Origin of the sequence: Micromonospora sp. NPDC005413 (assembly GCF_040606435.1) — a bacterium.
Classification (GTDB): Bacteria; Actinomycetota; Actinomycetes; order Mycobacteriales; family Micromonosporaceae; genus Micromonospora.
This window is the reverse complement of record NZ_JBEXEV010000026.1, coordinates 1-56,671: the sequence shown is the minus strand read 5'-3', so window position 1 is coordinate 56,671 and position 56,671 is coordinate 1. Positions and strand designations below refer to the sequence as shown.

51 protein-coding genes and 1 pseudogene (1 of these 52 cut by a window edge) are annotated in these 56,671 nt (G+C 72.7%); 26 read left to right on the top strand and 26 right to left on the bottom strand.

The genetic code is table 11. The features are described from left to right. The 8 genes from ABZS37_RS23660 to ABZS37_RS23625 all read right to left on the bottom strand — a co-directional run. Positions 1-155: the 5' portion of a biotin carboxylase N-terminal domain-containing protein gene (locus tag ABZS37_RS23660; RefSeq protein ID WP_355172227.1), read on the bottom strand. Its footprint begins 1,852 nt before the window's first position; only the first 155 of its 2,007 coding nucleotides appear in the window; the start codon lies at positions 153-155; its stop codon lies beyond the left edge, outside the window. A 9-nt stretch (positions 156-164) separates the two neighbouring features. Continuing rightward, positions 165-1,766, bottom strand: coding sequence for a carboxyl transferase domain-containing protein (locus tag ABZS37_RS23655; protein WP_355172225.1), 1,602 nt, complete (start codon positions 1,764-1,766; stop codon positions 165-167). A 114-nt stretch (positions 1,767-1,880) separates the two neighbouring features. Beyond that, a complete protein-coding gene (locus tag ABZS37_RS23650) occupies positions 1,881-3,077 on the bottom strand; it encodes an acyl-CoA dehydrogenase family protein (RefSeq protein WP_355172223.1) in 1,197 nt (398 codons plus the stop codon). Further along, on the bottom strand, positions 3,074-4,777 hold the full coding sequence (locus tag ABZS37_RS23645; protein WP_355172221.1) for an acyclic terpene utilization AtuA family protein: 1,704 nt from the start codon (positions 4,775-4,777) through the stop codon (positions 3,074-3,076). Before ABZS37_RS23645 ends, ABZS37_RS23650 begins: the two co-directional genes overlap by 4 nt. Beyond that, entirely contained in the window at positions 4,774-5,571 is a 798-nt protein-coding gene (locus tag ABZS37_RS23640; RefSeq protein WP_355172219.1) for a TIGR03084 family metal-binding protein, read from the bottom strand. Before ABZS37_RS23640 ends, ABZS37_RS23645 begins: the two co-directional genes overlap by 4 nt. 37 nt (positions 5,572-5,608) lie before the next feature. Further along, complete coding sequence (locus tag ABZS37_RS23635; protein ID WP_355172217.1) at positions 5,609-6,214, bottom strand: TetR/AcrR family transcriptional regulator; 606 nt, start codon at positions 6,212-6,214, stop codon at positions 5,609-5,611. A 214-nt stretch (positions 6,215-6,428) separates the two neighbouring features. Further along, positions 6,429-7,172 (bottom strand): metallophosphoesterase family protein, encoded by a 744-nt coding sequence (locus ABZS37_RS23630; protein WP_355172215.1) that lies wholly within the window; start codon positions 7,170-7,172, stop codon positions 6,429-6,431. Positions 7,173-7,282: 110 nt separating this feature from the next. Further along, positions 7,283-7,960 carry a Crp/Fnr family transcriptional regulator gene (locus tag ABZS37_RS23625; RefSeq protein ID WP_007466162.1) on the bottom strand — a complete coding sequence of 226 codons (678 nt, stop codon included), beginning with the start codon at positions 7,958-7,960 and terminating at the stop codon, positions 7,283-7,285. Between the two features lie 142 nt (positions 7,961-8,102). Here ABZS37_RS23625 and ABZS37_RS23620 point away from each other — a divergent pair, with 142 nt between their 5' ends. The 6 genes from ABZS37_RS23620 (at position 8,103) to ABZS37_RS23595 (ending at position 13,406) form a co-directional block, all read left to right on the top strand. Continuing rightward, on the top strand, positions 8,103-8,765 hold the full coding sequence (locus ABZS37_RS23620; protein WP_355172213.1) for an adenosylcobinamide amidohydrolase: 663 nt from the start codon (positions 8,103-8,105) through the stop codon (positions 8,763-8,765). Positions 8,766-8,822: 57 nt separating this feature from the next. Further along, the gene (locus ABZS37_RS23615; protein WP_355172211.1) at positions 8,823-10,001 is read left to right on the top strand and encodes a CapA family protein; all 1,179 of its coding nucleotides are present in this window, start codon (positions 8,823-8,825) and stop codon (positions 9,999-10,001) included. 41 nt (positions 10,002-10,042) lie between these two features. After that, positions 10,043-10,831 (top strand): endonuclease III, encoded by a 789-nt coding sequence (gene nth, locus ABZS37_RS23610; protein ID WP_355172209.1) that lies wholly within the window; start codon positions 10,043-10,045, stop codon positions 10,829-10,831. After that, a complete protein-coding gene (locus tag ABZS37_RS23605; RefSeq protein ID WP_355172207.1) occupies positions 10,828-11,475 on the top strand; it encodes a TlpA disulfide reductase family protein in 648 nt (215 codons plus the stop codon). Before nth ends, ABZS37_RS23605 begins: the two co-directional genes overlap by 4 nt. Continuing rightward, positions 11,472-12,164, top strand: a complete 693-nt coding sequence (locus ABZS37_RS23600) for a CoA pyrophosphatase (RefSeq protein WP_354994605.1) — start codon at positions 11,472-11,474, stop codon at positions 12,162-12,164. The genes ABZS37_RS23605 and ABZS37_RS23600 overlap by 4 nt, the downstream gene beginning before the upstream one ends. Before the next feature lie 63 nt (positions 12,165-12,227). Continuing rightward, complete coding sequence (locus tag ABZS37_RS23595) at positions 12,228-13,406, top strand: MarP family serine protease (RefSeq protein ID WP_355172205.1); 1,179 nt, start codon at positions 12,228-12,230, stop codon at positions 13,404-13,406. Positions 13,407-13,419: 13 nt separating this feature from the next. Here ABZS37_RS23595 and ABZS37_RS23590 read toward each other — a convergent pair whose 3' ends face one another. The 4 genes from ABZS37_RS23590 to eccCa all read right to left on the bottom strand — a co-directional run bounded on the left by ABZS37_RS23590 (position 13,420) and on the right by eccCa (position 20,407). Further along, positions 13,420-14,127 (bottom strand): phosphatase PAP2 family protein, encoded by a 708-nt coding sequence (locus tag ABZS37_RS23590; RefSeq protein ID WP_355172203.1) that lies wholly within the window; start codon positions 14,125-14,127, stop codon positions 13,420-13,422. 37 nt (positions 14,128-14,164) lie between these two features. Then, positions 14,165-14,956 (bottom strand): phosphatase PAP2 family protein, encoded by a 792-nt coding sequence (locus tag ABZS37_RS23585; RefSeq protein ID WP_355172201.1) that lies wholly within the window; start codon positions 14,954-14,956, stop codon positions 14,165-14,167. Positions 14,957-15,008: 52 nt separating this feature from the next. Further along, positions 15,009-16,349, bottom strand: coding sequence for a type VII secretion-associated serine protease mycosin (mycP, locus tag ABZS37_RS23580; protein WP_355172199.1), 1,341 nt, complete (start codon positions 16,347-16,349; stop codon positions 15,009-15,011). Between the two features lie 74 nt (positions 16,350-16,423). Continuing rightward, entirely contained in the window at positions 16,424-20,407 is a 3,984-nt protein-coding gene (gene eccCa, locus ABZS37_RS23575; protein ID WP_355172197.1) for a type VII secretion protein EccCa, read from the bottom strand. Between the two features lie 101 nt (positions 20,408-20,508). Between eccCa and eccD the strand changes: the two genes are divergently transcribed. Then, positions 20,509-21,912, top strand: a complete 1,404-nt coding sequence (eccD, locus tag ABZS37_RS23570; protein ID WP_355172195.1) for a type VII secretion integral membrane protein EccD — start codon at positions 20,509-20,511, stop codon at positions 21,910-21,912. 31 nt (positions 21,913-21,943) lie between these two features. On the opposite strand, the gene ABZS37_RS23565 is transcribed toward eccD, so the two are convergent. Continuing rightward, the gene (locus ABZS37_RS23565) at positions 21,944-22,450 is read right to left on the bottom strand and encodes an inorganic diphosphatase (RefSeq protein WP_355172193.1); all 507 of its coding nucleotides are present in this window, start codon (positions 22,448-22,450) and stop codon (positions 21,944-21,946) included. A 629-nt stretch (positions 22,451-23,079) separates the two neighbouring features. Here ABZS37_RS23565 and dacB point away from each other — a divergent pair. The 3 genes from dacB to tilS all read left to right on the top strand — a co-directional run bounded on the left by dacB (position 23,080) and on the right by tilS (position 26,732). Then, positions 23,080-24,555, top strand: coding sequence for a D-alanyl-D-alanine carboxypeptidase/D-alanyl-D-alanine-endopeptidase (dacB, locus tag ABZS37_RS23560; protein WP_355172306.1), 1,476 nt, complete (start codon positions 23,080-23,082; stop codon positions 24,553-24,555). 103 nt (positions 24,556-24,658) lie between these two features. Continuing rightward, on the top strand, positions 24,659-25,729 hold the full coding sequence (locus ABZS37_RS23555) for a zinc-dependent metalloprotease (protein ID WP_355172191.1): 1,071 nt from the start codon (positions 24,659-24,661) through the stop codon (positions 25,727-25,729). Between the two features lie 10 nt (positions 25,730-25,739). Beyond that, positions 25,740-26,732: a tRNA lysidine(34) synthetase TilS gene (gene tilS / locus ABZS37_RS23550; protein ID WP_355172189.1), complete on the top strand. Its 993-nt coding sequence runs from the start codon at positions 25,740-25,742 to the stop codon at positions 26,730-26,732. Between the two features lie 39 nt (positions 26,733-26,771). Here tilS and ABZS37_RS23545 read toward each other — a convergent pair whose 3' ends face one another. After that, on the bottom strand, positions 26,772-27,734 hold the full coding sequence (locus ABZS37_RS23545) for a helix-turn-helix domain-containing protein (RefSeq protein ID WP_355172187.1): 963 nt from the start codon (positions 27,732-27,734) through the stop codon (positions 26,772-26,774). A 99-nt stretch (positions 27,735-27,833) separates the two neighbouring features. Between ABZS37_RS23545 and ABZS37_RS23540 the strand changes: the two genes are divergently transcribed. The 4 genes from ABZS37_RS23540 (at position 27,834) to folE (ending at position 31,869) form a co-directional block, all read left to right on the top strand. Further along, positions 27,834-28,022 carry a hypothetical protein gene (locus ABZS37_RS23540; RefSeq protein WP_355172312.1) on the top strand — a complete coding sequence of 63 codons (189 nt, stop codon included), beginning with the start codon at positions 27,834-27,836 and terminating at the stop codon, positions 28,020-28,022. Positions 28,023-28,122: 100 nt separating this feature from the next. Next, on the top strand, positions 28,123-28,698 hold the full coding sequence (gene hpt / locus ABZS37_RS23535; protein ID WP_354994594.1) for a hypoxanthine phosphoribosyltransferase: 576 nt from the start codon (positions 28,123-28,125) through the stop codon (positions 28,696-28,698). A 454-nt stretch (positions 28,699-29,152) separates the two neighbouring features. Further along, positions 29,153-31,171: an ATP-dependent zinc metalloprotease FtsH gene (gene ftsH / locus ABZS37_RS23530; RefSeq protein ID WP_355172185.1), complete on the top strand. Its 2,019-nt coding sequence runs from the start codon at positions 29,153-29,155 to the stop codon at positions 31,169-31,171. Between the two features lie 35 nt (positions 31,172-31,206). Then, entirely contained in the window at positions 31,207-31,869 is a 663-nt protein-coding gene (folE, locus tag ABZS37_RS23525; RefSeq protein WP_355172304.1) for a GTP cyclohydrolase I FolE, read from the top strand. A gap of 108 nt (positions 31,870-31,977) precedes the next feature. Here folE and ABZS37_RS23520 read toward each other — a convergent pair whose 3' ends face one another. Further along, positions 31,978-32,697 carry a hypothetical protein gene (locus ABZS37_RS23520; protein ID WP_355172183.1) on the bottom strand — a complete coding sequence of 240 codons (720 nt, stop codon included), beginning with the start codon at positions 32,695-32,697 and terminating at the stop codon, positions 31,978-31,980. Between the two features lie 28 nt (positions 32,698-32,725). Continuing rightward, on the bottom strand, positions 32,726-35,287 hold the full coding sequence (locus tag ABZS37_RS23515; RefSeq protein WP_355172181.1) for an FtsK/SpoIIIE domain-containing protein: 2,562 nt from the start codon (positions 35,285-35,287) through the stop codon (positions 32,726-32,728). 314 nt (positions 35,288-35,601) lie between these two features. Here ABZS37_RS23515 and ABZS37_RS23510 point away from each other — a divergent pair, with 314 nt between their 5' ends. After that, the gene (locus ABZS37_RS23510; RefSeq protein ID WP_355172179.1) at positions 35,602-36,036 is read left to right on the top strand and encodes a hypothetical protein; all 435 of its coding nucleotides are present in this window, start codon (positions 35,602-35,604) and stop codon (positions 36,034-36,036) included. A gap of 3 nt (positions 36,037-36,039) precedes the next feature. Here the strand turns inward: ABZS37_RS23510 and ABZS37_RS23505 are convergent, their stop codons facing one another. From ABZS37_RS23505 to ABZS37_RS23475, 7 genes are read right to left on the bottom strand one after another with little or no spacing between them, the layout of a single operon-like run. Beyond that, complete coding sequence (locus ABZS37_RS23505; protein ID WP_355172177.1) at positions 36,040-36,642, bottom strand: hypothetical protein; 603 nt, start codon at positions 36,640-36,642, stop codon at positions 36,040-36,042. 13 nt (positions 36,643-36,655) lie between these two features. After that, positions 36,656-37,831, bottom strand: coding sequence for a M23 family metallopeptidase (locus ABZS37_RS23500; RefSeq protein ID WP_355172175.1), 1,176 nt, complete (start codon positions 37,829-37,831; stop codon positions 36,656-36,658). Further along, positions 37,828-38,385, bottom strand: coding sequence for a hypothetical protein (locus ABZS37_RS23495; protein ID WP_355172173.1), 558 nt, complete (start codon positions 38,383-38,385; stop codon positions 37,828-37,830). Before ABZS37_RS23495 ends, ABZS37_RS23500 begins: the two co-directional genes overlap by 4 nt. Further along, complete coding sequence (locus ABZS37_RS23490) at positions 38,382-40,331, bottom strand: MFS transporter (protein ID WP_355172171.1); 1,950 nt, start codon at positions 40,329-40,331, stop codon at positions 38,382-38,384. The genes ABZS37_RS23495 and ABZS37_RS23490 overlap by 4 nt, the downstream gene beginning before the upstream one ends. A 1-nt stretch (position 40,332) precedes the next feature. Continuing rightward, complete coding sequence (locus tag ABZS37_RS23485) at positions 40,333-43,728, bottom strand: ATP-binding protein (protein ID WP_355172169.1); 3,396 nt, start codon at positions 43,726-43,728, stop codon at positions 40,333-40,335. 49 nt (positions 43,729-43,777) lie between these two features. Next, on the bottom strand, positions 43,778-44,140 hold the full coding sequence (locus tag ABZS37_RS23480; protein WP_007466101.1) for a hypothetical protein: 363 nt from the start codon (positions 44,138-44,140) through the stop codon (positions 43,778-43,780). A 13-nt stretch (positions 44,141-44,153) separates the two neighbouring features. Further along, entirely contained in the window at positions 44,154-44,468 is a 315-nt protein-coding gene (locus ABZS37_RS23475; RefSeq protein ID WP_030327982.1) for a hypothetical protein, read from the bottom strand. A gap of 354 nt (positions 44,469-44,822) precedes the next feature. Here ABZS37_RS23475 and folP point away from each other — a divergent pair, with 354 nt between their 5' ends. The 7 genes from folP (at position 44,823) to ABZS37_RS23440 (ending at position 49,381) form a co-directional block, all read left to right on the top strand. Then, on the top strand, positions 44,823-45,692 hold the full coding sequence (gene folP / locus ABZS37_RS23470) for a dihydropteroate synthase (RefSeq protein ID WP_355172167.1): 870 nt from the start codon (positions 44,823-44,825) through the stop codon (positions 45,690-45,692). Continuing rightward, positions 45,689-46,057, top strand: a complete 369-nt coding sequence (gene folB, locus ABZS37_RS23465; protein WP_355172165.1) for a dihydroneopterin aldolase — start codon at positions 45,689-45,691, stop codon at positions 46,055-46,057. Before folP ends, folB begins: the two co-directional genes overlap by 4 nt. After that, entirely contained in the window at positions 46,054-46,581 is a 528-nt protein-coding gene (gene folK, locus ABZS37_RS23460) for a 2-amino-4-hydroxy-6-hydroxymethyldihydropteridine diphosphokinase (RefSeq protein ID WP_355172163.1), read from the top strand. Before folB ends, folK begins: the two co-directional genes overlap by 4 nt. Positions 46,582-46,600: 19 nt before the next feature. Beyond that, positions 46,601-47,140, top strand: a complete 540-nt coding sequence (locus ABZS37_RS23455; RefSeq protein ID WP_355172161.1) for a DUF3180 domain-containing protein — start codon at positions 46,601-46,603, stop codon at positions 47,138-47,140. A 119-nt stretch (positions 47,141-47,259) separates the two neighbouring features. Next, a complete protein-coding gene (locus ABZS37_RS23450; protein ID WP_355172159.1) occupies positions 47,260-48,474 on the top strand; it encodes an ABC transporter permease in 1,215 nt (404 codons plus the stop codon). A 53-nt stretch (positions 48,475-48,527) separates the two neighbouring features. Continuing rightward, positions 48,528-48,824 (top strand): hypothetical protein, encoded by a 297-nt coding sequence (locus ABZS37_RS23445; RefSeq protein ID WP_354994580.1) that lies wholly within the window; start codon positions 48,528-48,530, stop codon positions 48,822-48,824. A 53-nt stretch (positions 48,825-48,877) separates the two neighbouring features. Next, positions 48,878-49,381, top strand: a complete 504-nt coding sequence (locus tag ABZS37_RS23440; protein WP_355172302.1) for a hypothetical protein — start codon at positions 48,878-48,880, stop codon at positions 49,379-49,381. A 41-nt stretch (positions 49,382-49,422) separates the two neighbouring features. On the opposite strand, the gene ABZS37_RS23435 is transcribed toward ABZS37_RS23440, so the two are convergent. Next, a complete protein-coding gene (locus ABZS37_RS23435) occupies positions 49,423-50,427 on the bottom strand; it encodes an ATP-binding cassette domain-containing protein (protein WP_355172157.1) in 1,005 nt (334 codons plus the stop codon). A 2-nt stretch (positions 50,428-50,429) separates the two neighbouring features. On the opposite strand from ABZS37_RS23435, the gene ABZS37_RS23430 reads away from it, so the two are divergent. The 4 genes from ABZS37_RS23430 (at position 50,430) to ABZS37_RS23415 (ending at position 54,859) form a co-directional block, all read left to right on the top strand. After that, positions 50,430-51,116, top strand: a complete 687-nt coding sequence (locus ABZS37_RS23430) for an ABC transporter permease (protein WP_355172155.1) — start codon at positions 50,430-50,432, stop codon at positions 51,114-51,116. Next, entirely contained in the window at positions 51,113-51,853 is a 741-nt protein-coding gene (locus tag ABZS37_RS23425; protein ID WP_355172154.1) for an ABC transporter permease, read from the top strand. Before ABZS37_RS23430 ends, ABZS37_RS23425 begins: the two co-directional genes overlap by 4 nt. Before the next feature lie 219 nt (positions 51,854-52,072). Next, the gene (locus tag ABZS37_RS23420; protein WP_355172153.1) at positions 52,073-53,077 is read left to right on the top strand and encodes a glycine betaine ABC transporter substrate-binding protein; all 1,005 of its coding nucleotides are present in this window, start codon (positions 52,073-52,075) and stop codon (positions 53,075-53,077) included. Between the two features lie 108 nt (positions 53,078-53,185). After that, entirely contained in the window at positions 53,186-54,859 is a 1,674-nt protein-coding gene (locus ABZS37_RS23415; protein WP_355172151.1) for a hypothetical protein, read from the top strand. A gap of 18 nt (positions 54,860-54,877) precedes the next feature. Here the strand turns inward: ABZS37_RS23415 and ABZS37_RS23410 are convergent, their stop codons facing one another. Further along, on the bottom strand, positions 54,878-56,065 hold the full coding sequence (locus ABZS37_RS23410; RefSeq protein ID WP_355172149.1) for an NADH-quinone oxidoreductase subunit D: 1,188 nt from the start codon (positions 56,063-56,065) through the stop codon (positions 54,878-54,880). Continuing rightward, positions 56,062-56,523: pseudogene (locus ABZS37_RS23405) on the bottom strand (SAM-dependent methyltransferase); the annotation flags it as partial. The gene ABZS37_RS23410 and the pseudogene ABZS37_RS23405, both read right to left, overlap by 4 nt. Positions 56,524-56,671 lie beyond the last annotated feature (148 nt).

Sequence of the window (56,671 nt, the reverse complement as noted above, 5' to 3'; positions counted from 1 at the left end):
GGCAGGCGGACCGCCTGGTCGGCCTCCAGGACGAACGGCGCGTCGGCGTCGGCGTCCGAGTGCACGGCGACCGTCTCCACGCCGAGCGCCCGGCAGGTCGCGAAGACCCGGCGCGCGATCTCTCCTCGATTGGCAACGAGCAGTTTCCGAATCATGTCAGCCCCTCAGTGCCGGAAGACGCCGAAACCGTCGGCGCCCTTCACCGGTCCGTTGTGGATCGCCGAGAGGCAGAGCCCGAGGACGGTACGCGTGTCCCGAGGGTCGATCACCCCGTCGTCGTAGAGCCGGCCGGACAGGAAGAGCGCGCCCGACTGCGACTCGATCTGCTGCTCGACCATCATCCGCATCGCCGCGTCGGACTCCTCGTCGTAGTCACGCCCTCGGGCTGCGGCGGCCTGCCGAGCCACGATGGAGAGCACTCCGGCGAGCTGTGCCGGGCCCATCACCGCCGACTTCGCGTTCGGCCAGGTGAACAGGAACCTCGGCTCGTACGCCCGACCACACATCCCGTAGTTGCCAGCGCCGTACGAGGCACCCAGGTTCACCGTCAGGTGCGGCACCTGCGAGTTGGACACCGCATTGACCATCAGTGCGCCGTGCTTGATGATGCCGCGCTGCTCGTACTCCGTGCCGACCATGTAGCCGGTGGTGTTCTGCAGGAAGATCAGCGGGGTGTCCGCGGCGTTGGCGAGCTGAATGAACTGGGCCGCCTTCTGCGCCTCCTCGCTGAACAGCACCCCACGGGCATTGGCCAGCACGCCGACCGGGTACCCGTGCAGCTCGCCCCAGCCGGTGACCAGCGCGTCCCCGTACGCCGGCTTGAACTCGTCGAAGTCGCTACCGTCCAGGATGCGGGCCAGCACCTCGCGCGGGTCGAACGGCACCTTCAGGTCCGCGCTGACGACGCCGAGCAGTTCCTCCGGGTCGTACTTCGGTGGCTGTGGCACGGCCGTACGCGGCGACGGGCCCTGCTTGTGCCAGTTCAACCGGCGCACGCACTGCCGGGCCAGCCGGATGGCGTCCCGCTCGTCCTCGGCCAGGTAGTCCGCGAGCCCGGACGTGGCGGCGTGCATCGCCGCGCCGCCCAGCGACTCGTCGTCGGTGACCTCGCCGGTCGCCATCTTCACAAGCGGAGGCCCGGCCAGGTAGACCTGCGACCGGTCCCGAATCATGATCACGTGGTCGGACATCCCCGGCACGTACGCGCCACCGGCCGTGGCGTTGCCGAAGACCACGCTGACCGTGGGGATCTTCGCCGCGGAGAGCCGGGTCAGGTCGCGGAACACCCGGCCACCCGGGATGAAGATCTCTGCCTGGGTGGGCAGGTCCGCCCCGGCCGACTCGACCAGGTTGAGCATCGGCAGCCGGTTGGCCAGGGCGATCTCGCCGGCCCGTCGGGTCTTCGCCAGCGACCACGGGTTGACCGCGCCACCGCGTACCGTCGGGTCGTTGGCGATGATCAGGCACTCCACGCCCTCGACCACCCCGATGCCGGTGACCACGCTGGCCCCGACCGGGAAGTCGGTGCCGTACGCCGCCACCGATGACAGCTCCAGGAACGGGCTGTCGGCGTCCACCAACAGCTCGATCCGCTCCCGCGCCAGCAGCTTGCCCCGCTTGTGGTGCCGGGTCACGTACTTCTCGCCGCCGCCCGCGCGAGCCTGGTCCAGCGTCGCGTCCAGCTCGGTGAGCCGGTCCAGCAACGCCGCCCGGTTCGCCTCGAAGCCGGGCGCGGACGGGTCGACCGAGGTGTCCAGTGTGGTCACCGTGCCTCCTTCGTTCGCGACTGCGGGGCTCGCAGGCCCGGCTCACTCCTCGCGCTCACCGTGCCTCCTTCGTTCGCGACTGCGGGGCTCGCAGGCCCGGCTCACTCCTCGTGCTCACAGGCCCATCCCCTTCACGATGATCTCGTTCATGATCTCGGTGGTGCCGCCGCCGATGCCGAGGATCCGGGCGTCCCGGTAGTGCCGCTCCACCTCGGCGTCGCGCAGGTAACCGAACCCGCCGTGCAACTGCAGCGCCTGGTCGACCACCTGGTCGCAGGCGGCCACCGCCACGTTCTTGGCCATCGCCACCTCGGTCACCACCGGCTCACCGGCCGCGACCCGACCCGCGACCTCGTGCACGTACGCCCGGGCCGCCTCGGCACGGGTGTGCATCTCGGCCAGCCGGTGCCGGACCACCTGCCGGCTGGCCAGCGGACGGCCGAAGGTCTCCCGGTCCCGGCACCAGCGCATGGCCAGCTCGACGCAGCGCTGCGCGGTGGCGTACGCCTGGGTGGCCAGCGAGAGCCGCTCCGCGGCGAAATTCTGCATGATCGCCAGGAAGCCGGTGTCCTCCGCGCCGATCCGGTTGGCCACCGGCACCCGCACGTCGACGAACGACAGCTCGGCGGTGTCCGAGCAGTGCCAGCCCAGCTTCTCCAGCCGACGTCCCACCGTGAACCCGGGGCTGCCCTTGTCGATGACCAGCAGGGTGAGGGAGCCGCTGCCGGGGAAGTCCGTGCAGACCGCCGTGGTCACGAAGTCCGCCCGGTGCCCGCTGGTGATGTAGGTCTTCGACCCGTTCACCACGTAGTGGTCGCCGTCGCGGCGGGCGGTGGTGCGGATGCCGGCCACGTCCGAACCGCCGTCCGGCTCGGTGATCGCCAGCGCCCCGATCATCGTGCCGGCCAGGGTCGGCCGGACGTACCGCTCGATCAGGCCGTCGTCGCCGGGTGCGGAGCTGCTGCCGAGCCGGCCGCCCAGCGAGCCGCCGGTGTGGGCGCCGGCCGCCGCGACCATGTGCGGCAGCGCGATGCCGTGCGTGAACAGGGCCGCGATCAGGCCGGACGAGCCGCCGGAACGGATCAGCTCCTCGGTCACGATGATCGAGTCGAGCAGGTCGCCGCCGCTGCCGCCGACCGACTCGGGGAAGCCGATGCCGAGCAGACCAAGCTTCGCGGCGGTGGCGTGCAGGGATCTCGGCACCTCGCCGGCCCGTTCCCAGTCGTCCAGGTGCGGCAGCACCTCCCGGGTCACGAACGTCCGGGTCAGCTCACGCAGCTGCCGCCGCTCGGGGGTGTCCACGATGCTCATTCCGTTGTCTCTCCGTCCACTGCCGCCGGCCCGGCAGGCACGTCGGCCGGCAGGTCGACGATCCGGGCGCGCAGCAGCTCACCGAGCGCCTTGGCCTGCGGGTCGAACCGGGTGGACGCGGCCACCCCCGCCCCGAGCAGGCCCTCGATCACGAAGTTGACCGCACGCAGGTTTGGCAGCTCGTAGCGCCGCACCGACAGTGGCGCGGTCTCCGGCAGCAGCTCGGCCAGCCGCTCGACGGTCAACCAGGCGCGCAGCCACGCGTACCCGGCCTCGGAACGCGCCCAGACGCCGAGGTTGGCATCGCCGGCCTTGTCTCCGGAGCGCGCGCCGACCAGCTCGCCGAGCGCCCCGCGCCGGGTCGGGCCATCGCCCGCTGTCCCGCCGCCCGGTGCCGTCTCGGTCTCCGGGTCGGGCGTGGGGGCGGTACGGATCGGCGTGGCGATCGGCACGCGCGCACCGCTGGGCAGCACCGCTACGTGCGCCACCGCGTCCTGGGGCACCGCGTCGGCGGTGAAGACACCGTACGGAGTCGCGTCGCCGGGCAGGGTGGTCAGCGTGCAGCCCGGGTACGAGGCCAGCGCCAGCTCCACCGCGGCTGCCGAGAACGCCCGCCCGGCCCGCGCCTTGTCGCTGTCGCGCAGGTGGACGTGGAGCAGGGCGCTGGCGGCCTCGGTGTCGGCGGCATCCGGGTGGTCGGTCCGGGCCAGCACGCACTCCAGCCCGTCCTTGCCCACCACCTCCTCGACCTGCCCCCGAACCAGGCTCGCCTTCGCCTCGATGTCCAGACCACAGAGGACGAAGGTCATCGAGTTGCGGAAGCCGCCGAGGTTGTTGACGCCCACCTTGAGCGTGGCCGGCGGGGGCGTGCCCCGGACGCCGGAGACCCGGACCCGGTCCGGCCCGTCGGAGCGCACCGTTGCGGTGTCCAGCCTGGTGACCACGTCCGGACCCAGGTACGCGGGCCCACCGATCTCATAGAGCAGTTGGGCGGTGACCGTCTCCACGGTGACCGCGCCGCCGGTGCCCGGATGCTTGGTGAGCACCGTCGACCCATCGGCGTGCACCTCGGCGATCGGGAAACCGGGCCGGTGCCCGCCGTCGGGCAGCTCGGTGAAGAAGCTGAAGTTGCCACCGGTGACCTGCGCGCCGCACTCGACGAGGTGCCCCGCGACGGTCGCCCCGGCCAACTCGTCGAGGTCATCACGGCCCCACCCGTAGCGGGCGATGGCCGGACCGACCACCAGCGACGCGTCGGTGACCCGACCGGTGACCACCACGTCCGCTCCACCGTCGAGGCAGGCGGCGATCCCGAACGCGCCGAGGTAGGCGTTCGCGCTCAACGCGTCCGGCCGCTGGATCGTGTCGCCCTCGACGTACCCGACCTTGGCCGGCAGGCCCAGACGGTTGGCGAGTGCGTCGATGGCGGCGGCCAGACCGGCCGGGTTCAACCCGCCGGCGTTGGTCACGATCCGCACCCCCCGGTCGAGGGCGGTGCCGAGGCACGTCTCCAGTTGCCGCAGGAACGTCTTCGCGTAGCCCAGGTCGGGGTCGCGCAGCCGGTCCCGGGCGAGGATCAACATGGTCAACTCGGCCAGGTAGTCACCGGTCAGCACGTCCAGCTCGCCGCCGTCGAGCATCTCCCGCCAGGCGGTGAACCGGTCGCCGTAGAAGCCGGAGGCGTTCCCGATCCGGATCATGCCTGTGCTCCGTCCGCGCCGACCGGCTCTCGGCCAGCACCCGGCGGGCCGGCGAACGCCTGCGCCACGTCGAGCCACTCGTCCGCGACCGGACCGGTGGCGACCAGGGCGAGGTCCGCGCGGTGTCGGCGCTGGGTGACCAGCAGGCAGAAATCCCGAGCCGGGCCGGTGAGCCGGTCGGCGGCGTCCGCCGGACCCCAGCTCCACGTGTCGCCGCCGGGCCCGACCAGCTCGACCCGGACCGGCGTCGTCGGTGCCACCCGGCCGTGCGCGGCGAAGCCGTGCCCGAGGGTACGCACACCGAGGTGCGCGACGTGCCGGAGCCGGTCGCTGGCGGGGCGGACGACGCCGAGCGTGTCGGCCACATCCTCACCGTGTGCCCAGGTCTCCATGATCCGGGCGGTCGCCATCGAGGTGGCTGACATCCGGGTGCCGTACCAGGGCAGCTTCTCGCCGGCCGGGACGGCGGCGAGTGCGTCGATGAGCGCTGCCCGGCCGGCGCGCCAGCGGGCGAGCAGTTCCGCCGGCGGAGCGAGGAAGTCCTCGGCGCCGTGGTCGACGAGCCGGGCCGGATCCGGCGCGGCCGTCACCGTCGCGAAGAACGCGGCGGGATCGGTGGCGGCCAGCAGCGCCACGTGGTCGGTCCAGGCGAGGTGGGCGATCTGGTGCCCGATGCTCCAGCCCGACGCGGGGGTCGGTCGTGCCCAGTCGGCCGCTGACAGAGGTGCCACCAGGGCATCCAGTTGGGCGGACTCGGCGGCCAGATCCGCGAGCAGGTCGGTGAGGTCGACCATGGTGCCTCCGGTCGGTCGTGGCCGGTGCGGCCAGCGGTCAGGGCGTGAGCAGGGCGGCGAGCTGGCGCTTCCAGGTGGTCAACAGGGCGGTACGACGGGCCGAGTCGTCGCTGAGAAGGTTGGCCACCCCGAGCCCGCGGAGCAGGTCGAGGGTGGCCTGCACCGCTTCGCGGACGCCGGGTCGGCGCTCGTCGACGCCGAGCAGGGCGACGGTGAGTCGATGCATCTCCCGGCCGACCATTGCCTCCAGCGGCATCAGTGCGTCGCGAAGCTCTCGGTCCGTGCGGGCGGCGACCCAGAGTTCGAGCGCGGCGACGAAGAGCGGCCCGGTGAACGCGGCGCCGAGCAGGTCGATCACCCGGTCCAGCCGCTGCGGCCCGGCCGGCAACGCCTCGGCCTCGGTGCGCAACTCGTCGGCCCGTCGCTCGGCCAGATGAGCGACGGCGGCCGTGACCAGCGCGGCCTTCGTGGGGTAGTGGTGCAGCTGAGCGCCGCGTGAGACGCCGGCCCGCGCCGCGACGGTGGTGGTGGTGGTGCCGGACCAGCCGTGCTCGATCAGGCAGTCGACGGTCGCCTCCAGCAGCCGGGCCTGGGTGGCGCGGCTGCGTTCCTGCTGAGGGACGCGCGTCGATGCGGGTGGCATGCGGGACAGCCTGCCGCCTGAGAAACAAACAGTCAAGACTGACTTTTTATGGGCTCGCGATTCGCGGGGTGGCGCGCCCAGGTGCGGGGTGCGGGCGCGCTTTGGAGCTGATGTCACAAGCGAGTCATCCGCTGATGTCACAAGCGATTCAGCTCCAAAGGCACGCAGCATGTCCCCAACCGCTGCCTCCGCGGCCGTCGCGAGTGCTGCTGCTTCAGCGGCCGTCGCGGGGGCCAAAGACGGCCAGCGCGTCGGCGTCGCTGTGCTGGGAACGCAGGTACTCGTCGGCCCAGGCGGCGGCGTCGGGGAAGGCCGACTCCGTCGCCACCCGGGCGCAGGCCGCGTCCACGTCGAAGACGGTACGGCGCAACTGCACGCCCGGCCCGAGCAGTGCCCACCACGCACCCACACCCCCGTACGGCATGCCGATGCTGCCCGGGTTGACCACCAGGCGCCGGTCGACCAGCCGGGTGAAGGGCATGTGGGTGTGACCGCAGACCACCGTCGAAACCTCGGCCGGGAGGCCGGCGAACACCTCCGCCCAGCGCTCCATCCGGGAGTCGACGAGCACGACCTCCTCGTCGTCGCGGGGTGTGGCGTGGCAGAACAGCGTTGTGCCGAGCCCGTTGATCTCGAACGTCGCCGTCGCCGGCAGCGCGGCGAGACGGGCCAGCTGGTCGTCACGGAGCTGCCCGGCGGCCCAGTCGGACACCTCGATCGACGCGGGCCGGCCGGCCCGCGCCTCGACCAGCTCGCGGTCGGCGTTGCCGCCCACCCAGCAGGCGCGATCGCCGAGGCCGGCGAGCATGTCCAGCACCTCGACCGGCTGCGGGCCGGCCGCGATGTCGCCGGTGAGCACGATCAGATCGGCGGTGGCGACGTCCGGCTCGGCCAGCACGGCCTCCAGTGCGGGCAGTACGCCATGGATGTCGGACAGCACGGCAACCGTGTTCACCATGGCCCCACCCTCACCGCTGGCGCTGCCTCCGGCCCAGCGATTCTGCGTCGGGCAGACAAAAAACGCCCCGCCTCCCGTCGGTGACGGGAGGCGGGGACGGGACGTGCTGCTCAGACGCGGGCGCGACGTGCGAGGCGCTCCGGGTCCAGAATGATGATGCTCTTGCCGTCCAGCCGCAGCCAGCCCCGCGAAGCGAAGTCGGCCAGCGCCTTGTTGACCGTCTCCCGGGAGGCGCCAACGAGCTGGGCGATCTCCTCCTGGGTGAGGTCGTGGGTCACCCGCAGGACGCCGCCGTCGCGGGTGCCGAACCGGCCAGCCATCTGGAGCAGGTTCTTGGCGACCCGGCCCGGCACGTCCGTGAAGATCAGGTCGGCGAGCGAGTCGTTGGTCCGGCGCAGCCGCCGGGCGAGCACCCGGAGCAACTGCTCGGCGATCTCCGGGCGGTTGTTCAGCCAGGGCCGCAGCGCCTGCTTGCGCAGTCGCACCAGCCGGGTGTCAGTCACCGCGGTGGCGGTCGCCGTACGCGGACCGGGGTCGAAGAGCGACAGCTCACCGACCATGTCCGACGGCCCCATCACCGCGATCAGGTTCTGCCGGCCGTCCGCTGCGCGGCGACCAACCTTGATCTTCCCGGACAGCAGGATATAGAGGCTGTCACCGGGCTCGCCCTCATTGAAGACGATCTCGCCCTTGCGGACCTCGATCGTCTCCATCTCCTTGGCGAGCGCCTCGGCAGCTTCCGGGTCAACACCCTGGAAGATCCCGCTGCGGGCAAGTACCTCGTCCATCGCGCACCTCCGGTTACGCGTGCCGTCCGTCGGCGGGTCCGCCGTCCGCTGATCCCCTCGCGCGCCGCCAAGTCTAGGCGCACGTGAGCATGAATCAGAGGTCGCCCCTGGAATCTTGATCGGTGGGCGTAACCTGCCCGACGTGCTAAGCGAGCCGACTCTGACCAGCCGCGCCGAGGATGGGCGCGATATTCCGCTGCTCGTCTGGCGTGCGGACGTGCCCCTGCGGGCGGTCAGCAGTGGCCCGCTGGGCGGTGGCATCGGGGTCCGGCGCTGGGTGTTGAACGCGACCGTACCCATGTCGTACGACCGGGACGACCCCGCCGCGCACCTGGCGGCGCTCGCCGCGGACCTGGCCCTCGACGGGCCCGGGGTTGGTCTGCTGACCGGCGTCGATGTGGCCGAGGTGGTGGCGCGGACCGACACCGGGGTGCGGGCCTGGGTGACGGTAGGGCTCGGCACGCCGGTGCTCGCGGCGGCGCCGGCCCCGGCCGCGCTCGCCCAGCGCGTCGGCACGGTCAACATCGTGGTGTACGTGCCGGCCCGGCTCGCCGACTCGGCACTGGTCAACGCGGTGGCCACCGCCACCGAGGCGAAGACCCAGGCGATCCGGGAGCTGAGGTTGCCGGGGACCGGCACCCCGACCGACTCGGTCACCGTGTTGTGCCCGGTGGACGGGCCGGAGGCCGTGTACGGCGGGCCGCGCTCGACCTGGGGTGCGCCGCTCGCCCGAGCGGTGCACGCCGCGGTGCTTGCCGGGGGAACCGGGACGGTCGTGCCCTGGTCCGAGCAGCAGCCCGGCTGAACTTCCAACCGATCGGCCGTCGTCGGCGCGTTTGCGGGCCCGGTAGGGTCGCGAGCGATGTATGCTGCCGCCCCCCTCGCGTCCCGCCCGCGTCGCCGCGTCGCCCTCGGCCTCGCCGCGCTGCTGGCCGCCCTGCTCACCGCCGGCTGTGCCGACCCCGGCGGCGAAGCCCCCGTCTGGCAGCCCGGCGCCGGAGGTGGTGGCACCGGCGCGCCCGTGTCCACGGCCGGCCCGAAGGCCACCGGGCCTGCGGCCTCCGGTGCGGGCGGCGCGATCTCGCTCTCCGCCACCGGCGACATCATCATGGGCAACGCGCCGAGCCGGTTGCCGGCCGGAGGCGGTAAGGGCTTCTTCACCTCGGTCACCGAGGCGCTCAAGGCCGACCTGGTGATGGGCAACCTGGAGGAGCCGCTGACGGTGGACACCGGCACCGGCAAGTGCGGGGCCAACTCCACCCGCTGCTTCCAGTTCCGGGCCCCGCCGGAGTACGCCGCACACCTGCGCGACGCCGGCTTCGACGTGCTCAACCAGGCCAACAACCACGGCTACGACTACGGGCCGAAGGGCTACGAGAACACCCAGAAGGCGCTGGAGAAGTACGACCTGCAGCACACCGGCGCGCCGGACCAGATCACCGTCGTCGAGGTCAAGGGCGTCAAGGTCGCCATTGCCGGCTTCTCGTCGTACGTGTGGTCCAACAGCCTGGTCGACATCGCCAAGGCGAAGACGGTGATTGCCAAGGCGGCCACCATGGGCGACCTGGTCGTCGTGCAGGTGCACATGGGTGGCGAGGGTGTCGCGCAGACCCGGGTCAAGCCGGGCACCGAGATGTTCCTTGGTGAAAACCGGGGCGACCCCATCAAGTTCTCCCACGCCATGATCGACGCGGGCGCCGACCTGATCGTCGGGCACGGGCCGCACGTGCTGCGCGGCATGGAGTTCTACAAGGGCCGGTTGATCGCGTACAGCCTGGGCAACTTCGCCGGTGGCGGTAACTCGCTGAACAACGACGGTCGACTCGGCTGGGGCGGAGTGCTGAAGGTGTCGCTCAAACCGGACGGCACCTGGGCCGGCGGCTCGTTCACCTCGACGTACATGAACGACGCCGGCAAGCCGACGATGGACACGGACGACCGGGGCCTGGGCCTGATCGGCGAGTTGAGCAGCATCGACTTCCCGAAGGGCGGCGCCCGGTTCGACGGGCAGGGCAAGATCTCCCCGCCAGCCGGCGGCTGACCCGAACAGGAACGTCCGGGGCGCGACGTAGGCTGACCGTCGTGACCAGTAGTCCTCCCGGTGCCAGCGAGACCGACCTCGGGCGCAAACGCCGTGCCCGCAAGATCGGCCGGGTGCTGGCCGAGGCGCACCCCGACGCGCATTGTGAACTGGACCACTCCAACGCCCTGGAGCTGGCCGTCGCCACGATTCTGTCCGCGCAATGCACGGACAAGAAGGTCAACGAGGTCACGCCGAAGCTCTTCGCCCGCTACCCGAGCGCCGCCGCGTACGCCGGTGCCGACCGGGGCGAGATGGAGGAGCTGATCCGGCCCACCGGCTTCTACCGCAACAAGACCGACTCGCTGCTCAAGCTCGGGCAGGCCCTCCTCGACCGGTACGACGGCCAGGTCCCCGGCCGGCTCGTCGACCTGGTGACGTTGCCCGGCATCGGCCGCAAGACCGCCAACGTGATCCTGGGCAACGCCTTCGACGTCCCCGGCATCACCGTCGACACGCACTTCCAGCGGCTGGTCCACCGGTGGCAGCTCACCACCGAGACCGACCCGGTCAAGATCGAGCACGCGGTCGGCGCGCTGTACGACAAGCGCGACTGGACCACGCTGTCGCACCGGATCATCTTCCACGGGCGACGGGTCTGCCACGCCCGCAAGCCGGCCTGCGGTGCGTGCACGCTCGCGAAGCTCTGCCCCTCGTACGGCACCGGGCCGACCGAGCCGGCAGCCGCCGCCAAGCTGCTCAAGGGCCCCCGGGCGCGCGACCTCGCGGTGGCCGCCGGTGTCGACCCGGAGCTGGTGCCCGCGCAGGCGGTCGCCGCGGAGGTGCCGTGAACCGCCGCCTCGCCCTGCTCGTCCTGCCGCTTCTGCTGGTCGTCGCCGGCTGCACCGGAGGCACGGCCGACGACGACCCGGCCCCCCGCCCGGCCGCCGCCGAACGACCGTCGCCATTCCGGGACTGCGCGGCGTTGAGCACGTCACCCACGGCCGCGCCGCCCGCCACCGGCACGGCGGCCCCCGGCTCCGGCACGACGGCCCCCGCCACGCCCGGCGGGCAGGCGCTGCCGGAGCTGACCCTGGCCTGCTTCACCGGCGGTGCTCCCGTCGCTCTGCGGGACGTGGCCGGGCCGGCCGTGATCAACGTGTGGGCCTCCTGGTGCCCGCCGTGCCGCAAGGAACTGCCCGCCTTCCAGCGCCTCAGCGAGCGGGCCACCGGTCAGCTCCAGGTGGTCGGCGTCAACAGCCGGGACAGCCGCGGCGGCGCCCAGTCCATCGGTGAGGACTACGGCGTCCGGTTCCCGATCCTGGTCGACCAGGGCGAGGCGCTGCAACGCGAGTTGAAGCGCAACGCCATCCCACTGACCCTCTTCGTCGACGCCGACGGTCGGATCCGGCACATCGACGCCACCGGTGCCCTCGACGACGCCCGGCTCGCCGAGCTGGTCCGCGAGCACCTCGGCCTGGTGGTGCCGGCGTGACCGACCGACCCCCCGAGTGGATCGAGCCGTTGTTGACCCGGCTGGGCACCGCCCGCGCCGAGGACTTCACCCGGCTCACCACCCCGGCGGAGGGTGGCCGGGAGAGCGCCGTGCTGGTGCTGCTCGGCGAGCAGCCCGGCGTCGGCCCCGACGTGCTGGTCCTGCAACGCGCCGCCACCCTGCGCAACCACGCCGGCCAGCCGGCCTTCCCCGGTGGCGCGGCCGACCCGGAGGACGCCGACGTCCGCGCCACCGCCCTGCGCGAGGCCAACGAGGAGGTCGGCCTCGATCCGGCCAGCGTGACCGTGCTGGCCGAGCTGCCGAAACTGTGGATCCCGGTCAGCGACTTCGTGGTCACACCTGTGCTGGCCTGGTGGCACGACCCGCATCCGGTGCACTCCCGGGAGCCGGCCGAGGTGGCGCACGTGGCCCGGCTGCCGGTCAGCGAGCTGGTCGACCCCGCCAACCGGATGCGGGTCCGGCACCCCAGCGGCTGGATCGGGCCGGCGTTCTCGGCGCGCGGAATGCTGGTCTGGGGCTTCACCGCCGGGGTGCTGTCCACCCTTCTGGAGATGGGCGGCTGGGCCCGGCCGTGGCCGCGTGACCGGGTGGTGGAGCTGCCGCCCACCGGGGCGACCCCAGCGCCGTCCGCCGGCACCGACGAGGCCGACGAGACCGCCCTGCGCTGACCGCACGGTCACCTTCCGCAAGCGATGGTCATCGGGCGGGCGCACTGCCCGTACGCTTGACCCGTGTCGGTCGTGGATCTCGTCCTGCTGCTGCTCATGCTCGTGTTCGCGATCAGCGGATACCGCCAGGGCTTCGTCATCGGCATCACGTCGCTGTCCGGCTTCTTCCTGGGTCTGCTGCTGGGTCTCCAGCTCGGGCCGCTGCTCGCGCGGCAGTTCGTGGACGCCGGCACCCGGGTGCTGATCTCGCTGGTGGCGATCTTCGGGCTGGCCGTGGTCGGGCAGGCACTCGCCGGCTGGCTCGGCTCGCACCTGCGTAAGACGATCACCAGCGACGTGGGCAAACGGATCGACGACGTCGGTGGGGCGTTCGTCTCGCTGTTCGCGGTGCTCCTGCTCGCCTGGCTGGTCGCCGTACCGCTCGGCTCGTCCTCGGTGCCCTGGCTCGCCGCCTCGGTGCGCAACAGCGCGTTGATCACGGTGGTCAACCAGGTCCTGCCGGAGCAGGCCCACCGGCTCTCCACCGCGCTGGAGGACACCGTCGACACCAACGGGTTCCCGGACGTCTTCGGTGACCTCGCGCCCACCCGGGCCCGACAGGTCGACCCGCCCGACCCGGCGCTGGCCGGCTCCCAGGTGGTGGTCAACGGTCAGCGGTCGGTCGTCAAGGTGCTGGGCTCCGCGCCCAGCTGCTCCCGCCGCATCGAGGGTTCCGGCTTCGTGTACGCCGACGACCGGGTGATGACCAACGCGCACGTCGTCGCCGGCACCCGCTCGGTCGCCGTGGAGTTGGGCGGCGAGCGGTACGACGGCAAGGTGGTGGTCTACGACCCGGACCGGGACCTGGCCGTGCTGCTCGTACCCGGGCTGCCCGGCCCGTCACTGCGGTTCGCCGCCGGCAACGCGGGCAGCGGCTCCGACGCCATCGTGCTCGGCTTCCCGCTCGACGGCCCCTACAACGCGCAGTCGGCGCGGATCCGCGACGTCGACCGGATCAAGGGGCCGGACATCTACTCCTCCGGCGACGTCACCCGGGAGATCTACACGATCCGGGCGCTGGTCCGCAGTGGCAACTCCGGCGGCCCGCTGCTCTCCGCCAACGGCCTGGTGCTGGGTGTGATCTTCGCGGCGGCGGCCGATGACCCGAACACCGGCTTCGCGGTGACCGCGGCCGAGGCCCGTCCGGTGGCGTTGACCGGCGCCGAACGCAACCGGCAGGTCGGCACCGGCGAGTGCACCTGAGCGCCGCGCGGAGTCAGCTTCCCGCCGGCACGGTGGGTCGCCCCACGGTCGGCAGCTTCGCCCGCCCCCACCGCAGCCCTCGGTCCAGCACCGCGCGAGCCATGATCGCGACGCAGGTGCCGCCGTTGAGGAAGGATGCCACCACGTCGCTCGGGTGGTGCATTCCCCGATACATCCGAGTCAGCGCCACTCCCAGCGGCACCATCAGCAGCAGCGTCCACCAGGCGACCTTCGCCCCGGTGCTCCGTACCCGCAGGGCCATCAGCACGGCGATGCCGACGTAGAGCGCCACCGCCGCCGAGGTGTGCCCGGACGGGAAGCTCGACGTGGGCGGCGAGACATCCATGTGCTCCACCGCCGGCCGCCGTCGGTCGATCGCCAGCGTGGTCAGCAGGAACACCAGCGCCTGGGCGGTCACCGCCGCGCACAGGAACAGCGGCTCCCGCCAGCGCTTGAGCCAGAGCCGCAGCGCCAGCGCCACCAGCACGGTGACCACGACGATCATCTGGGTGCTGGCCAGCGTGCTGAACACCAGTGAGACGTCGTTCCAGCCGCCGCTGCGGTCGGCGGCGAACTCCCGGTTCACCGCGTCCTCCACGGTGAACGGCCAGGTCCGGGCCAACACCCGGGTGACGAGCACCCCGAGCAGCACCATGACGCCGAGCAGGAGGGAAACCGGCAGCAGCACCCGCCGGACGATCTGGAGCACCGTTTCGGACATGCGTCGCCCAGTACCCAGCCGACCTCGTCGTCACGCCTCAGGCCGCTCCGGGGTGCCGCTCGACTTCGGGAGCGACGCCGTCGCGGGCCGGCCGGACCGGCCGGAGGCCGGTGTGCGCCCGCCAACTGGTGAACGCCGCGGTGGTCGCCGCGACCACCGCCACACCGAGCAGCCAGCCGCCCAGCACGTCGCTGGTGAAGTGCACGCCGAGCGCGATCCTGCTCAGCCCTGTCACCACGGTGAGGAGCACCGCGGCGACCCAGAGCGCGACCCGCGCCGCTCCTCGCCCCGTGTACGGCAGGAACACCAGCAGCAGCACCCCGGCGGCCAGGGTGGCGTTCAGCGCGTGCCCGGAGGGGAACGAGTAGCCGGCGGCCCGTGCCACCGGGTCCAACAGCTCCGGCCGGTCCCGGCCGACAAGCAGCTTGAGCAGCGGACCGAACAACCCACCGACGACCATGGTGGTGGCCGCCCAGAGGGCCAGCCGACGGGCTCCCCGGCGCAGCAGCCAGATCACTACGAGCAGGGCGACGGCGCGCAGCGGCATCGGCGCGAACACCTCGCTCCAGATTCGCATCACCGTGACCCAGGCCGGGTGGTCGAGCGCGTACCCGTGCAGCGCGTCGGTGACAGCCCCGTCCAACCGGTGCAGCGGGGCCCAGGCGCCGAGCACCAGCAGCGCGAGCAGCGCGAAAGGCACCAGCACCAGGAACGCCGCCGTCGCGGCCAAGGTCAGCCGCAGACCCAGCGAATGGTCCGGGTCGAGGCGGCGGTGCCGCCAGGACGGCTGGCCGGCGGAGGCGAGAGTGGGAGGCCGATGCGTACTCATGGGTCGGTTCTACCCGGCCGGGTGGCCGGTCAGGCCTGCCGACGGGCTGCGGTCAACGGGCCCGCTGGCGAAATCGGCGCACCAGGAAGACGGTGCCGCCGACCAGGGCGGCGAGGAGCGCGACCCCGGTCCACAACTGCTCCGGTGCGGATGTGTCCGGGCCACCCGCCGCCCGCGCCGTCCACCGGCTCTGCTGTCGGGGCGCGGCAAGACCGAGCGGGTCGCTGCCGGCACCGGACACCGCGTCGTCGTCGGCCGAGCCGGGAGCCGGGCCGAAACCGATCACGCCCGGCGACGTCTGATCGTCCAACGGGTTGGCGGTCACCGGCGGCACCTGAGCGGTCAGCGCGGCCACCGGGTCAACCACCCCGTACCCGAAGCGGTCGTCCCGCCCGGTCGGGCCGAGGTCTCGGGCGGTGGCCAGCAACCGGTTGACCACCTCACCCGCAGGCATCTGCGGATAGCGGGACCGGACCAGCGCGGCGGTGGCCGCCACCAGTGGTGCGGCGAAGCTGGTGCCCTGCACCCGCCAGTACCCGTTGGGGGGCTTGGCGCCGACCAGCCCGCTGGCGGGGGCGGTGAGCACCGTCGCCCGGCCGGTGATCGACCCGGACCACAGGTTGTCGCTGCTGCGCTCGAGGCCGGCGACCGCGATCACCCCCGGCTCACGGGCCGGATACCAGACCTTGGTGCTGCTGGAGGTGGCCAGGTTGCCGGTGCAGGCGACCACGACCACGTCCCGGGCGAACGCATAGTCCAGGGCCGCGGCCAGGGCCGGGCTGTCGCCGCTGCCGCCCAACGACAGGTTGATCACGCGGGCGCCGTTGTCGACCGCCCAGCGGACCCCCTGGGCGACGATCAACGCGTCGTCGTAGCGGTTCTCCTCGTCGAGCACCCGGACCGGCAGGATCCGGGCGTCCGGCGCCAGACCGACCACGCCCCGCTTGTCGTCCTTGCGCCCGGCGATCAGGCCGGCGACCGTGGTGCCGTGCCCCACCGGATCCGGGCCCGCACCGCCGTCCGGGCCGACCAGGTCCCGGCCGGGCAGCACCTGGCCGACCAGGTCGGGATGAGTGCCGTCCACTCCGGAGTCGACCACCGCGACGGTCACGCCCCGGCCCGTCGAGCTGCGCCAGGCCGTCTCGGCCTGCAACTCGTCGAGCTGCCACTGCTCGTCGCGAACCTGGTCCGTGCGGGCGACGGTGTCGCCGGGGGCGAACGCCATCGGCGCGCCGGCGAGCTGTCCGCCGTTGGTGGGCGCGGCGACAGGCACGCTGGCCGCGGTCGGCGCCACGACGGCGAGCGCCGCGGCCACACCGAGCAGCGCCCGGCCGGTCGCCCGCCGGGCCGCTGACGGACCGCTGTGCCGCACCCCAGTCACATCCCCAGCCATTCATCCCGACGGAACCATGACGATCGGAGATTACCGGTTTCCCCACCCGTCACGGGAAGAACCGGCGAGTCACGTCATGGTGGCGGCAATTGTGCGAGCTGAACGAGGCGTACGCCCTCTCGTCGGGTGACCAGCCGGCCGCGTCCCGGTGGCAGCGGCCCGGGCCGCACCGGCCCGACGAGTGCGCCCTCCTCCGGGCTGCCCGCCATCACCAGACCGGCGGTGGACAGCTCCCGCAGCCGCTGCACGATCGGCTCGTACTGGGCGCGGCCCGCTCCACCGGATCGGCGGGCCAGCACCAGGTGCAGCCCGACGTCGCGGGCGTGCGGCAGGTGCTCCTCCAGCGCACGCAACGGGTTAGCCGGCCCGGCCGCCACCAGGTCGTAGTCGTCCACGAGCACGAACAGCTCGGGCCCGGACCACCAGGACCGGTCACGCAGTTGCTGCGGGGTGACCTCCGGCCCGGGAGCCCGCCGCTCCAGGTAACCGACGGCCGACTCGACCAGGTCGGCGGTGTGCGCGGCAGCGGTGCCGTACCCGATCAGGTGTGGCGTCTCAATGGCACCGAGCAGGCTGCGCCGGTAGTCGACCAGGATCACCCGGGCCTGCTCGGGAGTGAACCGGGTGATGATCGACGTGGCCAGTGCGCGCAGGAACGACGATTTGCCGCACTCCGAGTCGCCGAAGACCACGAAATGCGGCTCGGTGGCGAAGTCGAGCAGCACCGGACGCAGGTCCGCCTCCGCGATCCCGATCGGCAGCCGCAGGCCGGTCGTCGCCGCGAGGTCCAGATCGGCGTACGGCAGCACCGGCGGGAGCAGCCGGACCCGGGGCGCCGGAGCGCCCGCCCACCCGTCGGCGACCCGCTTGACCAGGTCGGCGGTGTCCCCGCTGGCGACGGCGAGCTGGGGCAGCGCGGTGAGGAAGTGCAGGCCCTCCGCGGTAACCCCTCGGCCGGCGCGCTCGGGCACGTTCGCGGCGGCACGCCGGGCCACCAGCGAGTCGGCCGGGTCGCCGAGGCGCAACTCCAGCCGGGAGCCGAACAGGTCCCGGATCGCCGGGCGGAAATCCAACCAGCGCAGCGCGGTGGCGACCACGTGCAGCCCGTACGACAGGCCCCGGGTGGCCAGATCGGTGACCAGTGGCTCCAGGTCGTCGTACTCCCCGCGGACGGTGCTCCAACCGTCGATCACCAGGAACACGTCGCCGAACGGGTCGGCGCCCGGCTGGCTGGCCGTACCGGCTGCGGACCGGCGCTGTCGGTACGCGGCCATCGACTCCACGCCCAGCTCCGCGAAGCGGCGCTCCCGATCGGCCAGCAGGGTTGTCATCTCGCCGACGGTGCGTCGTACGGCGGTCGGGTCGGCACGACCGGTCACCCCGCCCACATGCGGGAGGTCGCGCAGCGCGGCCAGCCCGCCGCCGCCGAAGTCGAGGCAGTAGACCTGCACCTCGGCAGGGGTGTGGGTGAGCGCCAGCGCGCAGATCAGCGTGCGCAGCGCGGTGGACTTGCCGCTCTGCGGCGCACCAACCACCGCGACGTGCCCGGCTGCCCCGTCCAACGCCAGCCAGAGCAGGTCCCGGCGCTGCTCCAACGGTTTGTCCACAACGGCCAGCGGCACTCCGAGTGCCCCGTGCAGCTCCGGGTTGCCCACGGTGAGCCCGCGCTTCGGGTCCACCTCGACGGGGCCGAGCAGTTCGTCCAGGGCCGGCGGCTGACCGAGCGGCGGGAGCCAGACCTGATGCGCCGGCGGGCCCTGCCCGACGAGCCGGTCCACCAGCAGGTCGAGCAGCGTCTCTCTGCCCTCGTCCTCAACCACGGCAGGCACCACCGGGGTGACCGGCTCGGGCACCGGCACGACGTGGGTGGTGAAGGTGAGCAGCCGTGCGCCCCCCTCGGCGGTGACGCCGGCCGTCGCGGTCCGACGGCGGACGGCACCCGAGACGTACGCGGCCTTGAACCGGGCCAGCGGATCGGTGCCGCTGCGCAGGTAGCCGTGGCCCGGCGAGCGGGGCAGCTCGTGCGCGTCCGGCACCCCGAGGACGGTGCGGGACTCCAGCGCGGAGAAGGTACGCAACCCGATCCGGTACGAGAGGTGGGTGTCCAGCCCGCGGAGCCGTCCCTCCTCCAGCCGCTGGCTGGCGAGCAGCAGGTGCACGCCGAGCGACCGGCCCAGCCGGCCGATCTGCACGAACAGGTCGATGAAGTCGGGCTTGGCGGAGAGCAGTTCGGAGAATTCGTCGCAGATCAGCAGCAGCGACGGCAGCGGGGCCAGTGGGCTGCCGGCCGCCCGGGCCCGCTCGTAGTCGCGCACGCTGGCGAAGTTGCCGGCGCGCCGCAGCAGCTCCTGGCGGCGGACCAGCTCCCCGTTGATCGCGTCGACCATCCGGTCGACCAGGGGCAACGCGTCGGCCAGGTTGGTGATCACGGCAGCGGTGTGCGGCAGCCGGTCGAACGAGGCGAAGGTGGCACCGCCCTTGAAGTCGACCAGCACGAAGTTGAGCTGCTCGGAGCTGTGCGTGGCGGCCAGCCCCAGCACCAGCGTGCGGAGCAGCTCGGACTTGCCGGAACCGGTCGCCCCGATGAGCAGGCCGTGCGGGCCCATCCCGTCCTGGGCGGACTCCTTGAGGTCCAGCTCGATGGCACCGCCGTCCGCACCCACCCCGATGGGCACTCGCAGCCGGTCCCGTGCCGAGCGCGGCAGCCAGCCCTGCTCGGCCGTGAAGCTCTCCGGGTCGCCGAGACCGAGCAGCTCGGGAAGGCCCAGGTCGGCCTGGAGCGGGGCGTCCGGCCCGCGTGCCGTACCAGCGAGCCGTAGCGGCGCCAACCGTCGGGCGATCGCCTCGGCGTCGGCGAGGTCGAGCTGGTCGGCGCTGCCCACCTCGGCGTGGCCATCGGACGACCACGAGTGCAGCCGCCGGCCGTGCAACTCCAGCAGCAGCGCGTACCGGTCGAGCAGCCGAGGCGGAGGGGTGTCCAGGTCCAGCACTGTGACCGCGTCGATGCCGCCGTCACCGGTCAGGTCGCTGGCGCCGGTCAGGTCACCCCCGTCGAGGACCACCACCACGTGCGGGCCGTCGGTGGCCGGGCCGGTCGGGCTGAACCGGGACCGGGTGGCCAGCACGTCGGCCAGCAGCCGTTCCAGCTCGGCGGCGGAGCTGGTGACCAGCCGTACCGGGCCGAGCGCGTCGGTGCGGCCGGGATGGTGGGCGTGCGGAAGCCATTTCACCCACTCCCAGCAGGTCCGGCGTTCCGGCCCTGCGCAGACCGCGACGAGCAGCTCGTCGGGGGCGTGGAAGACGGCCAGTTGGGTCAGCACGGCCCGGACGAGCGCCTGCGCTGCCGGGTCGCCGGTGGGTTGCCCGCTGGTGGTCGGGCCAGTGCCGCCGGGGCGGCCGGCGGGCCGCACGTGCACCCGGGCGAAGCTGCGCAGCGACAGCGCCACCGGCAGGTCCGGCACCACGGAGTACGCGTCCAGAAAGCGACGCAGCGCGCCAGCGGTCATCGGCTCCAGCTCCTCCAGCGGCCGGGTGACCGGGGGAACGAGCGGGGTGGCCAGGGTCTGTGGCCCGACAGCGACTCGCACCACCGCGAAGTCCGGGTCGGCGGGTCGCCGCTCCCAGACCCGGTGGCTGTCCACGGTCGACCAGAGTCCGCCCGGGTCCGGGTGCCGGTAGTAGAGCCCGGCCCGCTGCTGCCCGGCGGTTCGCCGGACCCGCCGCCGCAGCGTGGCCAGGTGGCGCAGGTACTCCCTGCGGGCGGCCATCATCTCGGACTTCTTCGGGGTGCCGGACGCGCTGCCCCAGGAGGTCACCAGCATCGCCAACGACGAGAGCCCGAACATCCCGCCCACCACGTACGAGTAGGCGCCGCCGCCCCGGCCGAACATCATCGCCATCGCCACCGTGCCGCCGAGCATGGGCAGCAGCATGAACATCTGCTGCCACCGCCCGCCGGTCACCACGGGGATCTCCGGCGGCGCCTCGACCGGCAGCTCGCCGGCGGGGATCTCCGGTGCTGGTCGACGCGGCGGACGCTTGATGACGACGGTGGACACTCGGCCTCCTGACAGCGCTGGGTAACCCGAGCCTGGCTCATGGTAGGTAAAGTCCTGTCGTCCGCGCAGCCTCCGATCCCCCTCGATATGGAGATCAGTCGATGACTACCGGGCTGGCCCGCGTCACCATCAGCGCGCCGCACCGACGGGTGGACGTCGCCCTGCCGGAGCAGGTGCCCCTGGCCGAGCTGCTGCCCGACGTGCTCCGGCACGCCGGCGAGGGGCTGGCCGACGACGGCGAGCAGCATGGCGGTTGGGTGCTGCGCCGTACCGACGGCGCCCTGCTGGCGACCGCCCAGGCGCTCCTGCCACAGGGGGTCCGCGACGGTGAGGTGCTGCACCTGGTGCCGGCCCGCGCGCACTGGCCCGAGTTGGAGTACGACGACGTGATCGAGGCGATCGCCGACGGTGCCCGCCGCCGTGGCGGCGCCTGGTCGCCCACCGCCACCCGGACCGCCGGCCTCGCCGGTGCCGCCGTGCCGCTCTCCGTCGGGCTGCTCGCTCTGCTCGCCGGTGGCCCGACGCACCGGGCTGGCTGGCTGGCGGCCGGCGTGGTGGCGCTGCTGCTCACCGTGGCCGGCACGGTGGCCTCCCGCGCCAACGGCGACGGCACCGCCGGGGCGACCCTCGGCGGCTACGCGCTGCCGTACGCGTTCACGGCCGGTGCCCTCGCGGTCGGCTCCGGCGACCCGATCGGGCCGTTCGGGCCGGCCCGCTGGGTGGGCGCTCCCGAGTTGCTGGCCGGCTCGGTGGCGCTGCTGCTGGTGGCGCTGATCGGCCTCCTCGGGGTGGCCAGCCGGCTGCGGGTCTTCGTAGCCGGTGTCACGGTCGGCCTGATCGGCGCCGGGGCCGCGCTCGGCGGGCTGCTGCTCACCCCGGCCGGCACAGCGGCGGTGCTGCTCAGCGCACTGGTCTTCGCCGTCGGCGTGATCCCGCTGCTGGCCATCCGGCTGGGCAAGCTGCCGTTGCCGCCCATCACCCTGCCGACCTCGACCCCTGCGGAAGAGCCGGAGCGAGCCCGGGACCTGCCGGACCGAAGCCGGGTACACGCCGCAGTGACGCGCACCGAGGAGATGCTCACCGGGATGTTGATCGGGCAGGCCCTGCTGGCGGTGGCCGCGGCGGTCGTACTCGGGGTTGCCGGCGGAACGGCCGGTCGGGTGCTCGTGGCGGTCACCTCGGCCGTGCTGCTGCTGCGGTCGCGGCTGTTCGTGGCGCTGCGGCACCGGGTGCCGACGGTGCTCGCCGGGTTGGCCGGCTACGCGGTGCTCGGCGCGGTGCTGGTCGACCGGGCCGACGACGCCGGGCAGTTGGCGCTGGTCCTCGGCGGGGCGGCGCTGGCCCTGGTGGCCGTCGCCGGCGGCACCGGGTACGCCCGCCGACCGGTCTCGCCGTACCTCGGGAGGGTCGCGGACCTCACCGACACGGCCCTGGTGGTCGCCGTGGTGCCGATCGCCTGCGCGGTGCTCGACCTGTACGACCGGGCCCGAGGGCTGCTCGGGTGAGCGACCCTCGGGCCCGGCACGTCAGCAGTCGTCAGTGCGCGGCTTCGCCACGCGCCTCGGCGTCCCTGGCCCGCTGGTAGGAGGCGTGGACCTCGGCCTCGGCCTCGGTGCGGCCGACCCAGGTCGCGCCCTCCACCGACTTGCCGGGCTCCAGGTCCTTGTACACCTCGAAGAAGTGCTGGATCTCCAGCCGGTCGAACTCGCCGAGGTGGTGGATGTCGCGCAGGTGCTCCTGGCGAGGGTCCTCGTAGGGCACGCAGAGGACCTTGTCGTCCCCGCCCTTCTCGTCGGTCATCCGGAACATGCCGATGGTGCGGCAGCGGATCAGGCAGCCCGGGAAGGTCGGCTCGGGCACCAGCACGAGAGCGTCCAGCGGATCGCCATCCAAGCCCAGGGTGCCCTCAATGAACCCGTAGTCGGCCGGGTACTGGGTGGACGTGAAGAGGGTGCGGTCCAGCCGGATTCGGCCGGTCTTGTGGTCCACCTCGTACTTGTTCCGGTGACCTTTCGGGATCTCAACCGTCACGTCGAAATCCATCTGCACGCTCCCTCGTCTGCCCACGCTGGCTAACGGAACCACTGGCGGCCCTCCGGACAGGCGAATGCCCACCCACCGACTCCGGCCGCCGCATAGTCTTCGGACCGAAGTAGTGTCACCCAAGCCGATTTTTGCTGGGGGAGGAGGGGGTCGTGGGGAGGGAAGATTCACACTACCGCCCGGACGGGGGCTCCGCGCACGGTACCGGACGATCGGGCTCCGGCGGTGCCACGGGGCGGGTCCCGGTGCCGGAGGCCCACCTCCCACGCGCTCCCGAGCCAGCGACCCCGGCACCGGAGACGGTGCCCGAGCGCCCTGCGCCGCTGCCATGGCGCCCGCTCGCCGGGTCGGCCCCGTCCAGCCCGAACACCGGTCGCTTCCCGGTGGTCGGCGGTGATCAGCCGGTGAGTGGCCCGCCGCGCGGGAGCGCCGCGGTTCCGGTGAGTCCGGCGTCGGGCGGCCCGCCGCGCGGGAGCGCCGCGGTTCCGGTGAGTCCGGCGTCGGGCGGCCCGCCGCGCGGGAGCGCCGCGGTTCCGGTCAGTCCGGCGTCGGGCGGCCCGCCGTCCGGTCACGCGCCGACCGCCCCGGACCCCGCCGGCGTCCCACCGCTGGGTCCGCCGATCTCCGCGCTGCCCGCGCCCGCCGGTGCCGCACCGGCACCCGCGCCCGCGCCCGTCACACCGCGCCGTCGGCGGCGGCTGCCGGTGGTGCTGGCCGTCGTGCTGCTGCTGGTGCTCGCCGGCGTCGGAGTCGTCGTGACCCGGCCGGGCCCGGTCGCCGGGTGGCTGGGCGACGACGCCGGGTCCGCGCCGACCGCCGCTGGTGTGGCCCCGGAGCCCGACCCGTCGGACGTGCTGGCCGGTCCGGACGCGAACGCCCCGGTGCCCACCCCGGATGGGGTTCGTGCCGCGCTGGATCCGCTGGTCGCTGCCGCTGCCCTGGGTGACCGGGTGAACGTCTCGGTGGCCGACGTGATCTCCGGCCAGACGCTGTTCGCGAAGGGGGCGGACGACGGCACGGTGCCCGCCTCGGTGACAAAGCTGGCGACCGCGGTGACGGTGCTGGCAGCCCGCGGACCCGGCTACCGGATTCCGACCCGGGCGGTGGCCGGTGCGAAGACCGGCGAGGTGGTGATCGTCGGTGGCGGCGACCCCACCCTCGCGATCGACAAGAAGGGCTACTACCCGGGAGCGGCGCGCCTCGACGATCTGGCCGCCCAGGTGCGCACCGCGCTCGGCGGCACCACCCCGACCAGTGTCATCGTCGACGGCTCGGTCTACTCCGGCCCGGTTTTCGGCCCGGGCTGGGACGACGACATCCCCACTGGCGGCTCTGGCGGCGCGGTGACCGCGTTGATGACCGACGGCGCGCGCAGGGACCCGGGCGTCGAGCACGGGGCCGCCGCGCGGTTCGCCGAGCCGGACCTGGCCGCCGGCAAGTCGTTCGCCCGGCTGCTCGGGGTGCCGGCCGACGCCGTGAAGCGTGGCGCGGCCCCGGCCCAGGCCGCGGCCGGTGGCCCCCCGGCACCGGGCACCGAGTTGGGCGTGGTGCAGTCTCCGCCGCTGATCCGGATGGTGGACATCATGATCAGCGAGAGCGACAACCTGGTGGCCGAGGCGCTGGCCCGTCAGGTCGCGTTGGCTCGCAACCAGCCGGCCTCATTCGACGGGGGCGCTGCCGCGATGGACGCGGAGGTGGCCGAGTTGGGCCTGCCCGCCGACGAGATCACCCTCTCCGACGGCAGCGGCCTGTCCCGCCGTAACCGGATCAGCCCGTCGTTGCTGACCGACCTGGTCCGGCTGGCGGCCAGCCCGGATCACCCGGAGTTGGCCGGCGTCTTCGGTGGTCTGCCGGTGGGCGGCTGGTCCGGGACCCTGAACGAGCGCTACCGCAATGCCCCCGGCACCGCCGCCGGGGCGGGCACCGTCCGGGCCAAGACCGGCACGCTGACTGCCGTGCACTCCATCGCGGGCCTGGTCACCACGGCCGACGGTCGGCTGCTCACCTTCGCGGTGCTCACCGACAAGGTGCCCGGCGGGAAGGAGACCGCCCAGCCTGAGCTGGACCGGATCGCCGCCGCGTTGGCCAGCTGCGGCTGCCGCTGACCCGTCGCCGGTCGGAGTTTCCGGCCCGCACCGGAGCCGCCATCGGCGTCGATCGGGGGCGCGAGCCCGGGCCGGGGTGTCGCGGCGCGGGTACGGTGGGTCCATGGCGCAGTTCGTGGACTGGGATCTGGCCGCCGCCACCGCGGGGGCGTTGAGCAAGTCGGGCCCCCGGGTGTCGTACACCGAGGCCACCGACGTGGTCGGCGACCTGCGCCGGCTGACCGACGAGGCGGCCGGGCACGTGGCCGACTACACGGGCCTGCGGGCGCAGGTGGCGCATCCGCCGGTCCGGGTGGTCGATCGCCGCGACTGGGCCGCGACGAACATCGCCGGTCTTCGCGAGGTGATCACCCCGCTCGTGAGCCGGCTCTCCGGCGACAAGCAGCCGGGCGCGTTGACCGAGGCGATCGGGTCTCGGCTGACCGGGGTGCAGGCCGGGACCGTGCTGGCCTACCTCTCCGGCCGGGTCCTCGGCCAGTACGAGGTCTTCTCGGCTGAGCCGGGCCAACTGCTGCTGGTCGCACCGAACATCGTCGAGGTGGAGCGCAAGCTCGGCGCCGACCCACGGGACTTCCGGCTCTGGGTGTGCCTGCACGAGGTCACCCACCGCACCCAGTTCACCGCCGTCCCGTGGATGCGGGCCTACTTCCTCAGCGAGGTGCAGGCGTTCGTCGACGCCTCGTCCAGCGGGAGCGAGCATCTGGTCGAGCGGCTGCGGCGCGGGGTGGCCACCCTGTCCGAGGCGGTCCGTGACCAGGAGAGCCGCACCAGCGTGCTGGACATCGTGCAGACCCCGGCGCAGCGGGCCGTTCTGGACCGGCTCACCGCGTTGATGACCCTGTTGGAGGGGCATGCCGAGTTCGTCATGGACGGCGTCGGCCCGCAGGTGATCCCGAGCGTGGAGCGGATCCGCGCGTCGTTCAACCGACGCCGGGAGGCGGGCAACCCGCTGGAGAAGGCGATCCGCCGGCTGCTCGGGGTGGACGTCAAGATGCGCCAGTACGCCGAGGGGCGCAAGTTCGTGCACGGCGTGGTGGAGCGGGTCGGCATGGACGGGTTCAACTCGATCTTCAACTCGCCGCTCACCCTGCCCCGGCTGTCCGAGTTGGGCGACCCGGATGCCTGGGTGGCCCGGGTGCACGGCCCGGCCGGCACCATCCCGGCCGCCGGCTGACAACCCGCCGGTGGCCGCGCTCGCCCCGCCGGTGGCCGCGATCCGGGTGGCGGTCCGCCGCGTCCTGACCGGGCTGCCGTCCGGCGGGCCGGTGCTGGTCGCCTGCTCCGGGGGTGCCGACTCGCTCGCCCTTGCGGCGGCCACCGTGTTCGTGGCGCCTCGGCTGGGCAGAACCGCGGGGCTCGTCACCGTCGACCACGGCTTGCAGGAGGGCTCCGCGGAGCGCGCCGAGGCGGTGGCCGCCTGGGCCCGTGGGGTCGGGTTCGCGTCGGCGACCGTGGTCCTGGTTGAGGTGGCGGGGCGTCCAGGCGGGCCGGAGGCGGCCGCTCGGGAGGCCCGCTACCAGGCGTTGACCGAGGTGGCCCGGCAGCAGAACGCGGTCGCGGTGCTCACCGGGCACACCCGCGACGACCAGGCGGAGACGGTGCTGCTCGCGCTCGCCCGGGGCGCCGGCCCACGCGGATTGGCCGGAATGCCCCTTCGGCGGGAGTTGGACGGGGTGCCGCTGCTGCGTCCGCTGTTGGAGATCGGTCGGGAGCAGACGCTCGCCGCGTGCGCCGTGCTCGGGCTGAGCCCCTGGCAGGACCCGCACAACACCGACCCGTCGTACGCCCGGTCCCGGGTACGGGCCGACGTGATGCCGGCGCTGGTGCGGGCTCTCGGGCCGGGCGTGGTGGACAACCTCGCGCGTACCGCTCGGCTGGTGGCGGCCGACAACGCCGCCCTCGACGAGTTGGCCGAGACGGCGCTGGCGGCGGCCCGGTGTTCCGACGGAGGGCTCTCCGTGTCGGCGCTGGTCGGCCTGGTTCCCGCAGTGCGCGGCCGGGTGCTGCACCGCTGGGCGCGTGAGTTGGGCGCCGTGGCGGGTGCGCTGTCGTATCGGCACGTCAATGCTCTGGACGCCCTGGTGACCGAGTGGCACGGTCAGGGCCCGGCCGACCTGCCCGGGGGTGTCCGGGTGCTCCGCCGCGCCGACCGCCTGGCCCCGGTGGACCCCACCTGACAGATCCCTTCGGGGGTGGGTGCACCGGTCTGGCTGGTCTCAGCCGCTGTGCGCGCGATCCCGGAAGGTGGTCCGGTAACTGTGCGGGGTGGCGCCGACGCGGCGGCTGAAGTGGTGGCGCAGCGCCGCCGCGTCGCTGAAGCCGGCCTGGTCGGCGACGGCTTCCACGCTCAACGGGGTCTCCTCGAGCAACCGTCGGGCGAGCAGCACCCGCTGGTTGGTGAGCCAGTCGTGCGGGGTGGTGCCGGTCTCGGCGCGGAACCGGCGGGCGAACGTACGTGGTGCCATGTCGGCGCGGGTGGCCAACTCCTCCACGGTGATCGTCCGATCCAGGTGACCCATCAGCCACTCCAGCACCGGCTCCAGGGTGGGCGCCTCGGGTGCCTTCGGGATGGGCGCCTCGACGTACTGTGACTGGCCGCCGTCGCGGTGTGGCGGGACCACCATCCGCCGGGCCAGCCGGGTCGCGGTGGTCGAGCCGTGCTCCTGGCGGATCAGGTGCAGGCAGGCGTCGATGCCGGCCGCCGTGCCCGCGCTGGTGAGCAGCCGACCGTCCTGGACGTAGAGCGAGTTGCAGCGCACCCGGGCGCGCGGATGCCGGCGTTGCAGCTCGTCCACGTACCGCCAGTGGGTGGTGCATTCCCGGTCGTCGAGCAGCCCGGCCTCGCCGAGCAGGAAGGCGCCGGAGCAGACGCTGAACAGGTGGGCTCCGCGCGCGTCGGCCCGGCGCAGCGCGTCGAGCACCGGGACGGGAACGGTGGTGCCCTGGCTGTGCGCGGGGATGGCCACCAGGTCGGCGTACTCCAGCGGGCCGAGGTCGGCGTGCGGGGTGAGGTGGAAGCCGGACGAGGTACGCACGGGAGCGCCGTCGGGGCTGCACACCTGGAAGTCGTAGCCGGGGAAACCGTCCGCTGTCCGGTCGGTGCCGAACACCTCGGCGAGCACGCCGAGCTCGAAGGGGGCGACCTGGTCGAGGGCGAGGACGGCGATGGACCGGAGCATGTGACGAGGGTAACCCGGCAGGTGGCGGTAAATCGATGGTCAATGGCATTCCTGCCACTGTCCGGTCGGCGCGAGTGGTCGCAGACTGGGTTCAGTCCGGTGCGCACCGGCGGCGAAACCGACAGCAACCATGCGAAAGCGAGCGCCGCCATGGAGTTCCTGCTCTTCCTCCTGTTCCTCGTCCTGCTCGTCGCCGCCTCGGCGGCCGGCCTCACCGTCGACAGTCACGATTCGGCCGACTGGAAGCCCAGCGACGGCGGCCGCCGCTGGCGGTCACGCACCAACTGATGTGATTCGCATAATTTGTGCAGAAAATCCCTGGCGGGACCGCGCCAAAAGGTGCGGCCCCGCCGACGGAGGCCAGCAGACGTACGGCAGGCTAGGAGTCATGGCTGACGGCTCCTGGTACGACGCCGACATCGACCACGTGATCATCTCAGAGGCGCAGATCCGCGAGAAGACGGCGGAGCTGGCCAAGCAGGTCTCCGCCGACTACGCCCACGTGGGCGACGGACTGCTGCTCGTGTGCGTACTCAAGGGCGCGGTGATGTTCATGGCGGACTTCGCCCGGGCGTTGGGCCGCAACGGCCCGCCGGCGGAGCTCGACTTCATGGCCATCTCCTCCTACGGCCAGGGCACCACCTCCTCCGGGGTGGTCCGCATCCTCAAGGACCTGGACCGGGACATCGCCGGTCGGCACGTGGTGGTCGTCGAGGACATCGTGGACTCCGGGCTCACTCTCTCCTGGCTGCTGCGCTACCTGGAGTCGCGCTCGGCGGCGAGCGTCGAGGTGGTCGCGCTGTTCCGCAAGCCGGACGCGGTGAAGGTGCCGGTCGGAGTGAAGTACGTCGGCTTCGACATCCCCACTGAGTTCGTCGTCGGGTACGGCCTGGACTTCGGTGAGCGCTACCGGGAGTTGCCGTACGTCGGGGTGCTCAAGCCCGAGGTCTACGCCCGGACCTGACGCCGGCCCGGTGGCGGTGTGAGACCGACTCGCATCGGCATCCATCAAGCCGACGTTCAGCGCGCTCTCAGTTGTTGCGGTTACCGTGGACCCAGGTGGCCCGGAGGTTCCTCCGTGCCCGACCCTCCTCGACCGCGTGACCGGGCGTTCGGGTGGCCGGGCCGGACTCCCCGCCACGCCGGTTTCTGCCCGGACCCGCCGTACGTCGTTGCGGGGCTGGTGGGCCTGCCCACGGTGCGTGCCGTCGATGTCGACGATGCGCCGAGTGCGGGGCTCGCAAGCTCACTCCTCGCGTACACGGTGTACCGTCGAATGACCGCGGCGCGGCAGTTTGCGTGCCTCGGGGTCGAGGCCGGCCCGCACGGCGGCTCCGGCCGCCGCACACGCGGCGACACCATCAGACGGTCAGGATGTCGATCAGGAGGATGCGGGCGCCCCGGCGCTCGACAACAGTATGGAACGTACGCGTTTCTTCCGCCGACCGGTGGTCTGGATCATCCTGGTCATCCTCGGCGCCGTTGTGCTCAGTCAGCTGTTCACCGCTGGTCCCAGCTACCACCGCGTGGACACTTCCGTTGCGCTCGATCAGCTCCACACCGCCAAGATCAATAAGGTCGTCTTCCAGGACAAGGAGCAGACGCTCCAGCTCGACCTGGCCCAGAAGACAAAGTTCGGTAAGACCGAGACCGACAAGATCGAGGCCCAGTTCCCGTACCAGGCCGGCGACCAGGTCTGGAACGAGGTGCTGGACGCCAAGGCGGCCAACCGCGTCACCGGCCCGGCTGATGCCAAGGTCTCGTCGGACAGCATCTGGGTGAGCCTGCTGGTCAACCTGCTGCCGATCGCGCTGCTTGTCCTCCTGCTGCTGTTCTTCATGTCGCAGATGCAGGGTGGCGGCTCCCGGGTGCTCAACTTCGGCAAGTCCAAGGCGAAGATGATCACCAAGGACACTCCGAAGACGACCTTCGCGGACGTCGCGGGTGCCGAGGAGGCCGTCGAAGAGCTGTACGAGATCAAGGACTTCCTGCAGAACCCTGCGAAGTACCAGGCCCTGGGCGCCAAGATCCCGAAGGGCGTGCTGCTGTTCGGCCCGCCCGGCACCGGTAAGACGCTGCTGGCCCGCGCGGTCGCCGGCGAGGCCGGAGTGCCCTTCTACTCCATCTCCGGCTCCGACTTCGTCGAGATGTTCGTCGGTGTCGGCGCCAGCCGGGTCCGTGACCTGTTCGAGCAGGCCAAGACGAACGCCCCGGCGATCGTCTTCGTCGACGAGATCGACGCCGTCGGCCGGCACCGTGGCGCCGGCATGGGCGGCGGCCACGACGAGCGCGAGCAGACGCTCAACCAGTTGCTCGTCGAGATGGACGGCTTCGACACCAAGGGCGGGGTCATCCTGATCGCGGCCACCAACCGGCCGGACATCCTCGACCCGGCGCTGCTGCGCCCGGGCCGGTTCGACCGGCAGATCCCGGTGGACGCCCCCGACATGGAGGGCCGCAAGGCCATCCTGCGGGTGCACGCCAAGGGCAAGCCGTTCACCCCCGACGTCGACCTCGACGCCGTGGCCCGGCGTACCCCGGGCTTCAGCGGCGCGGACCTGGCCAACGTGATCAACGAGTCGGCCCTGCTCACCGCCCGCAAGGACCAGCGGGCGATCACCAACGACTCGCTCGAAGAGTCGATCGACCGGGTGATCGCCGGTCCGCAGCGGCGGACCCGCGTGATGAGCGACCAGGAAAAGAAGATCACCGCGTACCACGAGGGTGGGCACGCGCTGGTCGCCTGGGCGCTGCCGCACGCCGCGCCGGTGCACAAGGTGACGATCCTGTCCCGTGGTCGCTCGCTGGGCCACACCCTGGTGCTCCCGACCGAAGACAAGTACACCCAGACCCGCGCCGAGATGATCGACACCCTGGCGTACGCGCTGGGCGGTCGGGCCGCCGAGGAGCTGGTCTTCCACGAGCCCACCACCGGTGCTGGCAACGACATCGAGAAGGCCACCCAACTGGCCCGCGCGATGATCACCCAGTACGGCATGAGCTCGAAGCTCGGCGCGATCAAGTACGGCACCAGCGGGGACGAGCCGTTCCTCGGCCGCAACATGGGCCACGAGCGGGACTACTCGGACTCGGTTGCCGCCGAGATCGACGGCGAGATGCGGGCACTGGTCGAGCTGGCGCACGACGAGGCCTGGGAGATCCTGGTGGAATACCGGGACGTCCTGGACAACATCGTGCTCGAGCTGATGGAGAAGGAAACCCTCTCCACGGCCGACATGGCGCGGATCTGCTCCCGGGTGGTCAAGCGCCCGCCGCTGGTGCCGTACAACGGCTTCGGTAAGCGCCAGCCCTCCACCGAGCCGCCCGTGCTCACCCCTGCGGAGAAGGACAAGCTCAAGGTGCAGGCCCAGGCCGACGGCGCGCAGGCGTCGGTCGGCGGCGGGGCACCGTCCAACAACTCGGACGGCACGCACTGAGCAACGACCCGACGGCCAGCTCCCCGCACCGGGAGCTGGCCGTCTCCGCGACCGAGCCCGACGACGACGGGCTGGACTTCGTGGCCGCGCGGCTGATCAGCGGCAAACTGACCGGCCGCCCGGTCGAGGACGCGGTCGACCTGGGCCGGATCGAGAAGGCCGTCCGGGAGATCCTGATCGCGGTCGGCGAGGACCCGGACCGCGATGGGCTCCAGCAGACGCCGGCCCGGGTCGCCCGCGCGTACGCCGAGCTCTTCGCCGGCCTGCGGGTCGACCCGGCTCAGGTGCTCAGCACCACCTTCGAGGCCAACCACGAAGAGTTGGTGATCGTCCGGGACATCGACGTGATGAGCCTCTGTGAGCACCACCTGCTGCCGTTCCGCGGCAGCGCACACATCGGCTACATTCCCGGCCCGGACGGGCGAATCACCGGCCTGTCCAAGCTGGCCCGTCTGGTCGAGGTCTTCGCCCGCCGGCCTCAGGTGCAGGAGCGGCTCACCTCGCAGGTCGCCGACCTGCTAATGAGCAAACTCGCCCCACGCGGCGTCGTCGTCGTACTGGAGTGCGAGCACATGTGCATGGCGATGCGCGGCATCCAGAAATCCGGTGCGAAGACCATCACGTCGGCCGTCCGCGGGATCCTGCAAACGGACTCCAAGTCACGGGCCGAGGCGATGGCGCTGATCATCCCCCGCTGACACCCCGACGCACCACGGCCGGCCGACCCCTCCCGGGACGGCCGGCCGTTGGCGTCCTGGACCCGCTCGTCCTCCCGAACAGCCTGCGGCTGATCAACCGGCGGCGGGTCAGCCTGGGAGCAGGGCCAGTAGGAGGCCAGCAGTCACCAGCACCGCCGGCATCAGGCAGACCAGCGCGCCGAAGCGCACCGTACGGTCCAGCCGCTCGCCGGGGCCGACGCGGAACAACCGCCCGATGCCCACCCAGCCGGCGACGAACGCGACCGCCGGCATCGGCAGCCCGCAGATCAGCGCCACCACACTGGCCGGGCCCGCCCCGGTCACCGCGTACACCACGACCTGGATCAGCGGAACCAGAAGCGCCAACGGCCCGTACACCAGGAGATTGCGCGCCCGCGCGGGCCAGGACCCCGGCTGGAACCGCCGGCGCGCGGCCAGGGCCGCGTCCGCCGCCTCCGCCCGGCCCCGCGCGGCCCGCAGCGCCGCCAGCACGGCCGCCGGGCCGCCCCCCATCGACCGGGCCGCCTCGGTCAGCTCCGGCGGCGACGGCACCAGCGAGATCGCCGGTACGCCCAGCTCCCGCAGCCGTTCCTGCTGGCTCGCCAGCCCGGTACGGACCGCCGTCAGCTCCTCCCGGGCGGCCTCCGCCGACCGGGCCTGCTCACCTGCGGCGGCAGCCGCGCTGCGGCGTACCCCGTCCAGCTGACGGGCCGCGGCGAGGTACTCCGCCCAGACCGTGCTGGGTTCCACCGCCGCTGATGCGGCCTCCCCGCCCGCCGCAGCGGTCCGCTGCCGCCCCGGCCCGGTCACCGTCGCGTTCGGACCCATCTCGACACCTCCCGCGCGCACCACCGGATCACCCGGCCTCGTCAGCGAACGGCACCAGGACCGTGCCACGCTCGTCCGGACCGTCCCAGAGCACCGCCCGGTCGGGGCGTGCCCGCCACTCCACCGGCCGGCCGAAGACCGCCGCGAGTTGCGCGGCCGGCACGTCCAGCACGGCCACAGCGGCCAGCTTGCCCACCTCGCCGTCCGGCTCCAGTAGCGCGACGAACGGCGGCACCGCGCGCCACCAGCCCAGCAGGTGTCTCCCTGCTGGCGGCCCGTCCCGCAGTAGTGCACGCAGCCGGTCCACCGGCAGCTCCCGAGGGCCCGGGCGGTCGAGCCCGAAGACCACCAGATACGTGGGCAGCTCATCGGCCGTGTCCGCGAGGAGCGTCGGCAGGTCCACCATCGCGGCCGAGTGCCGGGCCGCCAACTCGACCGTCAACGCCTCCGCCAGCGGTCGGGAGCCCGGGTCCGGTGCGGCCACCAGGAACCGGGCGGTGCCCGGGGAATGGTGGCCCGCGGTGCTCCGGGCCGCCGTCGCCAGCATCCCGCCTGCCGTGGCACCCGACCCCAGCACCGCGAGGTTGCGCCCGGCCGCCGGACCCATCGGTACGGTCACCGTCGAGCGGGCCACGTCCACCGCCCGGCCCAGTAGGGCAGCCGGCCCGTGCGCCTGCCCGGCCAACGCCGCCCGGTATCGCGGATCGTTGCCCAGGAGCGGCCGGGCGTACCCGGCGAAGACCACCGGCGGCGCCGACCCGGCCGGCCGGGCCGCCCACAGCTCGTGCCGAAGCCCCTCCACCGCCTCCGGGTGGTCCTGCGGGTCGGGGTGACGGATCAGCCGTTCGTGACCTCGGGTCGCACCCCGGGGGCCGCCGAGCCCGCCAGCGGTGTTCACCACCGCGCTGCCCACCGGCAGGCCCGCGGCCGAGTCGTTCGTCGGCTCCAGCACCGGGCTGCCGCCCGGCAGCGCCACCCGCACCGGGAACTGCCCGAGCACCGAATCCCGATGCCCGGCATCCGCGCGGGCACTCAGCCCCAGCTCGCCCGCACCAGCCAACACCAGGTGTACGCCGAACGCCCGACCGGCCCGGGCCAGCGCGTCCAACTGGGCGGCCACCTCAGCGGCCAGCCGGTCCCGCTCGGCGAAGAGAGCGGGCACATTGTCCAATACACAGACGATCCGAGGCAGCGGCTGGTGCTGGCGGAGCTCAGCGAAGCGTTGCCCGCCGGCCCGCGCTCCAGCCTCCGTCCGGCGCTGCACCTCTGCCGTCAACTCCTCAAGCAGGTCCCGGACGTACTCCCGGTCGGCGGCCATCGCGGCCGCCCGCACCTGCGGAATCCACGACCGGTCGCGTTCGGTCTGCAGGAACTCCACAAACGACTCGCCGTCCCCGAGATCCACCAGATAGAGCGCCAGCTCGTCCGGGCCATATCGGGCGGCCAGGCCGAGCAGCGCGGTGGTCAGGAACGCGGCACGGCCCGCCGTGGACCGGCCACTGACCAACCAGTGCGGGGTCAGTTCGTTGAAGCCCAGCGGCACCGACCGGCCCCCGGCATCGCCGACCGTGGTGGTCAGCCCGTCCGCGGAATCCGACTCCCACAGCCGCTCACCCGTCTGCGGTAGCAGAGCCGCCAACGCCAACCGGGAACCCGCCTCCACCTGCTCGGCGAGCCGCCGACAGACCGCGTCGACCAGCTCGGCCGGCGGGTCCGGCTCGACGAAGACCGGCGAGTTCAAACCGCCCGGCGGATCGGCGCCCGGGCCAGCGAAGGACGCACCCGGCGGATCGCCGAGCAACGCGTACGCGTTGCGCAGCGCCAGCGGCGTCGTGTGCGGCAGCGGTGCCCGGGCCGCGTACGGGCCGGCGGGAGGCCAGCCGGCCACCACCAGGTGCAGCCCCGCGGCCGGCCCCTGCTCGGCCAGCGCCTCAATCCGCGCCAGATCGGTCGGGCCGGTCGACTCCGGCAGCGCGGCGACCACCAGCAACAGCGTGCGGTCATGGCGGCGCCGCCCGCTCGCCCCCGGCGTCACCCACTGCTCCGCCTCGGTGAGCACCGCGCGCAGACCCGCCACGTCCACGGCTGGCGGCGGCAGCAGGCCAGCATCAGCGAGCGCGCCGAACGGGGTCAGCGCAGCGCCCGTGGCATCCACCGCGCGAATCAGCAGGGCACCCGCCGGCGCCGCACCCAGCAACCGCAGCAGTACGGCCCGGAGCAACCCCGCCACGCGCGGCTCCCGGGCGTCAGCGTCCACGCTCAGATGGCCGGTGCCGACGAGTGGCACCAACGCGGGGAAGCGGGCGTCGTCCAACGGCGCCGCCGTGCCGACCCGGACGAACGGTGGCGGCCCGTCACCCGCCGGAGAGTCCACGGTGAGCGAATCCAGTGTCGCGCCGGACCAACCCGGGGCCAGCCGTGCCGCGACCGCCCGCAAGCGGTCGGCAACCTCGTACTGGCGGCGCTGGTCGGCAGGGGCCGGTCGGGTCTCGTCCAGGATCCCGGCGGCTGCGGTCGCGACGGCCGCAGCTCGGCGGTGCAGGGCTGCGGCGCGGCTCGTGCGTGCCTTTGGACCGGCCACCGCGTCCACCCCCTCTGCCCGAGGTTCGCAACCCCTCCCGAGCAGAGACGGTATCCCAGCCGAGGGCGCTCCTCCGGGAGGTGCCACGGCGATGCGCCGGTGTTGTCGTGGATCTCACCGGTGGGGAAGGGTCCGTCACGATCCGCTGGATCTGAGGCATTGGCTCCGGGGCGTGCAGCCGATAACGTCAGGAGGTGGAATCAGTGCAGCCCCCCGCCGGTTCCCAGGTCTCCCGCGTACCGGCCCAGCGGACACCGTCCGAGCAGCTGCCGCCCGCCCCCGTAACGCCGGCGCCGCAGCCGCCCCGCCGCCGCATGCGGACGGTGCTCACGGTCGTCGCCGGGGTGCTCGCCCTGCTCACCATCGGAGCTGTCATCACCGGCTACGTGTGGTACGACCGCGCGTCAGCTCCGGACCGCAGCACGCCGGACGTGGCGGTGGTCAACTACCTGCAGGCAGCACTCGTCTCCCATGATCCGGTCAGGGCAAAATTGTTTACCTGCGACGGTGCGGTCCCCGCGGTGGATGAGTTCGCCGCTCAACTGTCCCGACGGGAGCAGGAGTTAGCCGTCTCCTTCTCGATCAACATCGAGAACGTCGCCGTTTCAAAGACCGCTGAGGCCGATGCATCGGTGATCGCTGTCATCCGGCGGAGCGCCTCGATCGACGGGGTTCATCAGAGCTTGGCAGACACTTGGCGGTTCGATGTGAAGGACAGCGATGGATGGCGCGTCTGCGCCGGCACCAGAATCAGCTGATCCTTATTCAATCCACAGAAGGTGCACTGGCACCTCCAACGTGGTGGGTGACTGGCCGCGCCAAGCCCAGCGGTACCACTCCACCTCGGGCGTGATTCGGACGCAGATGTCCCCCTCGGCGCCCGAGTAGGTCTCGGTGACCGCTCGCAGGTCGCGGTGCTCCAGACCGCTCTCGACGTGCACGACCCGGCGCCCGGTGACGGCGTCCGCCTCGAAGACGGGCGTCGGGGTCCGGTGAGCCGGGCCGTCCAGCGAGACCAGACGGATGCCGGTGCCTCGGGCACCCTCCGACCCTGGTGGCTGACTGCCGACGGTCTCCACCCAGACCCGTTCCACCGGCACCAACGGCGCGAACACCTCGACCTGGTCGGCCTCGGCCCGGTACCACTCGTGCTCGGGGATCACCGGCACATAGGTCCGGGCGCCCTGCACCACCCGGTCGTCCGCGCGCAGGTCGCCCCGCCAGCCCAACCCGGGCAGCCCGACCAGCACCCGTCGCCCGCGTAACTCCACCCGCTCGGTGGCGGGGACGACAGCCAGCGGGCGCGGTGGCCGGGGTGCCCAGTCGGGCTGGTCGGCGAACGGGTCCGGCAACGGTCCGGTCATACCCGTGGTGGCCTCACTCGGCAGCGCGCAGCGGGGCACCCCGCGCGCGCATGAACGGGATCGGATCGACCGCGCCCCGGCTGGACCGGTCATTGCGCAGGTGCACCTCGAAGTGCAGGTGGGGGCCGGACGAGTTGCCGCTGCTGCCGACCTGCCCGATGACCTCGCCGGCTGGCACGATCTGATCGGGAGCGACCCGGGGACGGGTCACCATGTGGCAGTACCGGGTGATGTAGCCACCGGCGTGCAGCAGATCGACGAACCACCCGCAGCCGCCCTTGCCCGGGTATCCGTCAACGTCGCAGTCCCGCCGGCCCCTGTTGTCGGGGTCGCAGCGGGCGACCAGCACGCGCCCGGCGGCGGCGGCACGGATCTCGGTGCCCTTGGCCGCGCCGATGTCCACCCCGTTGTGGCTGGGCCGCTCAGCGGAGCGGAAGCCCGAGCCGACGTCGCCGGGGATCGGTGCGGTCCAGCCGGAGGCGGCGATCTCGCCGCGCTCGGCCGCGTTGCACACCGCCTTGCCGTTGATCTCGACGGTACGGGCGGCACCGCCGGCCAGCGCGTCCACGATCGTGCTGGCCACCTCCTCGTGCTTGGCGTACGCGTCCGGGTAGGCGCTGATCTGGACCTGCTGCGCCACCACGGTCAGTGGTCGGCGCTGCCAGCTCCGGATCGTGACGAGCTTCTCGTAGAACTTGCGGGCCGTGTAGGCGGGGGTCATCCGCTCGGCGACCGAGCCCCACCCCGGCCGCTGCTGGAACAGGCCCAGCGAGTCGTGATCGGCCCCGACGCCCTCATGTGGCAGGGCCAGAGACTCCGGCACGTCACTGTTCGCCAGGTTGCGCAGGGCGGACTCCTGCATCGCCGTGGCCAGTGCGATGACCCAGCCCCGCGAGGGCACCCCCAGGTCCTGGCCGACCTTGATGATGATCGCGGCGTTGCGGACCTGCGCGTCGCCGTATTCGGTGAACCGGGGCAGTTCGCCGGCGATGTCCACTGGACGGACCGGGCCGCAACCCCAACCGGCCAGGTTGTCCCCGTTCTCCGCGTCGCCGCCGAGCCCACTGAGGAAGAACGCAGCGGTGCCCCCGGTGCAGCAGAGCAGGAGCAGCACCCCGGTGAGCATCGTGGCGATCACGCCGACCCGCAGTGGTCGGCGGACGGCGGCCGCGCCTCGGGCGGCGGTCATTGCCGTTCCCAATCCACCACGTCGACGAGCCAACCGTCGTCCGTGGTGACCAACTCAAGCCGGAGCCGACCGGTGTCGAGCGGCAGCAGCACCTCGACGAACGTCTCGCTGCGCGACCGCACCGCTGGTGGGCCTGCGACCTCCTCGGCCGGGACACCACCGGGGTCGGCGCCGGCGAGTTTCTCCGTCAGCGACGGCGTGGACAACGGCCGCAGGCCGGCCTGCCATTGCTCGGCCGTGATTCCGGGGCGGCCGAGCCAGGCCGCGGTGAACCGGTCCGCGGTCTGCTCGGGGGTGCGGGCACCGGGCGACGTCACCGGTGAGGGCGGAGCCTCGCTGGAAAGCACACCGTCGTCGCCGGCTGTCGGGTCCACGGTGGTGATCGGCCGGTTCGGCCGGCTACTCAACCCGTCCGCCGGATCGGCCGGGTCGGAGATCAGCCGGGTCGCCCCGAGCACGGCGAAGACGAGCACCGCGATTACCAGCGCCACGCCGAGCCGGGACCGCAGCGCCCGGGTGAAGAGAAACTCCAGGGCCCGTCGCATCACTGTCACCGTGCCTCTGAGCGCACCCGCGGTCCGGTGCGGTCCGGCGCACGCTCCGTGGAGCCAGGCCGGTAGACCACGAACGACGCGTTCTCAGCCGGCACGTCCGGCTCGGTCCAGGTCGCCGGCTGTCGGCGGCGAGGCTGGGGGGCGACCGGGCGGCCCCGGCCTCTGGTCTCCTCCGCCGGTGCCTCGTCGGGGCGTTCCTGCCCGTCGGGGCGTCCGGCGCTGGTACGACGGCCCTCGCCAGCGGCGGTCGGCGCCAGAACCGGGTCCTCCCGCCGCGCCTCCGGGCGCAGCCGGGTCTGCTCCGCATCCGGTGACCGTCGACGCCCGCCCACCGGCTCCGCCGTGCCGCCCGGCTCCGCCACGTCCAGTCGCGCGGCGGTCCGCATGTCGCGGAAGAACCGGCGGTGCCAGGACCCGGCCGAGCTGACCGCTTCGCTGCTGTCCTTGCCGCCGAGTTGGGTGATCCGGCGGTACGGCCGCAGCAGCAGCCAACCGACCACGCCGCAGAGCCAGACCAGCACCACCTGGAGCCAGCCCGGCAGGGTGGGGGTACTCATGATCAGGTCGACGGCGAACAGATAGATGGCGGCCCCGGTGCCGAAGATGGCGATGTTGAAAACCGCAGCGACCACGGCGTTCGCCAACCTCCGTAGCCCAGCGCTGGCTGGCCGGAGCAGACCGACCGTACCCAGGATGGGTGCCGCGATCACCGCCCACCGGAAGATCAGGAAGCCCAGCAGGACCAGCAACGACGCCGTCAGGTCGAACATGGCGAAGAGCACTGCGGCCAGCACCGCGATGAACCCCGCGCCCACCCGGTCCATGTCCCGCACACCCTGGAGGTACTCGTACGCCTCCGGGTCCTCGGTCTGGATCTGCTGGGCCACCCGCGCCCACTGCTGCTGCTTGGCCTTGATCGTCGCCTCCCGGGTGGCCGGGTTGGCGCGCATGGATTGGGCCTCGCCCCATGTCAGAGACCGTGCGTCGTACAAGGCCGGTCCGTACTTGCGGGCGGTCTCGCTATCCGCCGAACCCAGCACTCCGCGGAGCCAGTTTCGGTAGAGCATGGTCTCGGTAGCGGTGTCGCTGGCTCGGACAGCAGGGGTGCGAAGATCCTTGCAGCGATCAGGGTCCATGCATCGTCCTGGGTCCGGTTCCTTCGCCTGCGGGCCAACGGCGTCGTGCACCACCCCGAGACTGGTGACAAGTACGCCGTCGGCCATATTGGCCGACTTGACCGGCCAGGCAGCAAGTGCGGTGACCGCGACCATTACCAGCAGCGCCCAGCCGGCGGTGGTCATCGCGTTGCTCATGTCCGACTGGCGCGACCGCCAGAGCAGGTACAGCCCCACCACGCACAGGGTGACGATCCCGAAGACGCTGAACACCTTCTGGTACACGGCCTTGGTCGCCTGCTCGACCAGCGGGTCGGCCCAACCCCACATCGAACCGGGGTCCCAGGCGCGCTCCCTGAGCGCGTTTGACGCGCCGATGACTGCCGTGGCGGCCATGAACTCGCCATTGGCGATCGTGGTTGTGAACTTGTAGTCCGGATGCAGCACGCTCGAGGCGCAGCCGCCGTCGATGTCGTAGGTGGAGTAGCTGTAGCCCCCGTAGCCGTAGAGGCTGTACCGGCCAGCTACACCATTCGCTGCTTCTGCTGGTGGCGCGGCGGCAAACCAGCCCGCGAGCCCGGAGTCCGGCGTACCCGGGGTCGGTGCGTTACGGCATTTGACTTCGTCCTCGCTGACCGCTTGAAGCTTCCCCACGCAGGCCCGGAAGTCGGCCTGCCACTCCGGGGTCGTGCAGAGGTCGGCGCGGGCCTGGGCGGCGGGCGGTGCGGCGGCAGCCGCTTCCGCACCGAGCAGCGGCCAGGTGAGGGAGGCCCCGGCCAGTACGCCGAGGGCGAGCAGGAACGCCGCGATCCGTGCCCGGGCCCTCGCCATGTCACGCCTCCAGATCCGGCAGGGGGATGCTCGGCAGTACTCCGGCCGCCGCGGCGATCGCGGCGGGCGTCGTGTCGAGGTGGTCCAGCAGCCCTTCGACGTACGAGACGTCGACTCGGATCTTCTGCACCCGGCCGTCGACGTCGCGCATCACGAACTCGCGGAAGCCGAGCCGGGTGGCCGAGCTGGTGTCGGCGGCGGAGAGCGAGGCGAGGGTCGCTTCGTACCCGTCGTTGACCGGCACCCGCAGCAGCCGTAGCGCCTCGGAGGCGATCTCGGCGTCCTCGGCGATCCGGCCGACGAAGACGGTGGAGACGAGGTTCTGGACGTCGAGACCGAGGATGTCGCGGGGGTTCTGCGAGGCGACCAGCGCGGCGAGGTTCCACTTGCGGGAGTCGCGGGCGAGTCGGACCAGGAACGAACGCCCGGACCGCCAGCCCTCCATGAAGTGCGCCTCGTCCAGGCCGACGAGTTTGCGGGACGACATCGAGCCGCCGTAGCAGCGGCGGACGGCGAGCCGGTGCGCGGTGTGCAGCATCGGCAGGGCGAGTGCTTCCTCGGCCGACCAGTACTCCCGTTCGATCTTGAGGTCGGGCAACCGCAGCCCGGCCATGGTGATCACGGTGAGCGCGGCGTCGGCGCCGAGCAGCCCTTCCGGCGGCCGGCCGAAGAAGAGCATGGCCAGTGGCATCTCGGCGGTGTCCAGCAGGAGGTTCGCCAGTTCCTTGCCGGCGTCGTCGTCGAGCCGCCCGAGGCAGCTCACCACGTCGTCCAGGGTGGACGTCTCCTCGGCGGGAACCTGGCGGACCGCGTGCCGGAACAGGGTGGCGGTGGACGCCTCGCGGGCCACCTGTGGCGGCACGAGCATCATGCAGATGTCCTGGACCAGCATCCGCCGCTCGGCCCGCGCGTTGGAGACCGCGATCTCGAACTCCCGGTCGCCGGCGGCCCCGACGCCGAACTCGCTGCGCAGCGGCGTCGGGATGAGTGAGTATGGCGCCAGGGTGCCGTGCTCCGAGCCGGTCAGGTTCAGAACCCGGGAGTACGGCCGCAGTTCGGGCATCGCGCAGAGTCGGGCCAGTGGCCCGGACGGGTCGAGCAGGGTCACCTGGACACCTCGACGGGCGGCCAGGTAGCCCAGCGCGCCGAGCAGGGTCGACTTGCCACCGCCCGGTTCGGCGACGAAGACCGCGAGCCCGGAGCGTTCCCGGACCTCCATGGGGAAGTGCAGGTCGAGGAAGACCGGGCGGCGGCAGGTGCCGGCAGTCCGGCCGATCAGGTCGCCTCGCCGGTCACCCACGTTGGATGCGGCCTGGGGGAGCGCGGCGGCGAGCAGCGGCACCGGCATGCGGCGGACGTATCCGGTGTTGGCGATCGGCTCGCCGGGGATGAACTCGCGGGCCAGCCAGTCCTGGTTCTTCGGGTGCTGCAGCGAGATGCGTAGCTCCCGGGAGTAGAGCTGGATGAGCCGGCGGGCCCGCTCCAGGCACTCCTCTCTGGTCCGGCCGCCGACCGCGATCCGGTGCCAGCCGTGCGCACGGGCCGAGTCGACCGGCAGGCCGGTGGTCATCTCGTCGCCGATCACCAGCGCGCGCTTGGCCAGCCGCTCCAGCTCCGGGGGTGCGTCGATGCCGTGCTCGGCGTAGTCGAGCTGTTGTGAGCGGATCATCCGCAGCCGGTGTTCGAGATTACGGAAGGAGTCGCCGGAGCCGAGGATGTCGACGCGGGTCGAGATCTCCATCGGCCAGGGCAGCCGCTCGTGGAAGTGCAGCCAGGGCTCGTGCCGTTCCGGGATCTCCAGCGGCTCCATCCGGCCGACGGCGAGCACGGCCACGTGCCGTTCCTCGCCTGTCATCCGGTTGACCAGCTTCACGGTCGAGCCGTACGGGGTGCGGTAGCGCTCGACCTGCTCGGTCAGGGCGAGGAGATCGCCGCGTTCCCAGCGCCCGTCGGTCACCGGCGAGAGCTTCCCGGGTGGTGCCATGCACAGCGCCACCGAGCGGTAGAGCAGCCACTCCAGCTCCTGGGCGGTGACCCGCCGACCGCGCATGCCGAACGCACCGAGCACCTCGTCGAACTGCTCCACGGTACGGCCCAGCTTGCGGCGTTCACCGTCAGCGGTGCCCCGGCCGAAGGTGCGCAGCAACCGCTCGGTGAGCGAGTCGCCGAGGGAGCGGCGGGCGAAGGTGACGCCCAGGTAGGTCTGCCCCTCGGCGTGGTTGACCGACATCAGGTGCCGTTGGGCGGCGACCAGGTGGTCGGCCCAGCCGGTGGTGCCGGCCACGTCGGCGAGCGGTGCGGGGGTGTGCGCGTCGATGGTGCGCGCCCACTCGTCGGCGGGGAACGGCCGGGTGGTGCGGCGCAGGTGCAGCCGGAAGCCGGCCAGACCGGCGTACTGCTCGGAAATCGCCGACAACAGCGTTTCGCGTTCGGCGTCCGGTCGGAACGCCCAGCGGACCTCAGGCAGCCAGTACCAGGCGGTGACGGTGTTCGGGGTGAAGGTCAGGTGGCCGGCGATCTCGGTGATGGCCAGCTCGACCGACGGGTCCCGATCTCCGAACTTGATCTTGGGGGCGCGGACCCGGGTCGGCCGGACGGGTCGGTCCTGCCGGCTCGCGGCGCGCTGCGGGGGTGCGGCGACCTCTTTCCCGGCCACCTTGGACCGTTCCGAGCCGTTGGCGCGGCGCGGCGGCGGTTCCAGGGCTGGCCGGTCCACCGGGACCGTTGGTCGTTCTGCCGGCGCCGGTCGTTCCACCGGTGCCGTTGGCCGGCCCGACGTCGTCGTCGGCCGTCCGGCGGGTGCGGTGTCGGGTGGCCGGGTCACCGGACCGGTGGCCGTCGACACGGACACGCCCTCGGCGGTCGGGTCGTGCTCGCCCGATGGGCGGAGCAACGGCAGCCGGTCGCCGGCCTGATGGGGCACGCGGGACTCGCCGACGGGGCGGCCGCCTGCGCGTCGCGGCTCGGCGGACCGCCCCCCGCCGGAGGGTCGGTCGTCGGGCGTCCACGGTGGCTCCAGCTCAGGAGCCGGACGGGCCGGTGCCGGGGCGGCGGCGGGCGGTTGCTGCGGGATCGTCGGCTGCTCCCTGGTGCTCGGACCGGCCGAGATGGCTCGGGCCCCGCCGGGCCGGGCCCCGCCGAAGAGGTCCAGGAAGGGGGAGTCGATGTCAGCGTTCTCACCGGCCGACACCGAGGTGGGCTCGGCGGGTGGCGTCCGGCGGGAGACCGGCCGGGGTGCCTGGAACACGCCGACCGCGCCGTGGCCGGGCGAGGTCACCAGCGCGGGATCGAGCGCCACCTCGTCTTCATCCTCGGTGTAGTCGAATGAATGCGCACGGTGACCTGCCGGCGCGGCCGGGCGGCCGGCCGGGGAACCCGGCGTGGAAGAGCGACTCATGCGACCGCCTCACCCGCGTCGTGCGACGGACCGATCCGCGTACGCCCGGTCATGCCAGCTCCTCCCGAATCCTGATCCGGCTGCCGACCAGGCGCGGGTCGCGCTGCTCGATCGCCGGCTCCCGGGTGCGTCGCCAGTCGGTCAGCGCGGTGCGGATGACCACCCGCGCCGGCCGATCGGGGTCGACGTGCCGGAAGATGAATGACGTGGTCACGATGGCGAGCGCGATCTCCCACGCGGGGAAGAGCTCGACCGTCAACGTGAACAGCCAGTGGATGAACATGTAGAGGGGGACGAGCAGCATGAAGAGCCCGTACTGGGCGTAGGGCAGGTGGACCGGAAGGGTGTAACCGGGCGGCCCGAGGTAGACCAGGCGTGCCCGGTAGATGTCGTCGTCGGTACGCAGCCGCATCTGGTGACCGCGCCTATTCGAAGATCAGGTCGATCAGATAATCGCCGACGAAGAAGAGTGTTGCCGCGCCGGCGATGAAGGCGAGCCCGACGATGGCGATCGCGGAGCTCGTCAGCACCTTGGAGATCTCGCCCCGGCTGGCGCGGCCGATGAAGATGACGCCCAGGACGGCGAGCAGGATCGGCGCGATCTTGCTGGCGAAGAAGGTGACCACACTGTTGGTGTCGATCCCCTTCGGTGCCGGCTCGGCGAGCGGAGCCGACGCCAGGGTGGAGAGCGCGTGGGCGACGCCGGACGACGCCGTCTCCATGAGCTCGAAGGCGATCACTGGAACCTCCCCATAGCGCGGCCGGCGGTGCCGCGGCGGTGCAATAGGCAAGCCTTGCGGGAAATGTGCTCACAGGGCGCAGCGTTCTTGACCCTGCGTTCGTTACTCACCACGGAGCGTGGCGAGGTTTGGGCGGATTTTCCCCGCTTCGGCCCTCCCTCCAAGCTTCGCCATCTCGATGCTGGCCAATTCCAAAGCGTACGGGCCGCCCCGGATTGCGACAAGCCGCGAAGGGGCTGCCCGTTACTGCCCAGACGCCCGATAGTACACCTGTTCTAAAGGGCACGTCAGAGGTGGTTGTGGAGGCCGACCCGGCTCGGTGGGCGCCGCTGCCGCGACCGGTACCGTCTAGTCGTGACCGATCTGGTGCGGGCTTCGGGCCCGGTGGTGATGGGCGTCCTCAACGTCACACCGGACTCCTTCTCCGACGGCGGACGGTACGCCGACCTCGACGCGGCCGTCGGACATGGCGTCCGTCTGCGCGACGCCGGTGCGCACCTGGTGGACATCGGAGGCGAGTCGACCCGTCCGGGCGCGCAACGGATCGATGCCGCCACCGAGGTCGACCGGGTGGTGCCGGTCATCCGCGAGCTGACTGCCGCCGGCGTGGCGGTCAGCATCGACACCAGCCGCGCACAAGTGGCGGAGGCCGCTCTGGCTGCCGGGGCGGCGGTGGTCAACGACGTCTCCGGCGGGCTGGCCGATCCGGACATGGTCCGCGTGGTCCGCGACGCGTGCTGCCCCTGGGTGTTGATGCACTGGCGTGGCCATTCCCGTGAGATGCGCGAGCTGGCCAGCTACACCGACGTGGTGGCCGACGTCCGAGCCGAGTTGGCTCAACGGATCGACGCGGCGCTGGCCGCCGGGGTGGCCGCCGACCGCCTCATCGTCGACCCCGGCCTTGGCTTCGCCAAGACGGCCGCGCACAACTGGGAGCTCAGCGCCCGCCTGCCGGAGCTGCTGGACCTCGGCTACCCGCTGCTCTTCGGGGCCAGCCGCAAGTCGTACCTCGGCGGGCTGCTCGCCGCCCCGGACGGCACCCCACGCCCCACCGCTCAGCGGGAGGCGGCCACCGTGGCGACCAGTGTGCTGGCGGTCGCCGCGGGTGCCTGGGGGGTTCGCGTGCACGACGTGCGGGCCACCGCCGACGCGCTCGCCGTCTGGGCCGCGACCGGCAGCCCGCGCCTGGCCGCCGCCGATCACGAGCAAGAGGTGCAGCGATGACAACCGACCGGATCCACCTGACCGGCCTGCGGGCCCGCGGCCGGCACGGGGTGTACGACTTCGAGCGTGCCCAGGGGCAGGACTTCGTGGTCGACGCCGTCCTCGAGTTGGACCTGTCCCCGGCCGCCGCCAGCGACGACGTGACCGACACCGTCCACTACGGCGAGCTGGCCGAACGCCTGGTCGCGGTGGTGACCGGCGAACCGGTCAACCTGATCGAGACCCTCGCGGACCGGCTCCTCGCGGTCTGCCTGGCCGACGAGCGGGTCGCCGCCGCCACGATCACCGTGCACAAGCCGGAGGCCCCCGTGCCGCACACCTTCACCGACGTGGCCGTCACCATGACCCGGACGTGTGGCCGATGACCAGGGCCGTGCTGTCGCTGGGCAGCAACCTGGGCGACCGGCTGGGTCACCTGCGCACGGCCGTCACCACGTTCGGCGACGCCGTGCTCGTGCTCTCCGGGGTGTACGAGACTCCACCGTGGGGCGACGTCGAGCAGCCCGCGTACCTCAACGCGGTGTTGCTGGCCCAGGACGAGACCGCGACCCCGCGCGACTGGCTGGAGCGGGCCCGCGGCGCGGAGCGCGCGGCCGGTCGGGTCCGTGACCCGCAGCGGCGGTTCGGGCCGCGCACCCTCGACGTGGACGTGATCGCGGTCTGGGGCGACGACGACGAGCCGGTGCTCAGCGACGACCCGGAGCTGACCCTGCCGCACCCCCGGGCGCACCTGCGCGCCTTCGTGCTGCGGCCGTGGATCGACATCCAGCCGTACGGGCGGTTGCCCGGTCACGGCTGGCTGACCGACCTGTTGACCACCGGACCCGCGGCGAACGAGGCGCTGGAACTGCGTCCCAGGCCGGAGTTGGCGTTAGAGTCGACGGCATGACCGAGCGGAGCCGGCTGGCATGACGCAGGCGAAGTCCCCACCACCGGGCGGGTCGGGCCCGGATCGGTCGCGGATGGGCCCCACCCGGATCTCGACCCTGGTCGTGGCCGCCCTGGCCGCGGCGGCGGTGGCCTGGCTGCTCATCAGCACCCTCTACTACAGCGGCATCCCCCGGTTGCCCTGGCTGCCGGTGGTGACGCTGGCCGGGCTCGCCGTGCTCGAGGCGTACGCCGCGATCAACACCCGGGGTCGGATCGAGCGCAAGCCCGGCCGGGACCCGGTCAACCCGCTGATGGTTGCCCGCTTCGTGGTGCTGGCCAAGGCGTCGGCCCTGGCCGCGGCCATCTTCGCCGGCTTCTACGCGGGGCTCAGCGGCTGGCTCTTCGTGGAGACCACCCGCGCCGCCCTGGACGATCGACCGGCCGCGGGCGGGGGGCTGCTCGCCTCGCTGGCCCTGGTCGGCGCCGCGCTGTGGCTGGAGCGCTCCTGCCGGGTGCCGGAACGCCCGGACGACGAGCGCGAGCAGGACCCACGGGAGAGCCGCCCCGGCCAGCGCTGAGCAGGGGGTTACGCCCAGCTCCGGGCACGGGTACGGTGCCTGCGATCGGGGAGCAAGGGCCGCCCACGGTCTGTCCGCGCGCCGGACTGGGGACGGCCGGCCACTGGGGAGGCGGCGTCATGGGGTACGAAGAAGCGGGCCGGGACCGGTCGGCCGAACCGTCGTCCGGGGTGCCCGCCGCCGTTCTGGAGAACGTCTTCGACGACCCCACCCACGGTGAGCCCGGCCGGGATCGAATCGGCGTTCATCTGGGATGGGAGTTCCTGCTGCTGGTCGGGCTGGCTGCTCTGGGCTGGCTGCTCTGGCACGACAATCCGGCCGCCCTGCGCGGCGGCAACCTGCGCACGTTGCTGGTCCACGCGGTCGGGCTGGGGATGCTCGCCCTCGCCGCCGGGCTGAGCCTGCGCACGGCCGCACCGAACCTGGCCGTCGGGCCGATCGCGGTCGCCGCGGCCCTGCACTACGCCGAGCAGGGCGATCGGGGTCTGCCGGCGTCGGTCGGCCCGGCCGTGGGGGTCGCCGCCCTGGGCGGGATCGCGCTGGCGCTGGCGGTGGTGGTGCTGCACGTGCCGGGCTGGGCTGCCAGCCTGGCCGGTGCGGCCGGTGTGGTGGTGTTCATCGAACGCCGTTCGGCGCCTGTGCTGGTGCAGGGTGACTACGACGCCGGGCGCAGCGCCGGATATCTCTTCGCCGGTTTCGCCGCCGTGGCCGTCCTCGGCGGGCTGTTCGGTGCGATCCGGGCCATTCGCCGGCTGGTCGGCCGGTACCGGCCGGTCACCGATCCAGCCCGTCGGCGGGGCGCGGTGGCCGCCATGGTCACCGCGGTCGCGCTGGTCGGCTCCACCGTGCTGGCCGCCCTCGCCGGCGTGCTGCTCGCTGCCAACGGCTCCAGGTCGGTCGCGCCCACCTCGGGGCTGGACTGGACGGTGCTGGCGATCGGGGTGACCCTGCTCGCTGGCACCAGCGCGTACGGCCGTCGGGGCGGTGTGTTCGGCACGGTGCTGGCGGTCAGCCTGGTGACCGTCTTCCAGACGTACGCGCCGGAGCGCGGCTGGACGCTGAGCAACTGGGTGGTCGGCGGTGCCGCGCTCGGCGTCGGATTGCTGGTCACCCGGCTGGTCGAAACGTTCGGGCGGCCCCGGCCGGGCAGCACCGACACGCCCGACCCGGTCGGCGACGGCACGATCAGCACGGGCTGGACGATGTCGCAGTCGCAGTCGGTCGAGAACTGGCCCCCGACGCTGCCGACACCGGCCGCGCCCCAACCGGTCGACCCGTGGCGGGATCCGCGTTGGGAGGACAGCCCGCGCCGGTGGAACGCCGACGAGCGGTGACCCGTGTCGCGTCCGCCGAGCCGGAGCTGATCTCGACCGTTAGGCTCGGCGGCATGACCGACACACCTGCCGGAGCCTCGTTCGAGGAGCTCGACGCGCTGTCCACCGAGGAGCTGCGGGAGCGGGCGTTCGCCCGGGCCCGCGAGCGTCGCGACGTGGGGTTCTACTGGTCGGTGCTGCGGCACCTGCCGAACGCGGACGAGGCCACGGTGCTGGACGGCGCACCGAACTCGATCGGCCCGACCATCGACGAGGCCAACGCGCTGTGGCGGGAGCTGACCGGTCACGGCTACGAGGAGTCCGCGCCGCTGCTGCGGGCCGCCTTCATCGACTACCTGATGAAGCACTGAGCCGCTCGGGGCAGCCCAGGTCCGCTCGACCGAACGGTTCGGGGCCTGGGCGGATCACGTCGCTCATCAGCCGCTCCGGCCCGGTCAGCCGCTATGGCACCGCGGCCGGCACCGGCGCGCTCGCCGTGTTGTTGCTGGTCGGCATCTGCGGTAGCCCGGCCTACACCGGTTGGGCCGTCACACAGACCGACCCGGAGTCGGCCGGCGCCTTCTACGTGCGCCTGCTCGCGTGGCCAGCGTGGCGGCTCGACGCGGACGGGCAGGCCGGCGGGTTGTTCGCCGCCGACCTGCGCGCCGTGCTGCTGGTGGTCCTCGCGGTGGCCCTGCTCTACCTTCTGCCCGCCGCCCAGGTGGCCCGGGTGCCCGGGTCGGTCAGCCAGTTCTTCTCCGGCTGGGCCGCGTACGTGCTGGCCGGCGGGCTCGCCGCCGTGCTCGCGGCGCTGCTCGGCCCGGACCCGTCGCTGCTGGGTGCCTTGCAGGACGCCAGCACCGGTGCCGGCTATGGCTTCCTCACCGGCTGGATCATCGGCACCGCCAGCCTCGGCGGTCGCGCCTGAGCTGACCGGACCGCCGACCCCAGCGGCCCGGTCGTCGCTGGTCAGCCCGTCGAGCGGCCGAGGTCGAGGACGCGTTGTCGGCTCAGCGCACCCACTGGGCGGCCGGCGTCGGTCACCACGAGCTGGTCCCGTCCCGAGGTGAGCAGTACGGCCAGCGCGTCGTACGCGGAGCCGTCCAGTGCGACGGTGGGCAGGTCCGCCGCGGCGTCCCCGGGCACTGGCTCCAGCGACTCCCGGTCGAGTGGGGTGACCGCCAGCCGGCGGATGCCCCGGTCGGCGCCGACGAACTCGCGTACGAACGGGGTGGCGGGTGCGCCGAGCAGTGCGGCCGGCGTGTCGTACTGCTCCAGGTGCCCTCCCTCGGAGAGCACCGCGATCCGGTCGCCGAGTCGGACGGCCTCGTCGAGGTCGTGGGTGACCAGCACGATCGTCTTGCGGACCTCGGCCTGAAGGCGGAGGAACTCCTCCTGGAGACGGGCCCGGACGATCGGGTCCACGGCCGAGAACGGCTCGTCCATCAGCAGCACCACCGGGTCGGCGGCGAGCGCGCGCGCCACCCCGACCCGCTGCCGCTGGCCACCCGACAGCTCGTGCGGGTAGCGGTTGCCGAACTGGGATGGATCCAGCCCGACCAGGTCGAGCAGCTCGTCGACCCGGGCCCGGGTCTGGGCTTTGGGCCACCGGAGCAGGCTCGGCACGGTGGCCACGTTGGTCCGAATCGTCTGGTGTGGAAAGAGGCCGACGTTCTGGATCACGTACCCGATTCGGCGGCGCAGCCGCACCGGGTCGACGTCGGTGACGTCCTCGTCGCCGAGCGTGATCCGACCGCTGGTCGGCTCGATCAGGCGATTGATCATGCGGAGCACTGTCGACTTGCCGCAGCCGGACGGGCCGATCAGCACCACCAGCTCGCCGGCCCGGACGTCCAGGCTGAGCTCCCGGACAGCCTCGGTGCCGTTCGGGTAGCGCTTCTGGATGCCGTGCAGGGAGATCGACGCCGCGCGAGGGGATCGGGCCACGTCGGCGGCCCCCGGGGTAACGTCCACGTATGTCCTTCCGCCTGAGCTACCGGGCTGACCCGGGTAATCCCTGGTTCTCCTGGCAGTACGTGCGGAACAACTCTGACACGATCGTCGCCGCGGTGCGCGAACACGCCTCCCTCACCGGGCGCGCGGTGCTGATCGCGGTGTTGATCGCCCTGCCGTTGTCCGTGCTGGCGTACTGGGTCCGTCCGCTCGCCGGTCCGATCCTCGCCGTCAGTGGGGTGGTCTACACCATCCCGTCGTTGGCGCTCTTCGCGTTCATCGCGCCCTACCTGGGCACCGGGAGCACCACTGTGCTGGTGGGGCTGGTCCTCTACGCGTTGCTGCTGATCGTGCGCAACGTGGTGGCCGGCCTCAACCAGGTGCCTCCGGAGGTTCGCGAGGCCGCCGAGGGAATGGGGTACGGCCGGTGGCGGCGGCTGTTCCGGATCGACCTGCCGCTGGCCGTGCCGGGCATCGTGACCGGTGTGCGGTTGGCGACCGTCTCCACGGTGGCGTTGGTCACGGTCGGGGTGCTGGTCGGGCATGGCGGCCTCGGTCAGTTGATCTTCTCGGGCTTCCAGAACAACCTCTACAAGGCTGAGATCATGACCGCGGCCCTGCTCTGCGTGGCGCTCGCGGTCGTGCTCGACCTGCTGCTCGTCCTGGTCGCCCGGTTGGTGACCCCCTGGTCCACCCGGAGGGCACGGTGACCGTCGCGGCGAACCCGATCGGCCAGGCGGTCGTCTGGGTCAACGACCCACTGAACTGGACCAACCCCGGGGGCATGCTGGACCGCCTCGTGGAGCACCTGACGATCTCGGCCATGGCGGTGGCGCTCGGCTGCCTGGTGGCGTGGCCGCTCGGTCTCTGGCTGGGTCACGTCGGCCGGGGCGGTGGCCTGGTGGTGCTGGTGTCCAACGCCACCCTGGCCATCCCCACCCTGGCGCTGCTGACCATCCTGCCGGTGGTCTTCGCCAGCGGCTTCGGGCGGACACCGGTCGTGGTGGCGTTGGCCGTCTTCGCCGTCCCGCCGCTGCTGGCCAACGCGTACACCGGGGTGCGGCAGGTCGATCCGGAGGTCCGCGACGCGGCCCGGGGGATGGGCCTGTCCGGCGGGCAGTTGCTGCGCCGGGTGGAGTTGCCGCTCGCGGTGCCCTACCTGGCCGCCGGGTTCCGGACCGCCGCGGTCCAGGTGATCGCGACCGCCGCGCTGGCCTCGTTCGTCAACGGCGGCGGCCTTGGCCAGATCATCCGGAGTGGGTTCGGCATCGGTATCGCGGCCGGCGGGGGCCAGATCGTCGCTGGCGGCGTGCTGGTTGCCGGGCTCGCGCTGCTGGCGGAGGTGGTCCTCGGCGGTGTCGAACGGCTGGTCACCCCCCGTCCGCTGCGGCGCGGGCGGCAGAGCGCGGGGCGGGCCCGGCCCGCCGACGCCACCGGGAGCGCCTGACCCGCGTTTCGCGGGCGACTCCTCCGGGTGAGCCTTGCGCCGAGCCGGCGGCCAGCGGCGGGCCGATCGGTGACGATGCGGTGACGAAGTCCACCCCAGGTTGTCGGTCGGTTGCGGAGGATGTTGGGTGGATATTCGCGGGCGACCGACAGTCAGGATCGCCCGTCGGACACGCGGCCGGCCCGGTACGGGCCGCGCCGGGACACGGAAGGCGGGCACATGCGCGCACGTACACGTCTGGCTATCGGCGCCATCGGCGCCGTCGCCGGGGCAGCGCTCCTCACCGGGTGCGGTGATGCCGGCTCGTCCGGCACCGACGCGCCCCAGCAGAGCGCCTCGGGCGCCGGGTGTGCCCCGGTCGCCGGCCAGCAGCTCATCGCTCTGCAGGACGACAAGAAGCTCCAGAACTCCGACAACGTCATCCCGGCGATCAACAGCAAGGCGGCCAACCCACAGTTGATCGCCGCACTGGACAAGGTCTCCGCGGCGCTCGACACCCCGAAGCTGATCCTGCTCAACAAGGCCGTCAACGAAGACCGCAAGACCCCCAAGGTGGCGGCCGAGGAGTTCGCCTCCGGCAACAACCTCACCGCGGGCATCGCCAAGGGTCCGGGCGGCGAGATCGTGGTGGGCGCCGGAAACTTCGCCGAGAGCCAGACCCTGGGTGAGCTGTACCGGATCGCGCTCACCGCCGCCGGCTACCAGGTCAGGGTGCAGCAGATCGGCAACCGGGAGCTCTACGAGCCGGCTCTGGAGAAGGGCGAGGTCCAGGTCGTCCCGGAGTACGCGGCGACCATGGCCGAGTTCCTCAACACCAAGGTCAACGGCCCCAATGCCCAGCCGGTCTCCTCGCCCGACATCAACACGACGGTGACCGCGCTCAAGGCCGAGGGCGACAAGGCCGGCATCACCTTCGGTGCGCCGGCCGCCGCACAGGACCAGAACGCCTTCGCCGTCACGAAGGCCTTCGCCGACAAATACGGCGTGCGGACCCTTTCCGAGTTGGCCGCGAAGTGCTCCGGCACCGCGACCGTGCTGGGTGGCCCGCCGGAGTGCGAGCAGCGTCCGTTCTGCAAGCCGGGCCTGGAGAAGACGTACGGGCTGTCGGTCGGCTCGTTCTCCTCGCTGGACCAGGGCGGGCCGCTGACCAAGAGCGGGTTGCGCGACGGCTCGATCAGCGTGGGCCTGATCTTCTCCTCGGACAGCGCCTTCGCCACCAGCTGAGCCCTCTCCTGACGTGCTGAGGACGCCCTCGCCCCAACCGGGCGGGGGCGTCCGCGCGTCCCGGGACCCCGTTCCCTCCGGTGGAGATCCTCGGTAGGCTGCACATCCATGCCAGCCCCGGTCACCCCTGACGTCCGGCGCCAACCAGCGCTGCTGACCATGCTCTTCTGGGCGGGCGTCGCTCTCGCGCCGGTGGCGGCGCTGATCCTGCTGGTCGCCGACGGCAACGGTCCGCTGCGCTTCGCCGCGGTGCTCGCGATCCTCGCGGTGGTGCTGATTGGCCTCTCCATCGCGCTGCGGTCCGACGGTGAGGGCGCCTCCGCGCGGGCCGACGAGCTGCTGGATGAAATTGAGGAACTCCGCCGGGAGTTGCGTACCGAGATCGTGGCCGCCGCCCAGCGCGGTAACCAGGCGCTCGACCAGGCGCAGCGGGCCCAGGAGGGCGTCGCCGCGGTTCGCCGCCGTCTCGACGCCAGCGGTGCCGCCCTCGCCGGTGCGGCCCCCGCTGGCGAGCAGGTGGGGCCCGGCCGGGCGCGGGTGCCGGCCGTCGAGCCGCCGGTGGACAACGCGCCGGTGGCCCGTAGCCGGGTCCCGCTGCCGGGTGACGCACCGCCCGGCCGCGCCCGGGTGTCGGGCCCGGACGATTCGGCCCGGTGGGGTCGCTCCGAGCAGGTGGACGACGACGAGCCGGCGTACCCACGGGAGGCCGCCCAACCAGCGGCGACCGCGGGGATGTACGGCGCGGAACGGCCGGCCGCCACCGCGTACGGCTCGGCCCGCCCTCGGGAGCACGACCGCCCCGAACCGGCGCACCGCCCGGTCGGCGTGGTCCGGCACACCGAAACCGTGCACGTCACCACCCGGCACACAGTGGTGGACGGCGGGCCGTCCGAGCAGGCTGGGCGCTACGGCGGCGGGTACGCCGGCCAGTGGACCCCGCCTGCGCAGGAGTGGAGCCGGGGTGACGGCGCGGATGAGCGTTCCCGCTCGGCCGGCCGGTCGAGGGGCGAGCCGGAGGAGCGCCCCCGAGCCGGGTACGGCGACGACCGGCACTCCGACGACGACCGGTCTCGGCCCGGCGACAACCGCTCCTGGGGGGCACAGCCCGCGCCCCGGGGCGAGCCGGAGTGGACCGATCCGCGCAACGCGTACGGCCAGCCCGACGAGCCCGGCTCAGCCGCCCGGTCGCACCGCACCCCGGAGAGGCCGGCCTCGGGTTCCTGGGACAGCCCGGACGATCGCGGTTGGTCGGAGCAGCGTGATCGGGCGAGCGTTGCCGCGCCGCAGCCCGGGCCGCCTCTGCGGGCCGACGACACCGGCGAGTACTGGTCGCAGTTGCGGGCCGGTGACCGGTGGGCCGCCGTCCGCGACGACGAGAACGGCCGTGAGCTGCGGGTCGGGGAGCGCCGGGCCGAGGTGCACGCCGACGCCAACGGCACCGAGTACCGGGTAGCCGACCGCTGGGCCGCCGTCCGTCATGAGGAGCCGCGCCGTCATGAGGAGCCGCGCCGTGAGGAGCGCGGGTCGTACCACCGGGACGAGCCGGCACCCCGGCACGACCGTGACGGCGGCTGGCGGGCCGAGCCTGCGGACCGGCCGGCGCTACCGGTGGGTGGCGTGCCGGTGCCGGACGAGTGGCACCCACCGCGCCAGCGCGGCCACCAGGCGGAACCCGCACCGGAGCGGACCGGCCGGCGTCGGGTCGACGAGCGTTACGGCTACCCGCCGCAGGACGACGTACCGCGCGCTGGCGGCGCCCCGTCCGGTGAGCGCTGGCGCTGACAGGTCAGGCGGCTCTCGTCACTTGTCGATGTCGCCGACCACGAAGAACATCGAGCCGAGGATCGCGATCAGATCCGGGACCAGGCAGCCGGGAAGCAGGGTGGCCAGAGCCTGCACGTTCGCGTACGAGGCGGTGCGCAGCTTCAACCGCCACGGCGTCTTCTCGCCCCGCGACACCAGGTAGTAGCCGTTGATGCCGAGCGGGTTCTCGGTCCAGGCGTAGGTGTGCCCCTCCGGTGCCTTGAGCACCTTCGGCAGCCGGGTGTTGATCGGCCCGGTCAGCTGGTCCACTCTGTCCAGGCACTGCTCGGCGAGGTCCAGCGACGCGTACACCTGGTCGAGCAGCACCTCGAAGCGGGCGTGGCAGTCCCCGGTGGTGCGGGTGACCACCGGCACGTCCAGCTCGTCGTACGCCAGGTAGGGCTCGTCGCGGCGCAGGTCCAGGTCGAGCCCGGAGGCGCGGGCCACCGGCCCGGACGCGCCGAACGCGGCGGCGTCGGCGGCGGAGAGCACGCCGACGCCCACGGTCCGGGCCAGGAAGATCTCGTTGCGCCGGATCAGGTGGTCCAGGTCGGGCAACCGCCGGCGCACCTCGCCGATCGCCGCGCGGGCACGCCCGGTCCAGCCGTACGGCACCTCCTCCTTGAGGCCGCCCACCCGGTTGAACATGTAGTGGATCCGGCCGCCGGAGACCTCCTCCATCACCGCCTGGATGGTCTCCCGCTCCCGGAAGGCGTAGAACATCGGCGTGATCGCGCCGATCTCCAGCGGGTAGGAGCCGAGGAACATCAGGTGGTTGAGCACCCGGTTCAGCTCGGCCAGCGCCATCCGCAGCCAGGTGGCCCGCTCCGGCACCTCCATGCCCATCAGGCGTTCCACCGCGAGCACCACACCCAGCTCGTTGGAGAACGCCGAGAGCCAGTCGTGCCGGTTGGCCAGCACGATGATCTGCCGGTAGTCGCGCACCTCGAAGAGCTTCTCCGCGCCCCGGTGCATGTAACCGACGAGCGGTTCGCAGGAGATCACCCGCTCGCCGTCGAGCACCAGCTTCAGTCGCAGCACACCGTGCGTCGAGGGGTGCTGCGGGCCGATGTTCAGCACCATGTCGGTGCCGAGCTGCTGACCGCCGGTGTCGGCGACCAGACCGGCCCCGGTGCCGACGGTCAGTTCGCGGAGGTCCCCGGCGTCGGTGGTCATGCCCGTCATCGTGCCACGGCCGGCCCGAGCGGGATGCCGACCGGTTGGCGCAGCCACCAGTGCCCGCCGAGCCCGGCCGGGTCGGTCAGCTCGGCCACCGCCGACGCGGCGGCCAGCGCCCGCACGTACCCCGCAGGGTCCGTGCCGGCCAGGCTCAGCGGCGGTCGGCCGCCGTCGGCCCCGAGCGCCCGCAGCGCCTCCCGCTGCATGACGAGGGAGTACGCACACCGGGCGACCGCCGCACCGGCGGAGGCGACCGAGTCCATGGCCACGTGCGCGGTCACATCACTCGAACCGTTCGGCACCGGAGGCACCTGCCGCCCAGCCCGGTAACCGGTCAGCGTCCCGTCGACCGGCCGGTCGTCGCGCAGGTGCCCGTAGTCCACGGCCACCGCCATGCCCCGGCTGATCTTCCGGACCGCGTTCGCCCAGGCTTCGTCCCTCGCTCGTCCGATCTCCGCCCTCGTTCGGTGGTCGCTGTGGGGGGTTTCCGGGCAGCCCGGCCGGCTCCGGGCGGTCAGGCTTGTTGCCAGCGCCCGCCCGGGGGGCCCGCAAAACCCCACCCCGACCCCGGGGGCGGGAGTCCACGGGGGCCGCCCCCCGGGGGGGCCGGGC

Excerpts from the sequence above, each read along its gene's own strand:
- ABZS37_RS23545 (WP_355172187.1), bottom strand. The coding sequence starts at position 27,734 with ATGCTCCGGTCCATCGCCGTCCTCGCCCTCGACCAGGTCGCCCCCTTC.
- ABZS37_RS23640 (WP_355172219.1), bottom strand. The coding sequence starts at position 5,571 with ATGGTCGACCTCACCGACCTGCTCGCGGATCTGGCCGCCGAGTCCGCC.
- ftsH (WP_355172185.1), top strand. The coding sequence starts at position 29,153 with ATGGAACGTACGCGTTTCTTCCGCCGACCGGTGGTCTGGATCATCCTG.
- folK (WP_355172163.1), top strand. The coding sequence starts at position 46,054 with ATGACCAGGGCCGTGCTGTCGCTGGGCAGCAACCTGGGCGACCGGCTG.
- ABZS37_RS23630 (WP_355172215.1), bottom strand. The coding sequence starts at position 7,172 with ATGGTGAACACGGTTGCCGTGCTGTCCGACATCCATGGCGTACTGCCC.
- ABZS37_RS23490 (WP_355172171.1), bottom strand. The coding sequence starts at position 40,331 with ATGGCGAGGGCCCGGGCACGGATCGCGGCGTTCCTGCTCGCCCTCGGC.
- mycP (WP_355172199.1), bottom strand. The coding sequence starts at position 16,349 with ATGGCTGGGGATGTGACTGGGGTGCGGCACAGCGGTCCGTCAGCGGCC.
- ABZS37_RS23480 (WP_007466101.1), bottom strand. The coding sequence starts at position 44,140 with ATGCGGCTGCGTACCGACGACGACATCTACCGGGCACGCCTGGTCTAC.
- ABZS37_RS23450 (WP_355172159.1), top strand. The coding sequence starts at position 47,260 with ATGGGGTACGAAGAAGCGGGCCGGGACCGGTCGGCCGAACCGTCGTCC.
- ABZS37_RS23625 (WP_007466162.1), bottom strand. The coding sequence starts at position 7,960 with ATGGACGAGGTACTTGCCCGCAGCGGGATCTTCCAGGGTGTTGACCCG.
- ABZS37_RS23415 (WP_355172151.1), top strand. The coding sequence starts at position 53,186 with ATGCCAGCCCCGGTCACCCCTGACGTCCGGCGCCAACCAGCGCTGCTG.
- ABZS37_RS23645 (WP_355172221.1), bottom strand. The coding sequence starts at position 4,777 with ATGATCCGGATCGGGAACGCCTCCGGCTTCTACGGCGACCGGTTCACC.
- ABZS37_RS23565 (WP_355172193.1), bottom strand. The coding sequence starts at position 22,450 with ATGGATTTCGACGTGACGGTTGAGATCCCGAAAGGTCACCGGAACAAG.
- ABZS37_RS23445 (WP_354994580.1), top strand. The coding sequence starts at position 48,528 with ATGACCGACACACCTGCCGGAGCCTCGTTCGAGGAGCTCGACGCGCTG.
- ABZS37_RS23410 (WP_355172149.1), bottom strand. The coding sequence starts at position 56,065 with ATGACGGGCATGACCACCGACGCCGGGGACCTCCGCGAACTGACCGTC.
- folB (WP_355172165.1), top strand. The coding sequence starts at position 45,689 with ATGACAACCGACCGGATCCACCTGACCGGCCTGCGGGCCCGCGGCCGG.
- ABZS37_RS23615 (WP_355172211.1), top strand. The coding sequence starts at position 8,823 with ATGTATGCTGCCGCCCCCCTCGCGTCCCGCCCGCGTCGCCGCGTCGCC.
- ABZS37_RS23420 (WP_355172153.1), top strand. The coding sequence starts at position 52,073 with ATGCGCGCACGTACACGTCTGGCTATCGGCGCCATCGGCGCCGTCGCC.
- eccD (WP_355172195.1), top strand. The coding sequence starts at position 20,509 with ATGACTACCGGGCTGGCCCGCGTCACCATCAGCGCGCCGCACCGACGG.
- ABZS37_RS23650 (WP_355172223.1), bottom strand. The coding sequence starts at position 3,077 with ATGAGCATCGTGGACACCCCCGAGCGGCGGCAGCTGCGTGAGCTGACC.
- ABZS37_RS23430 (WP_355172155.1), top strand. The coding sequence starts at position 50,430 with ATGTCCTTCCGCCTGAGCTACCGGGCTGACCCGGGTAATCCCTGGTTC.
- ABZS37_RS23590 (WP_355172203.1), bottom strand. The coding sequence starts at position 14,127 with ATGTCCGAAACGGTGCTCCAGATCGTCCGGCGGGTGCTGCTGCCGGTT.
- ABZS37_RS23500 (WP_355172175.1), bottom strand. The coding sequence starts at position 37,831 with ATGACCGCCGCCCGAGGCGCGGCCGCCGTCCGCCGACCACTGCGGGTC.
- ABZS37_RS23635 (WP_355172217.1), bottom strand. The coding sequence starts at position 6,214 with ATGCCACCCGCATCGACGCGCGTCCCTCAGCAGGAACGCAGCCGCGCC.
- ABZS37_RS23555 (WP_355172191.1), top strand. The coding sequence starts at position 24,659 with ATGGCGCAGTTCGTGGACTGGGATCTGGCCGCCGCCACCGCGGGGGCG.
- ABZS37_RS23585 (WP_355172201.1), bottom strand. The coding sequence starts at position 14,956 with ATGAGTACGCATCGGCCTCCCACTCTCGCCTCCGCCGGCCAGCCGTCC.
- ABZS37_RS23505 (WP_355172177.1), bottom strand. The coding sequence starts at position 36,642 with ATGACCGGACCGTTGCCGGACCCGTTCGCCGACCAGCCCGACTGGGCA.
- ABZS37_RS23455 (WP_355172161.1), top strand. The coding sequence starts at position 46,601 with ATGACGCAGGCGAAGTCCCCACCACCGGGCGGGTCGGGCCCGGATCGG.
- ABZS37_RS23520 (WP_355172183.1), bottom strand. The coding sequence starts at position 32,697 with ATGGGTCCGAACGCGACGGTGACCGGGCCGGGGCGGCAGCGGACCGCT.
- ABZS37_RS23485 (WP_355172169.1), bottom strand. The coding sequence starts at position 43,728 with ATGAGTCGCTCTTCCACGCCGGGTTCCCCGGCCGGCCGCCCGGCCGCG.
- hpt (WP_354994594.1), top strand. The coding sequence starts at position 28,123 with ATGGCTGACGGCTCCTGGTACGACGCCGACATCGACCACGTGATCATC.